Source organism: Lysobacter sp. N42, assembly GCF_004344885.1.
In genome coordinates, this window is the sequence record NZ_SKFB01000008.1 from 1 (window position 1) to 57,333 (window position 57,333).

48 protein-coding genes, 1 tRNA gene and 1 pseudogene (1 of these 50 only partly in view) are annotated in these 57,333 nt (G+C 70.3%); 21 read left to right on the forward strand and 29 right to left on the reverse strand.

Annotation, left to right across the window (positions count from 1 at the left end; translation table 11 throughout):
- From rluB to EYQ95_RS13795, 3 genes are all read right to left on the reverse strand, one after another.
- On the reverse strand, positions 1–1,277 hold a 1,277-nt coding region (gene rluB / locus EYQ95_RS13785; RefSeq protein ID WP_132327802.1), incomplete at its 3' end, for a 23S rRNA pseudouridine(2605) synthase RluB.
- Positions 1,270–2,364, reverse strand: a complete 1,095-nt coding sequence (gene scpB / locus EYQ95_RS13790; protein WP_132327803.1) for an SMC-Scp complex subunit ScpB — start codon at positions 2,362–2,364, stop codon at positions 1,270–1,272. The genes rluB and scpB, both read right to left, overlap by 8 nt.
- Before the next feature lie 158 nt (positions 2,365–2,522).
- Entirely contained in the window at positions 2,523–3,449 is a 927-nt protein-coding gene (locus tag EYQ95_RS13795) for a ScpA family protein (protein WP_132327804.1), read from the reverse strand.
- A gap of 291 nt (positions 3,450–3,740) precedes the next feature.
- Between EYQ95_RS13795 and EYQ95_RS13800 the strand changes: the two genes are divergently transcribed.
- Complete coding sequence (locus EYQ95_RS13800) at positions 3,741–4,040, forward strand: YciI family protein (protein WP_132327805.1); 300 nt, start codon at positions 3,741–3,743, stop codon at positions 4,038–4,040.
- Positions 4,037–4,315: a BolA family transcriptional regulator gene (locus tag EYQ95_RS13805; RefSeq protein ID WP_132327806.1), complete on the forward strand. Its 279-nt coding sequence runs from the start codon at positions 4,037–4,039 to the stop codon at positions 4,313–4,315. The genes EYQ95_RS13800 and EYQ95_RS13805 overlap by 4 nt, the downstream gene beginning before the upstream one ends.
- Here EYQ95_RS13805 and EYQ95_RS13810 read toward each other — a convergent pair whose 3' ends face one another.
- Complete coding sequence (locus EYQ95_RS13810) at positions 4,316–5,077, reverse strand: 6-phosphogluconolactonase (RefSeq protein WP_165924741.1); 762 nt, start codon at positions 5,075–5,077, stop codon at positions 4,316–4,318.
- 117 nt (positions 5,078–5,194) lie between these two features.
- On the opposite strand from EYQ95_RS13810, the gene smc reads away from it, so the two are divergent.
- The 5 genes from smc to EYQ95_RS13835 all read left to right on the forward strand — a co-directional run bounded on the left by smc (position 5,195) and on the right by EYQ95_RS13835 (position 10,606).
- Positions 5,195–8,698 carry a chromosome segregation protein SMC gene (gene smc, locus EYQ95_RS13815; RefSeq protein ID WP_132327808.1) on the forward strand — a complete coding sequence of 1,168 codons (3,504 nt, stop codon included), beginning with the start codon at positions 5,195–5,197 and terminating at the stop codon, positions 8,696–8,698.
- Between the two features lie 16 nt (positions 8,699–8,714).
- Positions 8,715–9,440 (forward strand): cell division protein ZipA, encoded by a 726-nt coding sequence (zipA, locus tag EYQ95_RS13820; RefSeq protein ID WP_132327809.1) that lies wholly within the window; start codon positions 8,715–8,717, stop codon positions 9,438–9,440.
- A 75-nt stretch (positions 9,441–9,515) separates the two neighbouring features.
- A complete protein-coding gene (locus tag EYQ95_RS13825) occupies positions 9,516–9,713 on the forward strand; it encodes a PspC domain-containing protein (RefSeq protein ID WP_132327810.1) in 198 nt (65 codons plus the stop codon).
- A 101-nt stretch (positions 9,714–9,814) separates the two neighbouring features.
- The gene (locus EYQ95_RS13830) at positions 9,815–10,264 is read left to right on the forward strand and encodes a hypothetical protein (RefSeq protein ID WP_132327811.1); all 450 of its coding nucleotides are present in this window, start codon (positions 9,815–9,817) and stop codon (positions 10,262–10,264) included.
- A gap of 96 nt (positions 10,265–10,360) precedes the next feature.
- Positions 10,361–10,606 carry a hypothetical protein gene (locus tag EYQ95_RS13835; RefSeq protein ID WP_132327812.1) on the forward strand — a complete coding sequence of 82 codons (246 nt, stop codon included), beginning with the start codon at positions 10,361–10,363 and terminating at the stop codon, positions 10,604–10,606.
- A gap of 39 nt (positions 10,607–10,645) precedes the next feature.
- On the opposite strand, the gene EYQ95_RS13840 is transcribed toward EYQ95_RS13835, so the two are convergent.
- From EYQ95_RS13840 to EYQ95_RS13855, 4 genes are all read right to left on the reverse strand, one after another.
- Positions 10,646–11,332 (reverse strand): DUF6766 family protein, encoded by a 687-nt coding sequence (locus tag EYQ95_RS13840; RefSeq protein WP_132327813.1) that lies wholly within the window; start codon positions 11,330–11,332, stop codon positions 10,646–10,648.
- Between the two features lie 152 nt (positions 11,333–11,484).
- Positions 11,485–11,571, reverse strand: a tRNA-Leu gene (locus tag EYQ95_RS13845).
- A gap of 130 nt (positions 11,572–11,701) precedes the next feature.
- Positions 11,702–12,292 (reverse strand): cysteine dioxygenase family protein, encoded by a 591-nt coding sequence (locus EYQ95_RS13850; protein ID WP_207916436.1) that lies wholly within the window; start codon positions 12,290–12,292, stop codon positions 11,702–11,704.
- Entirely contained in the window at positions 12,289–13,470 is a 1,182-nt protein-coding gene (locus EYQ95_RS13855; protein ID WP_132327814.1) for a homoserine O-acetyltransferase, read from the reverse strand. Before EYQ95_RS13855 ends, EYQ95_RS13850 begins: the two co-directional genes overlap by 4 nt.
- 135 nt (positions 13,471–13,605) lie before the next feature.
- Between EYQ95_RS13855 and EYQ95_RS13860 the strand changes: the two genes are divergently transcribed.
- Positions 13,606–14,391 (forward strand): hypothetical protein, encoded by a 786-nt coding sequence (locus tag EYQ95_RS13860; RefSeq protein ID WP_132327815.1) that lies wholly within the window; start codon positions 13,606–13,608, stop codon positions 14,389–14,391.
- Between the two features lie 741 nt (positions 14,392–15,132).
- On the opposite strand, the gene EYQ95_RS13865 is transcribed toward EYQ95_RS13860, so the two are convergent.
- Positions 15,133–15,486 (reverse strand): HU family DNA-binding protein, encoded by a 354-nt coding sequence (locus EYQ95_RS13865; protein WP_132327816.1) that lies wholly within the window; start codon positions 15,484–15,486, stop codon positions 15,133–15,135.
- Positions 15,487–15,728: 242 nt separating this feature from the next.
- A complete protein-coding gene (locus tag EYQ95_RS13870; RefSeq protein ID WP_132327817.1) occupies positions 15,729–16,124 on the reverse strand; it encodes a DUF4124 domain-containing protein in 396 nt (131 codons plus the stop codon).
- A 144-nt stretch (positions 16,125–16,268) separates the two neighbouring features.
- Here EYQ95_RS13870 and EYQ95_RS13875 point away from each other — a divergent pair, with 144 nt between their 5' ends.
- Both EYQ95_RS13875 and EYQ95_RS13880 read left to right on the forward strand, forming a co-directional pair.
- Positions 16,269–17,555: a nucleotide sugar dehydrogenase gene (locus EYQ95_RS13875; protein ID WP_132327818.1), complete on the forward strand. Its 1,287-nt coding sequence runs from the start codon at positions 16,269–16,271 to the stop codon at positions 17,553–17,555.
- Position 17,556: 1 nt separating this feature from the next.
- Entirely contained in the window at positions 17,557–18,561 is a 1,005-nt protein-coding gene (locus EYQ95_RS13880) for an NAD-dependent epimerase (protein ID WP_132327819.1), read from the forward strand.
- Positions 18,562–18,621: 60 nt separating this feature from the next.
- Here EYQ95_RS13880 and EYQ95_RS13885 read toward each other — a convergent pair whose 3' ends face one another.
- From EYQ95_RS13885 to EYQ95_RS13905, 5 genes are all read right to left on the reverse strand, one after another.
- A complete protein-coding gene (locus EYQ95_RS13885; protein ID WP_343142225.1) occupies positions 18,622–19,995 on the reverse strand; it encodes a replication-associated recombination protein A in 1,374 nt (457 codons plus the stop codon).
- A gap of 44 nt (positions 19,996–20,039) precedes the next feature.
- The gene (locus EYQ95_RS13890) at positions 20,040–20,717 is read right to left on the reverse strand and encodes a hypothetical protein (protein ID WP_132327820.1); all 678 of its coding nucleotides are present in this window, start codon (positions 20,715–20,717) and stop codon (positions 20,040–20,042) included.
- 183 nt (positions 20,718–20,900) lie between these two features.
- A complete protein-coding gene (gene lolA / locus EYQ95_RS13895) occupies positions 20,901–21,524 on the reverse strand; it encodes an outer membrane lipoprotein chaperone LolA (protein WP_132327821.1) in 624 nt (207 codons plus the stop codon).
- A gap of 92 nt (positions 21,525–21,616) precedes the next feature.
- The gene (locus EYQ95_RS13900; RefSeq protein WP_132327822.1) at positions 21,617–23,983 is read right to left on the reverse strand and encodes a DNA translocase FtsK; all 2,367 of its coding nucleotides are present in this window, start codon (positions 23,981–23,983) and stop codon (positions 21,617–21,619) included.
- A gap of 157 nt (positions 23,984–24,140) precedes the next feature.
- Positions 24,141–25,208 carry an alanine dehydrogenase gene (locus EYQ95_RS13905; protein WP_132327823.1) on the reverse strand — a complete coding sequence of 356 codons (1,068 nt, stop codon included), beginning with the start codon at positions 25,206–25,208 and terminating at the stop codon, positions 24,141–24,143.
- A 230-nt stretch (positions 25,209–25,438) separates the two neighbouring features.
- Here EYQ95_RS13905 and trxB point away from each other — a divergent pair, with 230 nt between their 5' ends.
- From trxB to infA, 4 genes are all read left to right on the forward strand, one after another.
- A complete protein-coding gene (gene trxB / locus EYQ95_RS13910; protein WP_132327824.1) occupies positions 25,439–26,389 on the forward strand; it encodes a thioredoxin-disulfide reductase in 951 nt (316 codons plus the stop codon).
- A 13-nt stretch (positions 26,390–26,402) separates the two neighbouring features.
- Positions 26,403–27,536: a GNAT family N-acetyltransferase gene (locus EYQ95_RS13915; protein ID WP_132327825.1), complete on the forward strand. Its 1,134-nt coding sequence runs from the start codon at positions 26,403–26,405 to the stop codon at positions 27,534–27,536.
- On the forward strand, positions 27,533–28,276 hold the full coding sequence (gene aat / locus EYQ95_RS13920; protein ID WP_132327826.1) for a leucyl/phenylalanyl-tRNA--protein transferase: 744 nt from the start codon (positions 27,533–27,535) through the stop codon (positions 28,274–28,276). Before EYQ95_RS13915 ends, aat begins: the two co-directional genes overlap by 4 nt.
- A gap of 107 nt (positions 28,277–28,383) precedes the next feature.
- On the forward strand, positions 28,384–28,602 hold the full coding sequence (gene infA, locus EYQ95_RS13925; RefSeq protein ID WP_041043854.1) for a translation initiation factor IF-1: 219 nt from the start codon (positions 28,384–28,386) through the stop codon (positions 28,600–28,602).
- A gap of 121 nt (positions 28,603–28,723) precedes the next feature.
- Here the strand turns inward: infA and clpA are convergent, their stop codons facing one another.
- Together clpA and clpS are read right to left on the reverse strand one after the other, a co-directional pair.
- Positions 28,724–31,003, reverse strand: a complete 2,280-nt coding sequence (gene clpA / locus EYQ95_RS13930) for an ATP-dependent Clp protease ATP-binding subunit ClpA (RefSeq protein WP_132327827.1) — start codon at positions 31,001–31,003, stop codon at positions 28,724–28,726.
- A 64-nt stretch (positions 31,004–31,067) separates the two neighbouring features.
- On the reverse strand, positions 31,068–31,385 hold the full coding sequence (clpS, locus tag EYQ95_RS13935; protein WP_132327828.1) for an ATP-dependent Clp protease adapter ClpS: 318 nt from the start codon (positions 31,383–31,385) through the stop codon (positions 31,068–31,070).
- A gap of 92 nt (positions 31,386–31,477) precedes the next feature.
- Here clpS and EYQ95_RS13940 point away from each other — a divergent pair, with 92 nt between their 5' ends.
- The 7 genes and pseudogenes from EYQ95_RS13940 to EYQ95_RS13970 all read left to right on the forward strand — a co-directional run bounded on the left by EYQ95_RS13940 (position 31,478) and on the right by EYQ95_RS13970 (position 39,924).
- On the forward strand, positions 31,478–31,951 hold the full coding sequence (locus EYQ95_RS13940) for a hypothetical protein (RefSeq protein WP_132327829.1): 474 nt from the start codon (positions 31,478–31,480) through the stop codon (positions 31,949–31,951).
- Positions 31,952–32,428 carry an NUDIX hydrolase gene (locus EYQ95_RS13945; protein ID WP_243699935.1) on the forward strand — a complete coding sequence of 159 codons (477 nt, stop codon included), beginning with the start codon at positions 31,952–31,954 and terminating at the stop codon, positions 32,426–32,428.
- Positions 32,425–33,540 (forward strand): tRNA 2-thiouridine(34) synthase MnmA, encoded by a 1,116-nt coding sequence (gene mnmA / locus EYQ95_RS13950; protein ID WP_243699936.1) that lies wholly within the window; start codon positions 32,425–32,427, stop codon positions 33,538–33,540. Before EYQ95_RS13945 ends, mnmA begins: the two co-directional genes overlap by 4 nt.
- Entirely contained in the window at positions 33,537–34,187 is a 651-nt protein-coding gene (locus EYQ95_RS13955) for a lysogenization protein HflD (protein ID WP_132327831.1), read from the forward strand. Before mnmA ends, EYQ95_RS13955 begins: the two co-directional genes overlap by 4 nt.
- A gap of 117 nt (positions 34,188–34,304) precedes the next feature.
- Positions 34,305–36,926: pseudogene (acnA, locus tag EYQ95_RS13960) on the forward strand (aconitate hydratase AcnA); the annotation flags it as partial.
- 286 nt (positions 36,927–37,212) lie between these two features.
- Positions 37,213–38,889: a long-chain fatty acid--CoA ligase gene (locus EYQ95_RS13965; protein ID WP_132327833.1), complete on the forward strand. Its 1,677-nt coding sequence runs from the start codon at positions 37,213–37,215 to the stop codon at positions 38,887–38,889.
- 171 nt (positions 38,890–39,060) lie between these two features.
- Positions 39,061–39,924, forward strand: a complete 864-nt coding sequence (locus EYQ95_RS13970; protein ID WP_132327834.1) for a crotonase/enoyl-CoA hydratase family protein — start codon at positions 39,061–39,063, stop codon at positions 39,922–39,924.
- 5 nt (positions 39,925–39,929) lie between these two features.
- Here EYQ95_RS13970 and EYQ95_RS13975 read toward each other — a convergent pair whose 3' ends face one another.
- The 12 genes from EYQ95_RS13975 to dnaJ all read right to left on the reverse strand — a co-directional run.
- Entirely contained in the window at positions 39,930–42,104 is a 2,175-nt protein-coding gene (locus EYQ95_RS13975; RefSeq protein WP_132327835.1) for an ATP-binding protein, read from the reverse strand.
- A complete protein-coding gene (locus EYQ95_RS13980; RefSeq protein WP_132327836.1) occupies positions 42,101–43,153 on the reverse strand; it encodes an HD domain-containing phosphohydrolase in 1,053 nt (350 codons plus the stop codon). The genes EYQ95_RS13975 and EYQ95_RS13980 overlap by 4 nt, the downstream gene beginning before the upstream one ends.
- Positions 43,154–43,276: 123 nt before the next feature.
- Positions 43,277–44,794: a lysine--tRNA ligase gene (gene lysS, locus EYQ95_RS13985; protein ID WP_132327912.1), complete on the reverse strand. Its 1,518-nt coding sequence runs from the start codon at positions 44,792–44,794 to the stop codon at positions 43,277–43,279.
- Between the two features lie 193 nt (positions 44,795–44,987).
- Positions 44,988–46,116 (reverse strand): peptide chain release factor 2 gene (gene prfB / locus EYQ95_RS13990; RefSeq protein ID WP_132327837.1). Its coding sequence is split into 2 segments (ribosomal slippage): positions 44,988–46,040 and positions 46,042–46,116, totalling 1,128 coding nucleotides; the frame shifts between segments, so codons are not numbered across the junction.
- Positions 46,117–46,169: 53 nt separating this feature from the next.
- Positions 46,170–47,888, reverse strand: a complete 1,719-nt coding sequence (gene recJ, locus EYQ95_RS13995) for a single-stranded-DNA-specific exonuclease RecJ (protein WP_132327838.1) — start codon at positions 47,886–47,888, stop codon at positions 46,170–46,172.
- Complete coding sequence (locus EYQ95_RS14000; protein WP_243699937.1) at positions 47,885–48,808, reverse strand: phosphoglycerate mutase; 924 nt, start codon at positions 48,806–48,808, stop codon at positions 47,885–47,887. The genes recJ and EYQ95_RS14000 overlap by 4 nt, the downstream gene beginning before the upstream one ends.
- Before the next feature lie 20 nt (positions 48,809–48,828).
- On the reverse strand, positions 48,829–49,305 hold the full coding sequence (greA, locus tag EYQ95_RS14005; protein ID WP_132327840.1) for a transcription elongation factor GreA: 477 nt from the start codon (positions 49,303–49,305) through the stop codon (positions 48,829–48,831).
- 155 nt (positions 49,306–49,460) lie between these two features.
- Positions 49,461–52,706, reverse strand: coding sequence for a carbamoyl-phosphate synthase large subunit (gene carB / locus EYQ95_RS14010; protein WP_132327841.1), 3,246 nt, complete (start codon positions 52,704–52,706; stop codon positions 49,461–49,463).
- A gap of 1 nt (position 52,707) precedes the next feature.
- The gene (gene carA / locus EYQ95_RS14015; RefSeq protein WP_132327842.1) at positions 52,708–53,832 is read right to left on the reverse strand and encodes a glutamine-hydrolyzing carbamoyl-phosphate synthase small subunit; all 1,125 of its coding nucleotides are present in this window, start codon (positions 53,830–53,832) and stop codon (positions 52,708–52,710) included.
- A gap of 176 nt (positions 53,833–54,008) precedes the next feature.
- The gene (dapB, locus tag EYQ95_RS14020) at positions 54,009–54,707 is read right to left on the reverse strand and encodes a 4-hydroxy-tetrahydrodipicolinate reductase (protein WP_132327843.1); all 699 of its coding nucleotides are present in this window, start codon (positions 54,705–54,707) and stop codon (positions 54,009–54,011) included.
- Positions 54,708–54,739: 32 nt separating this feature from the next.
- Positions 54,740–56,095, reverse strand: a complete 1,356-nt coding sequence (locus EYQ95_RS14025) for a sensor domain-containing diguanylate cyclase (RefSeq protein WP_165924742.1) — start codon at positions 56,093–56,095, stop codon at positions 54,740–54,742.
- A 121-nt stretch (positions 56,096–56,216) separates the two neighbouring features.
- Positions 56,217–57,333, reverse strand: partial view of a molecular chaperone DnaJ gene (dnaJ, locus tag EYQ95_RS14030; RefSeq protein WP_132327845.1) — the 3' portion only. The gene runs 5 nt beyond the window's last position; only the last 1,117 of its 1,122 coding nucleotides appear in the window; the start codon falls outside the window, past its right edge; it ends in the stop codon at positions 56,217–56,219.

A 57,333-nucleotide genomic window follows, 5' to 3' on the forward strand; every position in this document is an offset into this window, starting at 1 on the left:
GGGCCGCCGGCACCGGGCCGGCCGCCGCCGGGACGCCCGGCACCCGGGCGCGCGCCACCCGGCTTGCCGCCGAACGGCTTGCGGGCACGTCCATCCGGGTTGCGGTGGCCCGAAGGGCCCGTCTCGACGCCGTCGGGCACGTACCACGTACGGAAGGCGGCGGGATTGCCCTCGGGAAGCGGCTTCGGCCCCTTCTCCTTGCGCTGCTTGAAGGGCTTGTTGGCCTGGCGCGCGGCCATCTCGCCGCTCACCGTCAGCCCGCCGTGCTTGCGCGGGCCACCGCGACCGCGGCCGCGGTCCTCGCGGACATGGTCGAAGCGGCGCAGCTCGCGGCCCTCGTCGGCGGCGTTGTGGCCGCCCACGTAGCCGCCCTGGCTGCGCTCACCGCCGAAGTGGATGGTCGACTTGGCGGCGCGCCGCTGGCCGATCACCGGCTGCAGGGTCAGGGCCGACGGCGTGCCGTCCTCCAGCCCCAGCTCCTCGCGCAGCTGCTCGACGCGTGCGGTCGGCAGCTCCTGCGACTGGCCGCGCAGCAGCTCGCGCGGCAACTCGATGCCACCGTAGCGCACGCGCTTGAGGCGGCTCACCTGGCAGCCCTGCGACTCCCACAGGCGGCGCACCTCCCGGTTGCGGCCTTCCTTGACGACCACGCGGAACCAGTCGTGCGACTCGCTGCCGCCGATCTTCTCGATCTCGTCGAACTTGGCGGGGCCGTCTTCCAGCTGCACGCCCTTGCCCAGCAGCTCGACGGCGGCGTCCGGCACGTGCTCCTGGCCCTCCGGCGGACGCACGCGGCAGACGTACTCGCGCTCGACCTCCCTGGACGGATGCATCAGCGCGTTGGCCAGCTCGCCATCGGTGCTGAGCAGCAGCAGGCCGGTGGTGTTCATGTCCAGCCGGCCGATCGCGATCCAGCGGGCCCCCTTGAGGCGGGGCAGGGCGTCGAACACGGTGGGACGCCCTTCGGGATCCTCGCGCGTGGTCACCTCGCCCTCGGGCTTGTTGTACATGAGCACCCGCGGCGGCTCGGTCAGCGCGGTCGCCACGAACTGGCGGCCGTCGATCTCGATGCGGTCGCCGCCGCCGATGCTCATGCCGACGCGCGCCACCTCGCCGTTGACCTTCACCAGGCCGTCGGCGATGCGCTGTTCGAGCGCCCGGCGCGAACCGAGGCCGGCCTGTGCGAGCACCTTGTGCAGGCGCTCTTCCTGGCGCGGGGCGGGGGCGGCGGGCTGTTCGCGCCGCAGGGTGAGCTTGCGGCTCTTTTCTTCAGTCATGTCTTTCGGACTCCGCCGCATCGGTCGATGCGGTCGTCAGTGCGGGAACGGTCGTCGTCTCGACGGCGTTGGAAACGGAACCGGACTCGTCGTCTGGCCCCTTTAACGCAGTGATCGCTGCGGCCTCGGAGACACCTGCCTCCGCCGCCATTTCGTTCTCGGTCGCCGCGCGCGTACCCGGCGCGGCTTCGGGGTCGACGCCGGGTTCGCCGGCATCGGAAAGTGCATCGTCATCGTCGCCCGGGTCGAAGACCACGGGGCGTTCGCTGCGGAAATCGAGGTCCTGGTCGGAGCCGTCGCCGGCGTGCCCTTCCGGCGCGTCGTCGTCCGGCGTGCCGGCCCCGTCGGCGGAGGCGGCCTGCGGCCCGGGAGCGTCGACGCCGGCGGACCTCCCCCCGTCTTGGCCTTCGTCGACGGAGGCAGTATCCGCGCCGTCGCCTGAAGCCTGGCCGACGGCGGGCGCCTCGCCCTCGCGCGCCTGGTCGGCCTCCGCCACGCCGGCCGCGATCCGGCCATCCACGCCGGCCGTCTCGTCGAAGCGCAGCTGCGGTTCGAGCTCGCCGATGTCACGCAGCTCCGAGAGCGGCGGCAGCTCGTCCAGCCGCTTGAGGCCGAAGTAGTCGAGGAACTGCTTGGTGGTGCCGAACAGGGCGGGGCGCCCCGGCACGTCGCGGTGGCCGACCACGCGGATCCACTCGCGCTCCTCCAGCGCCTTGATGATGTTGCTGCTCACCGCCACGCCGCGCACCTGCTCGATCTCGCCACGCGTGATCGGCTGGCGGTAGGCGATGAGCGCCAGCGTCTCCAGCGTGGCGCGCGTGTAGCGCGTCTGGCGCTCGGTCCACAGCCGCGCGACCCAGGGATGCACCTCGGCACGCACCTGGTAGCGGAAGCCGGACGCGACCTCGACGAGCTCGACGCCGCGATCGGCACAGGCGGCCTGCAACTGCTCGATGGCCGCCTCGACGGCGCCCGGCGGCGCAGGCTGCTCCTCGGGGAACAGCTCGCGCAGCTGCGCCAGCGACAGCGGCTGGTTCGAGGCGAGCAGCGCGGCCTCGACGATGCGGTTGATCAGCGATTGATCCATGCGGTCTGCATTGCGATTGGTCGTTCACATCGATCGGCGCGCCATCCCCCGGCGCGGGTTCGGTCCGTGGTCATTCCCGCAAACGCGGAAGAACCAGGGACCTCGTGGCCTGCAACCTCACGCCGCGGCGCTGGCGGCAGCGCGTGGCGTATCGGGTTTCACCCCTCGTTCGCCGCGTCGGCGTCGAACTCGCTCGACAGTTCGATCTCCGACGGGTCCTTCATCAGCGCCAGGGACTTCACGTAGATCGGCGCCAGCGGTGCGTCCTGCACGATCTCCACCAGTTGCTCCTTGGCGAGCGTGAGCATGCCCAGGAACGTCACCACCACGCCCAATCTGCCTTCCACCGGGTCGAACAGCGTCTCGAAGCGGTGGAACGAGCCATCGGCCAGGCGCTCGAGCAGCTCGCCCATGCGCTGGCGCACGCTGAGCGCGTCGCGCTTGATCGCATGCTGGGTGAAGAGCTCGGCGCGCTTGAGCACGTCGCGCAGGGCGAGCAGCATCTCCTTCAGTTCCACCGGCGGCGGCAGCCGCACCGCGGCGCGGTCCGGCACGTGCACCTCGTGCACGGGCGCGGTGTCGCGGTCCTGGCGGGGCAGGGCATCGATGTCCTCCGCCGCCTTCTTGAAGCGCTCGTACTCCTGCAGGCGGCGCACCAGCTCGGCGCGCGGATCCTCCTCCTCGCCTTCGTCGTTCGTCACGCGCGGCAGCAGCATGCGCGACTTGATCTCCGCCAGCATCGCCGCCATCACGAGATAGTCGGCCGCCAGCTCGAAGCGCATCTCGTGCATCGCGGCGATGTACTCGACGTACTGCTTCGTGATGTCGGCGACCGGGATGTCGAGGATGTCCAGGTTCTGCCGGCGGATCAGGTACAGCAACAGGTCCAGCGGGCCCTCGAAGGCCTCGAGGATGACTTCCAGCGCGTCCGGCGGGATGTAGAGGTCCTGCGGGATCTGCAGCACGGGCTGGCCGTGAACCACCGCCAGCGGCATCTCCTGCTGCTGCGGCCGGCCGGCGGCGGGCGCCTGGCCTTCGGTCGGCTTGTCGGTTTCGGTCGCCTGCGGCGCGACGTCGTCGGTCATTCGGGGCCGGCCCCCTCCGGGCCTGGGCACAGCACACTGCGGAAGCGGGGCGGCGCTGGCCGTCCCTCGGACTTGCGGACTGCTCGGATCCGGCGCGGGCCAATGGCGGCGGTGCCACCGGGCGGAGCCGGTCGGCGATCCACTGGTGCCGGGCGGCGGGAGGCGGGGCTCCCGCGGGTGCGGCCTCCGCCGGTGCGGGGCGCGTGGGTGCCTAGCGTACGGGGGCGCCCCGGGGCTGTCCAGCCGACCCGGGGGCTAGAATGCCGCGCCTCCCCGAAGCTGGTACCTGCCATGTGGTACGTGATCGACGCGCGCGACGGCGCGGACGTGCTCGCCCGCCGTCTCGAGGCGCGCCCCCGCCACCTCGCCCGGCTGCAGGCCCTGCGCGACGCCGGCCGCCTGCTGCTGGCCGGCCCGTGCCCCGCGATCGACGCCACCGACCCCGGCCCGGCGGGCTTCACCGGCAGCCTGGTGGTGGCCGAATTCGAATCGCTCGAGGCCGCCCGCGAGTGGGCATCGGCCGATCCCTACGTCGAAGCCGGCGTCTACGAACGCGTTGACGTGCGTCCGTTCCGGCCGGTGCTGCCATGAGCCCCGCCGAGCGCCCGGCCGCCATCCGGGCCGCGCTCGAGGCTGCGTTCGCGCCCCTGGCCCTGGAGGTGGTCGACGACAGCCACCGCCACGCCGGCCATGCGGGAGCGCGCGACGGCCGGGGCCATTTCAATGTGGCGATCGTCAGCCGGCGCTTCGCCGGCATGTCGCCGCTGGCGCGGCACCGCGCCGTGTACGCGGCGCTGGGCGAGCTGATGACCACCGACATCCACGCCCTGGCGATCGTCGCCCGGACCCCTGAGGAAGCCGGCTGATCAGGGGCGCCAGTGCGCCTGCAGCGGCCCGCCGGCCTGCTGCAGCGCGTGGAGCGCCCCCTGGCCACCACCGGCCGTCGACGCCTCCAGCAGTTCGCGCTGCCGCGCCCCGCGCAGCAGGAGGACGCGCATGCGGACACGGGCCAGCCCGGCGGGCGTGATCGAGATGCGTCGGGCCCACGGCGCCTCGTCGGCGCCGATCGGGGCATCCAGCGCGACATAGGCCTGCTGCGAGGCCAGGGCGCGGCCATAGTCCGGCGACTGCGGCGCCAGGCCGGCCACGCTGCCATCGTCGCCCAGCACGAGCACCGCCACCTGCGTCGGCTGGTGTGCATGGGCATTGGCCGTGGCGACCGCGTCCTCGATCCGCCGCCCGACCAGCGTCAGCGTCTCGAAGCGGGCGGCCGCCGCGTGCTCGACGACCAGGCTGTGCCGGACCGCCGCGGCCCGGCTCTCCGGGTCGTCCGGCCGCAGCCAGCGCTCGTCCGTCAGCCCCACGTCGACGCGTGCCCAGTCCAGCGGCGCGCGCGACAGTGCCTGGTACACGGGCAGCGCCGGCGCGGCGCCGCTGACCAGCAGCCGGCTCCGGGGGCTGGCCTGTAGATCCCGGCGGAGCTCGGCCGCTACGGCCACGGCGGCCGCCCAGGTCCAGACGTGCGAGTCCCGGTGGACGTGCAGGGTGACCGCACCCGACGGATCGGGCACGTGCTCGGTCAGCGGAGTACTGGCCAGGAACCCGAACGCCATGCCGGAATGATGCAATTTCCGGGCCGCGTGCGCATTCGCGGGCCGGCCCCGCCGTGAAGGCCGCCGCTATACTCGCGGGCCGCGCGCCCCCTGTCGCCTTGGCGCGTCCGCCGCCAGAGGCCGCGTCAAAGCATGCGTCTTTCCACGATCAAGCTGTCGGGCTTCAAGTCCTTCGTCGACCCGACCACGCTCCACCTGTCCGGCAACATGACCGGCGTCGTCGGCCCCAATGGCTGCGGCAAGTCCAACATCATCGACGCCGTGCGCTGGGTGATGGGCGAGAGCTCGGCCAGCCGCCTGCGCGGCGATTCGCTCACCGACGTGATCTTCGCCGGCTCCTCGGCCCGCAAGCCCGTGTCGCAGGCGATGGTCGAGCTGATCTTCGACAACTCCGACCACACCATCAGCGGCGAGTACGCGGCGTTCAACGAGATCTCGGTCAAGCGCACCGTCTCGCGCGACGGCCAGAGCCAGTACTACCTCAACGGCACCAAGTGCCGCCGGCGCGACATCACCGACCTCTTCCTCGGCACCGGCCTGGGCCCGCGCAGCTACTCGATCATCGAGCAGGGAATGATTTCCCAGATCATCGAGGCGCGTCCCGAGGACCTGCGCATGTACCTGGAGGAGGCCGCCGGCATCTCCAAGTACAAGGAGCGCCGCAAGGAGACCGAGACGCGCATCCGCCATACGCGCGAGAACCTCGACCGCCTCAACGACCTGCGCGAGGAAGTCGGCAAGCAGCTCTCGCACCTGGCGCGGCAGGCACGGCAGGCCGAGCAGTACCAGGCCATCCAGGCCGAGCGACGCGTCAAGGACGCCGAATGGCGTGCACTGGAGCATCGCGCGCTGGACCGCAAGCTGCAGGCCCAGCGCGAGAAGCTCGCGCAGGCCGAGACGCGCCTGCAGCAGCTCATCGCCGAGCAGCGCGAGGCCGAGCGCCAGCTCGAGGAAGGCCGCGTGCGCCGCGACGAGGCCGCGGAGACGCTGTCGCGCGCGCAGGCCGAGAGCTACGAGGTCGGCGGAACGCTCGCCCGCATCGAGCAGCAGATCCAGCACCAGCGCGAAATGTCCTCACGCCTGCAGCGCGCGCGCGACGAAGCCCTGGCACAGCTGTCGGAGATCGCGAGCCACATCGGCAGCGACCAGGCCCGGCTCGATGCCCTGCGCGACGCGCTGGAGAACGACGAGCCGCGCCTTGAAACGCTGCGCGAGGAGGAAGTCGCGCGGCAGGACGCGCTGCGCGATGCCGAGCAGAAGCTGGCCGACTGGCAGCAGCGCTGGGATGCCCATGCGCGCGCGCAGTCGGAGGCTTCGCGTGCCGCGGAGGTCGAGCGCACCCGGCTGGAAGCCTTCGACCGCCAGGCGCTGGAAGCCGAGCGCCGCCGCGAGGCGCTGTCGAACGAGCGCACGGGGCTCGACGTCGAGGCGCTGGCCGAGGCCGCGGCATCGATCGTCGAACAGCTCGAAGCGCAGAAGCTCTCGCTGGAGACGCTGACCGCCGAACTCGAGGCGCGCAAGGAAGCCGTCTCCGCGCTGCAGGAGCGGCAGCGCCAGACGCAGGCGCAGCTGGCCGACGTGCGCAAGCAGGCGCAGTCCGCGCGCGGTCGGCTCTCGGGCCTGGAGACGCTGCAGGCCGCCGCGCTCGGCCAGGAACAGGGGCGCGCCATGGACTGGCTGCGCCAGCATGGCCTCGAATCCGCACCGCGCGTGGGCGAGTCGCTGGCCGTCGACGAAGGCTGGGAAACCGCGGTGGAAACCGCGCTCGGCCAACTGATCGAGGGTGTGCTGGTCGATGACGCCGCATCGCTGGCGATCGCGGCCGGCGCCTTGTCCGAAGGGCGCCTCGCGCTGGTCGACGGCGAAACCGGCGGCGACGCGTTCGCCGCGGGCACGCTCGCCGCGCACGTGCGCGGCCCGGTCGCCATCCGCCGCCTGCTGGCCCGTGTGCACGGGGCCGACGATCTCGACGCCGCGCGGGCCCTGCTGCCGACGCTGCCCGAAGGCGACCTCGTCATCACCCGCGGGGGCGAACGCGTCGGTGCCGGCTGGGTGCAGGTGGTCCGCACGGGCAGCGGCTCGCAGGGCGCGCTCGTGCGCGAGCGCGAGATCCAGTCGCTGCGCGGGGAGATCGAGGCGCTGGTCGCGCGCGAGCACGAGCTCGAAGCCTTGCTCGTGCAGCTTCGTGACCAGTCGCTCGCCTCCGAGCAGCAGCGCGAGGACGCACAGCGCTCGCTCTACATGGCCCACCGCAGCGTGTCCGAACTCAGCGGCCAGCTGCAGAGCCAGCAGGGGCGCGTGGACGCCGCGCGCGGTCGCATCGAGCGCATCGACGCCGAACTCGCCCAGCTCGCGGAAACGCTGGAGGCCGCGCGCGAGCAGGCGCGGCTGGCGCGCAGCAACCAGGAGGATGCGGTCGTGCGCATGTCCGAGCTGGAGGACGCGCGCATCGACCTGGAAAACCAGCGTCGCCGCCTGACCGAAGCGCGCGACGCGGCCCGCAATGCGGCGCGGGAAGCCCGCGACGCGGCGCATGCCCTGGCGCTCACCGTCGAATCCCAGCGCGCACAGCTCGCCGGGCTGGCGCAGGCGCTCGAGCGCATGACCGGCCAGCGCGTCCAGCTCGATTCGCGCCTCGGCGAACTCGCGGCGCAGCTGGCCGACGGCGATACGCCCGTGCGCGAGCTGGAAGCGCAGCGGCAGGTGGCGCTGGAGCAGCGCGTGCTGGCCGAACAGCGCCTCACCGCCGCGCGCACCGCGCTGGACGGAATCGACCACGAACTGCGCGGCTTCGAGCTGGTCCGCCAGCAGCGCGACGAGCAGGCCCTTCAACAGCGCGAGGCCATCGGCCAGCGCCGCCTGGAGCTGCAGGCGCTCGCGCTCAAGGCCGAGCAGCTGGTGGCGGCCATCATCGAGGCCGGCTTCGCGCTCGACCAGGTCGCCGCCACGCTGACCGAGGACATGGATCCGCAGGCCTGGGAGCGCCACGTCGCCGAGCTGGACGCCAAGCTGCGCCGCCTCGAGCCGGTCAACCTGGCCGCCATCGCCGAGCATGCCGAGGCCGCGCAGCGCAAGGACTACCTCGACGCCCAGCACGTGGATCTCACCACCGCGCTCGAGACCCTGGAGGAGGCGATCCGCAAGATCGACCGCGAGACGCGTGGCCGCTTCAAGGACACCTTCGACCGCGTCAATTCGGGGATCCAGGAGCTGTACCCGCGCCTGTTCGGCGGCGGCCACGCGTACCTGGAGCTCACCGGCGACGACCTGCTCGACACCGGCGTGGCGATCATGGCGCGGCCACCCGGCAAGCGCGTGTCCAACATCACGCTGCTCTCCGGCGGCGAGAAGGCGATGACCGCGGTGGCGCTGGTATTCGCGATCTTCCGCCTCAATCCCGCGCCCTTCTGCCTGCTCGACGAGGTCGACGCGCCGCTGGACGAGGCGAACGTGGGCCGCTTCACGGCGATGGTCAACGAGATGAGCGAGCAGGTACAGTTCCTGTTCGTCACCCACAACAAGGTCACGATGGAAGCGGCGAAGCAGCTCATGGGCGTGACCATGCGCGAGCCCGGCGTGAGCCGCCTCGTGTCCGTCGACCTCGCCGAGGCCGCGCGCCTGGCCGGCGCCGCCTGATCCGAGGAGCCCGATGATGTCCGACATGACCATGCTGCGGATCTGGATCCTCGTCGCGGGCATCGTGCTCGTGGCGGCGATCCTGATCTTCGGTCGCCCCAAGAAGGCGGGGCAGGGCCGCCGCGTGGCGCGCGGCGAGGACGCACGTGCCGAGCCCACGCTGGGGCAGCAGCTGGAGTCCGAACTCGCCATGGGCGACGGCGCGGGCGCTCCCGTGCAGGAACCGCTCGACCTGCCGGGCGTGGAGGCGCCGCCGGCGCAGTCCGAACTCGGCCGCCGCACCACCGAGGAGTTCGACAAGATCGTGACGCTCTACCTGGCCGCCAAGGCAGGCCAGGCGCTGCACGGGCCGGACATCGTCGTCGCGGCCGAGCGCGCCGGCCTCGTTTACGGCCACATGGGCGTCTTCCACCGGCTGGTCGATGGCCACCCCGAGCGCGGCCCGGTGTTCAGCGTCGCCAACATCATGAAGCCCGGCAGCTTCGACATGGCCAGCATCCATGAGCTGCAGACGCCGGCGATCGCCTTCTTCCTGACCCTGCCGGCGCCGCTTTCGGCCCTGGACGCCTGGGACACCATGCTGCCCACGGCCGAGCGCATGGCCGAGCTGCTCGACGGCGTGGTGCTGGACGAACAGCGCAACGTGATCGCGCGCCAGCGCGTTGCCCACATCCGCGACGAGCTGCGCGCCTATGATCGCCAGCGCCAGGCGCCTCCGCTGACGCGCCCCGGCCGCTGGTAGCCCGCGTCGCACCACGGGGCGCTCACACGAGCGGCCGCTAGACTCGCGCATCGCCTCGATGCAGGGCCCTGCGACATGCCCACCAACCGACTCGAACGTTCCCGCCACGACCGCATGATCGCCGGCGTGCTCGGCGGTTTCGCACGCTGGCTGGGCTGGAACCCGATGCTGCTGCGCATCGTCTTCGTGCTCGTCTCGATCCTGTCGGCGGCCTTCCCCGGGATCCTCGTCTACCTGCTGGCCTGGCTGCTGATGCCGGAGGAAGGGCGCTGACGCAAGGTCCTACCCGGACAGCCGAGGGCCGGCCGGCCGGAGCCACGACCCCGGCGGCTGGCCAGCCCGCGCCGCGCCCGCGCCGCCGTCCGCCCGCGCTGCTGCTCGCGCTCGGCCTGCTCTGGGCTCTTCCGAACACGCTGGTCGGCCTGCTCCTGGGGCTCGTGGGGCTGGTCTTCGGCGCCAGACCGCTGCTGCGTGCGCGCGACCTCGCGCTGGTGTTCCACCACTGGCCATGGGGTCCGGGCGGCGCGATCACGCTGGGCAACGTGATCCTGCATACCGGCCACGACCTGGACAGCGCCTGCGCAACCTATGCGCACGCGGCAGGACTCTCCCGGGATCCTCCCATCCGGCTCTGTGACCACGAGCGCGCGCACGTCTACCAGTACCTCGTGCTGGGGCCACTGTTCCTCCCCGTCTACCTGCTGGCGGGCGGCGTGAGCGTGCGCAACCGCTTCGAGCGCGCGGCCGACCGCTACGCCGCCACGGGCCGGGGCTGGTGGCCCTGGCCGATGCCCGCGCTCGGTCGGGAGTCCCGAGGGGGCTGACGGGCCGACGAGCGGCGCGGCGCGCGCGCCTGCGAGAGCTAAGGTAGGATGGCGACGTGGTGGGCAGGGGGCGGCGGGTCAGGCGCGGGAGGTGCCATGATCTTCAGGGCATATGCACGTGGGGACGGCGCGCTGCTGCTTGTTCCCGACTGTCTGGTCGCTTCGCGCGACGCCGAGCGGCGGCATGGCCCGCTGCTCTTCATCGGCCGCATCGACGACCGCCACCTGGCCGACCAGGCCGTCTGGAACCGCGTCCTCGCCGACATCGACCGCCAGTCCTACGCCGTCGTCCGCGGCTCCATGCGGTCGCTGCTGACCAGCGGCACGACCGAAACGGCCTGAGCCGGCCTCCCCACTACCGGGCCGAACGCCGCGCGCGGCCTAGGCTCCGGTCTTGGAGTGCGGAGCCTCCACGTCCTTGGATTCCGTCGAATCCTTCTCGCGCAGGAAGATCGAAAGCAGCACGAGCGCCACCACCGCCAGGAACTCGCTCTGCCAGTTCTGGAACGATTCGAACCAGAAGTCGCTCCCCCCGAGGTACTGCCACATGGAGAGCACCGCCTGCTCTCCGTGCTGCAGCTGCTGTTCGACATGGTGCTTCCAGCTGAAATAGAGATGGGCGAAGAAGCTGCCGACGAAGAGCAGCAAGAGCGCGCCCGACAGCGAATGCTCGTAGGCCTTGCGCCAGGCGCCGCCCCTGCGCACCGGCCACGGGCGCTGCGCGTAGGGCACCGGGTCCGGCTCGGGCTCCTCGGAAGGATCCAGCGGGCGCGACTCCGACGCACCCTTCTGGCGGAGGAACGCGGTCAGCAGTACGAACAGGCCCATCTGCAGGAACTCGCTCTCCCAGTTCTCGAAGAGCGTGCCGAGGAAATGCCCGTCGCCCAGATAGGTGGTCAACGCCTCGGGCGCCTGGCCATGGTCCTGCCGCTCCTGGTTGCTCGCATGCCAGCCCGTCAGCGCGTGGCCCAGCACGGAAAGCAGCATGAGGGCCAGGAAGGCCAAGCTGAGGCCATTGCGGGCGAGGAAGCCGCTGTGCACGGCGCCGCGCGATGCGACCGTTGCCATGTTCGCTCCGTTCGTGTGTTTCCCGAAGCATAGGAACGGCACGCGTACAGCCGGTGCGAAGAACGGCCGCTCGGCAGACCGGAGGCGGCAGGACCGCATCACCTGTTCAGTCGCGGGGCAGGGGGCTTGCAGGATGCAACCCAGCCAGCAGGTGGTGCCGGAAGTGGGACTCGAACCCACACGGTTTTAAGGCCGGCGGATTTTGAGTCCGCTGCGTCTACCGATTCCGCCATTCCGGCGCGGGCGTGAAGTATAGCGGCAGGCGGCACATGCCCGCGCCGCCCGGGGACGTTGCAACCAGGCGCGCCAGCTGCTGCGCTGCCGATGCGGAGGTCCCCGGCAACCAGGGCGAGGGGTCCGGCGCGCGAATCAGGTCGAGTCGGTCGCCAGGGTGCGCTCGCTGCGGCGGTACCACTCGCCCCCGAGCGGCGTGAACGTCGAGCAGCACTGCATCTGCGCCTTGTAGATGTGCAGCGAGACGGCGACGCGGTCCTGGCTCATGTTGCGGATCGTGTGGTACTCGTGGGGCGGGATCAGGCTGCCGGCGCTGCCGGTGCCGGCCTGCATGCCGCCGGTGGCGCGGAAGCGGAAACGGTCGCCGTCACGCTCGAGCAGTTCGTACTGGGTGATCTCCAGCTCGCCGTCCCAGACACCCTCGACGCACCACAGGCCCGAATGGTCGTGCACGGGCGTACCCTGGCCGGGGCCCCAGGTCATGGCCACCACGCTGTACCCGTGCAGCGGGCTGCGGTAGATCTCGCGGCGCGCGTAGTGGTCGTCGATCGGCTCGTAGACGCTGGCCGGCAACTGCACGTCGCGGTCGCGGATCATCTCGCAGAGCAGCTTGCGCACGGCGGTCGTGACCGCTTCGCAGTCGCCCGCGCAGACGGCCGCGTCCAGTGCGGCGACCAGCTTGTCGTGGCCGGGGAAGTCGATGTCGGGCAGGGCCTGCGCGTTCATGCGCCGATTCTAGACGGGTCCTGCCGGCTGGCGGCGCCCCGGGCGTGCAGCTCGTCGAGAAATTCGCGGACGACGGGGCCGAAACGGGCGATGTCGACGAGGAACGCGTCATGCCCCTGGGGCGATTCGAGCGGCACGAAGCGAGCGTCCACGCCGCCCCGCGCCAGGCCTTCGGCAATCTCCTCCTGCTGCTGCAGCGGAAAGAGGATGTCGGTGTGCACTCCGATCACGAGCGCACGCTCGAGCGTGAGCGAGGCGAGCGCGGCGAGGGTGTCCTCGCGGCTGTTGCCGCTACGCCGGGGGCAGTAGTCGCCGAGGTCGAACCAGTCCATGGCCCGGCCGAGGTAGAGGTAGCAGTTGGGGTCGAAGCGGCGCACGAAGCGCCGCGCATGCGCTTCGAGGTAGCTTTCGACCTCGAACTCGAGGCCGAAGGGATCGCTGTCCTGGCGCTCGGAATCGAGCCTCACGCGGCCGAAGCGGCCGTCCCACTCGAGCGCGGAACGGTAGGTGATGACGCCGAGCTTGCGCGCCATGCGCATGCCCGATTCGGGGTAGGACTGGTCGTCGTAGTGCCCGCCGTTCCAGGCCGGGTCGAGCCGGATCGCCTCGCGCTGCAGGGAGCGGATCGCGATCGAGAACGGGAGCGCGCGGGCGGCGCCGGAGATGTTCACGTGCTGACGTGCGAGCCCCGGGTGTCGCTGCAGGAAGGCGAGGGCGACCATGCCGCCCATCGAATTGCCGACCACGCAGGCCAGCTCCCCGATGCCCAGGCGGCGCACGACGTGGGCGGCCGCGTCGGCACAGTCCTCCACCGACAGCGGCGGGAAGTCCAGCCGGTAGGGCTCGCCGGTGGCGGGGTTGAGGGAGGCGGGGCCGGTCGAGCCCTTGCAGCTGCCGAGGGTGTTCACGCAGACCACGAACCAGCGATCGGTGTCGATGGGCTTTCCCGGGCCCAGCATCTGCTCCCACCAGCCGGGGTCGGGATTGGCGTCGCTCGACGCGGCGTGCGCGTCCGGCGAGAGGCCCGTCAGGATCAGGACGGCATTGGAGCCGTCCGGGGCGAGGCGTCCCCAGCTTTCATACGCCATGCGTGCGCCCCGCAGCTCACCGCCGCGTTTCATGGGGAAGGGCGAGGGTAGGTCGACGAAGTGGGTTCCCGTAGGAATGAATTCGGTCATGCATGCGTCCTGCGCTGTCGGTGGATTGTGCCCCGACGGCCGTTCGTCCGCCCCATCGCGCGCCGGAACGCTGTTTCGACCGCCGCTACACACCCGCCGCTCCACAGTGGGCATTCCCCCAACGGAACGAAGGCCATGGCGAACACGCAGAACACCAATGATCAGGGCAGGGACATGAACCGCGATCCGATCTCCGGCGCGCCGGGCTCGCATCCCGTGGGCACGGGCGTAGGCGGCGTGGGCGGTGCGGCGGTGGGCGCGGCGATCGGCAGCGCGTTCGGGCCGATCGGCACGCTCGTCGGCGGTGCGATCGGCACGGTCGCCGGTGCCGCCGCCGGCCATTCCGTGGCCGAGCGCGTCGACCCGACCGGCGAGACGGATCACTGGCGCAACGAAGTGACCACGCGCCCGTACTACGACAGCTCGAAGGACTACGACCGCGACTACGCCCCCGCCTACCGCTACGGCACCGAGGCGCGCAACGAGCACCATGGGGAAGCCTGGGAACGCGTCGAGGAACGCCTCAAGGAGGGCTGGGAACGCGTGAGGGGCGAGTCCCGGCTCGCCTGGGCGGAGGCCCGCGACGCCACGCGCGACGCCTGGGACCGCACCGACCGCACGCACCGCACCTACGACGCCACGGACCGCCACTACGAGCAGCGTTTCAACCAGGCCGATTACTACAAGGCCGACTACTCGTTCGACGACTACCGCCCGGCGTACCGTTACGGCACCTACGCGCGCAGTCAGTCGAAGACCGGCCAGTGGGACGAGGCGACCGAACGCGAACTCGAGCGTGGCTGGGAAAGCGCGCGCGGCACGTCGAGGCTGTCGTGGACAGATGCCAAGGAAGCGGTCCGCGACGCGTGGCACGGCGTGGAACGCATCCTTCCGGGCGACGCGGACCGGGACGGCCGCTGACACCCGCGGCACCGCAGTACGAAGGGGCGCGTGTTCCGGCGCGCCCTTCGTACTGTCGACGTACAAATCGTCGACGCGGGGAGGTGTTGTGCCGACACGGTGGCAAGGCGGCAAGGGATGGCGGCGAGTGCCGTATCGACGCGGGTGACCGACCCGGCGTGCGCCATCACGGCAATGTGTACATAATAGACATTATGCGAAGTTTCAAATAGGCGGCGTTCTGCCTCCCAGATGTCGCCTTCCCGCGCTTAACGACAACGCTTCGTTGGTTCGACGCTACGCACGCCCATGCTCGACAGATTGCGCGAAAGACCGATTGCTCGTCCCATCGACTACTCGGCGCGTCAACAGCGTGCTCTCCGATAGTGCGCAGCCCGGCCGGAGCGGCCTTACCCACGAGTTCCAAGCCATGACCGCACGCCGCCCGGGCGGCGCGGCGTTCGATCGTGCGTATACCCGACGACAACCACCCGGGACATCGCCGCGACCCGGCAGGAAACGCACCGCACGGCACCCCAGCCACCAGTAGCCGAGGTGCTACAGAGGTTTCGGTCCGAGCGGCCGTCTCGGCGGCTTTCCGCGACAGTGCCGGCTCGCCGGGAACTCCATCGAAGCTGCGTACCGGTCTGAGCCCCCCAGGCGACTGCATCCACCGCCGACGCCCTGCACGGGCTGCATAGCCCGGCTGAAACAAAAAGGCCGCCGGTTGCCCGGCGGCCTGGAATTCGTTGGCGTCGCGACTCAGACGGCGGCGTCCTTGAGCTTCTTGAGCGGGCGGGCCTTCAGCTTGACCGAAGCCGGCTTGGCCGCGAACCACTGCTCTTCCTTGGTGAAGGGATTGATGCCCTTGCGGCGCGGCTTGGCCGGGACGTCGACCTTGGTGACCTTCAGCATGCCGGGGAAGGTGAAGGTGCCGCAGCCCTTCTTGTGCAGCGAACCGTGGGCGGCTTCCTCGAGGGCCGACAGCACGGCGCGCACGTCACGCGGCGCCAGCTCGGTGCGCTCGGAGATGTAGTTGACGAGGCCACTCTTGCCCAGGGGCTCGGTGACCGGCTTGATCTTGGAGCCAGCACTCGCGGTTTTCTTCGTCGCCATGGTTTGCGATTTCCGGGTGGAAGGAGTGCGCGTTATCGCGCGACTTCGATCCCGACGCAAGCGGTTTTTTTCGGGGTATCCCGCCAGAATCGCGCCTGCCCGGCCTCCGCCGGACGCTCCCCGGCGAGGCACCCTGCCCCGCCATGCCGGCAAGGCCCGCGCGGCGAGCCCGGCCCCACCCACGCCGTGCCATCGCCATGCCCTGGTGGACCTCTGCCCGTGGCCGCCCGAAGAGGCGTCGTCTACCGGCATGCATCGTAGACGTCGCGCTGCAGCGCGCTGAGCAGCTCGTAGGTCCGCGCCAGGCCCACGCGCCGCTCGACGGCGTCGCGGCGCTCCTTGGCCGCCCGGCAGGGGTCGACATCGGCGCGAGCGGCCGCCCGTCGGTAAGCGGTGCGACCACGGCGCGGTGCTGTCGACATCGCGCGTGTCGGCATGCTCGGCGCCGCGACGGGCGTAGCCGGGTCGGGCTCGGCGTCCCACGTCGCGAGAACGCGCTCGCCCGGTGCGCAGGCCGCACTCTGGTACCGGACCGTTCCATCCGGTGCGCGGCACTTCTGCACCGTCTGCGCGCCCGCCGGCGACGAGCTGGCGATCAGCGCCACCAGCACGAGCATCCATGTTCGAAACATCCGCATGCGTCCTCCTGTTCCGGGACGCGCAGTCTCCACCGCCCGCAAGCGCCGGGCCGTCCGCCGCGCGCGTACGCGCGCGTAGGATTCCGCCGCATCCCCTTCCGGGCGCGGTGCCGGCATCATAGGCAGCCCTGCGAAGGAAACCGTATGCAGCCCGCCTCGCTTCCGCCAATCGACACTGCCCGCGTCGCGATCGTCGGCCTGGGCTACGTGGGGCTGCCGCTGGCCGTCGCCTTCGCCGCCACGCGCGACACGCTGGGCTTCGACGTGGACCCGCAGCGCGTGGACGAGCTGCGCAAGGGCCTCGATCGCACCGGCGAAACCGATGCCGCCGCGCTACGTGCGCCGCGGCTCCGCTTCGACAGCGACCCCGAAACGCTCGCCGGCCACGACGTTTTCGTGGTGACCGTGCCGACACCGGTCGATGCGTACAAGCGGCCGGATTTCAGCCCCTTGGAAGCCGCCAGCCGCACGGTGGGACGCGTGCTCCGGCCCGGCAATGTCGTCATCTTCGAGTCGACGGTCTATCCAGGCGCCACCGAGGAACGCTGCGTACCCATCATCGAGCGCGAATCCGGTCTCGTATACCGACGCGACTTCCATGTCGGCTACAGCCCCGAGCGGATCAACCCGGGCGACCAGGGCCGCCGTCTTCCCGACATCGTCAAGGTGACGTCCGGCTCCTGCGAGGCCGCGGCCGGGTTCGTGGACGCCCTGTACCGGGGCATCGTGCCGGCCGGCACGCATCGCGCGTCGAGCATCCGCGTGGCGGAGGCCGCGAAGGTCATCGAGAACATCCAGCGCGACGTCAACATCGCGCTCATGAACGAGCTGGCGCTGATCCTCGACCGGCTCGGCATCGACACCGTCGACGTGCTCGAAGCCGCGGGCACCAAGTGGAATTTCCTCCCGTTCCGCCCCGGCCTCGTCGGCGGCCACTGCATCGGAGTCGATCCCTACTACCTCGCGCACAAGGCGCAGGAAGTGGGTTACCACGCCGAGCTCATCTCGGCGAGCCGCCGCATCAACGACGGCATGGGCGTGCACGTTGCGCATCGCGTGCTCAGGCTCGTGGCCTCGCGGGGCCTGGCTGCGCGCCCGCGCATCCTCGTGCTGGGCCTTGCCTTCAAGGAGAACTGCGGCGACCTGCGCAACACGCGCGTGGTCGACATCGTGGCCGAGCTGCGCGCTTTCGGCGCGGAAGTGGATGTGCACGACCCGCGCGTCGACGCCGGCGAAGCCACGCGCGCCTACGACTTCGCCCTGGTCGATGCGCCGGCCCGCGGCGCCTACGACGCGGTGGTGCTGGCGGTTCCGCACCGCGAGTTCGTCGAGGCCGGCGCCGAGGCGCTGCGGGCCTTCGGACGCGAGGGTGCGGTGGTCTACGACGTCAAGGGCGCCCTGCCCCGCGCCGCCGTCGACGGGAGGCTCTGACATGCGCGTGCTGGTCACCGGCGCGGCCGGCTTCATCGGCGCACACCTGGCGCGCCGCCTCATCGAGCGCGGCGACGAGGTCTTGGGTTACGACGACCTCAACGCGTACTACGACCCGCAGCTCAAGCGCGACCGCCTGCTTCATCTGGTGCCGTCCGACGGCTTCCGCTTCGTAGAGGCGAAGCTGGAGGACCGCGAGGCGCTCGAGCGCGCCTTCGCCGACTTCCGCCCGGACCGCGTCGTGAACCTGGCCGCACAGGCCGGGGTCCGCTACTCGCTGGAGAACCCGCGTGCCTACGTGGACAGCAACCTGGTGGGCTTCATCAACATCCTGGAGGCCTGCCGCCATGCGGGCGTGGAGCACCTGGTCTACGCGTCGTCCAGCTCGGTCTACGGCGCCAACCGCCGGCTGCCGTTTTCCGTGGAGGATCCGGTCGACCATCCGGTGAGCCTGTACGCAGCGACGAAGAAGGCCAACGAGCTGATGGCGCACACCTACAGCCATCTCTACGGGCTGCCGACCACCGGCCTGCGCTTTTTCACCGTCTACGGCCCCTGGGGCCGGCCGGACATGTCGCCGTTCCTGTTCGCGCGGCGCATCCTGGCGGGCGAGCCCATCGACGTGTTCAACCGCGGGCGCCACAGCCGGGACTTCACCTACATCGACGACATCGTCGAAGGCGTGGTCCGCGTTCTGGGCCGCCCGCCCGTCGGCCGCGACGACAGCTCGCTGCTCGCCTCCCCGGCCACGTCGACCGCGCCGTACCGGGTCTACAACATCGGCAGCCACCAGCCGGTGGAGCTGCTGCGCTTCGTCGAGGTGCTCGAGGACTGCATCGGGCGTCGCGTCGAGCGGCGCCTGCTGCCCATGCAGCCGGGCGACGTTCCCGATACCTATGCCGACGTGGAGGCCCTCAGGCGCGACACGGGCTTTGCGCCCTCGACGCCGATCGAGGACGGGGTCGCGCGGTTCGTGGCGTGGTATCGCGGGTACTACGGGGTCTAGGGGGCGCGCCGCCGCGGAAGAGGCGCCGGCGGAGCGACGTCCCGGGTGCGGCCTGCGGCCTTACCCGGGCTTCGGCGACGAGGGGTCGGGCGCCTCGCCGCGCGCCCTGGCACGCGCGCGGCGCAGTTGGTCGAGCTTCTCGCCCAGCTTGATCTCCAGCCCGCGCGGCACGGGGCGGTAGTAGACGCGCTCGCCCATGGCATCCGGGAACGCGGTCTGATCCAGTGCGACGCCGCCTTCCTCGTCGTGGTCATAGCGGTAGTTCCTGCCGTACCCGATCGACTTCATGAGTCGGGTCGGCGCATTGCGCAGGTGCAGCGGCACCTCCTGCGTGCCGTATTCGCGCACGTCCCGGCGCGCCTCGCCCCAGGCCACGTAGCCCGCGTTCGATTTCGCGGTCGATGCGAGGTAGATCACCACCTGCGCGAGGGCGAGTTCGCCTTCCGGGCTGCCGAGCCGGTCGTAGGTTTCCCAGGCATCGATCGCCATGGCCAGCGCACGCGGGTCGGCGAGGCCGATGTCCTCCACCGCCATGCGGGTGATGCGCCGTGCCAGGTAGTGCGGGTCCGCGCCGCCGTCGAGCATGCGGGCCAGCCAGTAGAGGGCGGCGTCGGGATTGGTGCTGCGCACCGACTTGTGGAGCGCGGAGATCTGGTCGTAGAACTGCTCGCCGCCCTTGTCGAAGCGGCGCGTGCGGTCGGCCAGCACCTGGGCGAGCGTGGCTTCGGTCATGCGGCCGCCCTCCCCCGTCGCGAGCTCGGCGGCGATCTCGAGCAGCGTCAGCGCGCGCCGCACGTCGCCATCCGCCGCCTGGGCGATCTGCCCCAGCAGCGCATCGTCGACCGCGATCTCCTGCGCGCCCAGCCCGCGTTCGGCGTCCGCCAGCGCGCGGCGCAGGGCATCGGCGATGTCGTCCGGCGACACGGCCTCCATGACATGCACGCGGCAGCGCGACAGGAGCGCGGAATTGAGCTCGAAGGACGGGTTCTCGGTGGTGGCGCCGACGAAGACGATCGTGCCGCGCTCGATCGCCGGCAGGAACGCATCCTGCTGCGCCTTGTTGAAGCGGTGCACCTCGTCGACGAAGAGCACGGTACGACGGCCTTCGGCAAAACGCTCGGCCGCCTCGGCGAGCACCTGCCGCACGTCGGGCAGGCCCGAGAGCACGGCGGAGATCGCGCGGAACTCGGCGTCGGCATATCGCGCGAGCAGCAAGGCGAGCGTGGTCTTGCCGCAGCCCGGCGGACCCCACAGCACCATGGAATGGATGCGGCCGGATTCGACCGCCCTGCGCAGCGCGGAGCCGGGTGCGAGCAGTCGGCGCTGGCCGACCATCTCGCCCAGCGTGCGCGGTCGCATGCGCTCGGCGAGGGGTTTCAGGGCATCGGGGGCGTCATCGCCGGCGATGACCGGCGTGGAGGGGCGTCGTGGCACGTGCGTGCGGGAGTCTGGCCTGCACGCACCTTACCAGCGGGCGGTCAGAGGCTCGCGACGGCCCCGCCGACCAGGGCTTCGTCCGAGGGGCCGAGCTCGTAGCTCACGCGCAGCCAGCGCCCGGTGCGCCGGTCGTACAGCGCATCCACACGCGCGTCCACGCGCCCTTCGGCGCCGAAGTCGGCCAGCCCGCTGCCCACCACGTGGACGAAGCGCGAATCGGCCGTGGATACCCGCGTGGCGCCCTGCTTCCAGGTCACCGGTTGCCCCGCGAACTCGACAGTCAGCGCCTGCGCGACCCGTGCTTCCAGGCCCCGCGCGATGGCGGCGTCCGCCGCGCTGCCCGCGCCCGCGGTGCCCAGCTGCAGGCGCGGCTGCGAGACCTCCGCGTTCTGCGTGTCGTAGAGCGCGGCGAAGCGGAACGGGATCCACTGTGCGTGGCCGTCGATGCGAAGCCGCCCGCTGCCGCGCAGTTCGCGATCGCGGATGCTCAGCGGCACCGCGTCCACATCGGTCAGCTGGACGGTGACGTCCTCGGTGTCGAACTGCCCGCTGATGCTCCCGATCACCGCTGCGGCGACGGCGTCGTCGACGGCGCTGGCAGCGGCGGGCGCGGCGGCCTGGGCCACGGCGCGCGGGGAGCCATCGCGGCCGTGGGCAATCATCGTGCCCGCAGCGAGGGTGGCGACGGTGGCGAGGGCCAGGAGGGCGGGTCGGTGCATGGCGGTTCCCCGGAACGCCGCGGTAATGCGACTACGGGGCCACTGTCGGCGGACAGGCGTGCACGCCGGGTGATATCCGCACCGGGAAAACGCCTTGTTTTCCAAACGGTTAAGCCACAAACGCGACACCGGACACAGGAAGGGGCGGTTGCCCGCCCCTGTCCGTTCAGGTCGCCGCGGCTATCAGCCGCCGATCACGTCGACGCCCTTGGGGGGCGTATAGCGGAAGGTCGCCGCCGGCAGGCTGGGGTTGCGCTTCCAGCCGCTGAACGCGATCTCGGTGCGCTGGCCGAGCTGATCGACCACCTGCATCCGCGCCAGCCCGCCGTTGGCGAACCCCAGGCGCGCGCTGCGGAAGCCGGCCGAGGCCGCGTCGCCCTTGGGCGTCAGCATGAGCCACTGCAGGCCATTGGCCGCGCCCGCGTCCTTCACGACGAACTGCGCATCGAGGCGGCTCGGATCGATGAGCACGGCCAACGGGCTGTTGCGCTCCTCGGCGCCCTGCGGGCGCTTGGTCACCTGCTTGAGGTCCGGCTCGTAGATCCAGACCGTCTTGCCGTCGGCCACCACCAGCTGCGGGTACGGCGTCGCGTACTCCCAGCGGAACAGGCGCGGGGCCGACAGCGCGATGCGCCCGGTGGATTTCTCCTTCAGGCGCCCCTTGGCGTCGAAGACCTGCTGGGTGAAGCGGCCGTCGAGGCCCTTCAGGCCCTTGGTGAAGGTGTCGAGCTCGTCGCGGGCGCCCGCCGAGGCGATGCCCGAAACGAACAGCAGGCCGGCGGCCGCGAGTGCGGTGATCGATCGCATGGTCGTCTCCTGGAAATACGCGCCGAGTCTGCCGCGCGAAAGATGAACAGGGTGAGAGCCTGCTGCCCCGGGTCGAATCCGCTTCAGCCCGCTCACATCTTCGGCGGCGGCGGCGCCAGCACGCTGCGGTCGCCGTTGTGCTCCGGCGGGCTGACCACGCCCGCGGCTTCCATCGCCTCGATCAGGCGCGCGGCGCGGTTGTAGCCGATCTTGAGCCGGCGCTGGACGCCGGAAATCGAAGCCCGGCGCGTCTCGGTGACGATCTTGACCGCCTCGTCGTAAAGCGGATCCGACTCGTCCCCTCCCCCGCCGCTTTCGGGCAGGCCGGTGGGTCCGACGACCACGCCATCGCCCATAGTCTGCACTTCCTCCAGCACGCCCTCGATGTAGTCCGGGCCGCCGCCGATCTGCTTGAGGTGCTCGACCACGCGGTGCACTTCCTCGTCGCTGACGAACGCGCCGTGCACGCGCTCGGGCATCGCGGTTCCGGGCGGCAGGTAGAGCATGTCGCCGTGGCCCAGCAGCGTCTCGGCGCCGGACTGGTCGAGGATGGTGCGGCTGTCGATCTTGCTCGACACCTGGAAGGCGATGCGGGTCGGAATGTTGGCCTTGATCAGGCCGGTGATCACGTCCACCGACGGCCGCTGCGTGGCCAGGATCAGGTGGATGCCCGCCGCGCGGGCCTTCTGTGCCAGCCGCGCGATCAGCTCCTCCACCTTCTTGCCGACGATCATCATCATGTCGGCGAATTCGTCGATGAAGACGACGATGTAGGGCAGCGGCTCCAGCTCGCGCGGCACCTCGCCCGCCTCGGCATTGGGCCGGAACAGCGGGTCCATCATCGGCTGGCCGGCGTTGATCGCGTCCGTCACCTTCTTGTTGAAGCCGCCCAGGTTGCGCACGCCGACGGCGCTCATCAGCTTGTAGCGGCGCTCCATCTCGGCCACGCACCAGCGCAGGCCGTTGGCGGCCTCCTTCATGTCGGTCACGACCGGCGCCAGCAGGTGCGGAATGCCCTGGTAGACCGACAGCTCCAGCATCTTCGGGTCGATCATCAGCATCCGCACGTCCTTGGCGGAGGCCTTGTAGAGCAGCGAGAGCACCATCGCGTTCACCGCCACGGACTTGCCCGAGCCGGTGGTGCCGGCGACGAGCAGGTGCGGCATGCGCGCGAGGTCGGCCACGGTCGGGCGGCCGGCGATGTCCTTGCCCAGCGCCAGCGTGAGCGGGCTCGCGGACTTGTCGTACTCCTTGGAGCGCAGCAGCTCCGAGAGATAGATCATCTCCCGGTTGACGTTCGGGATCTCCAGCCCGATCACCGACTTGCCCGGGATCACGTCCACGACGCGCACAGACTTCACTGAAAGTCCACGCGCTATGTCCTTGTCCAGGCTGGAAATCTGGCTGACCTTGATGCCCGGCGCCGGCTCGATCTCGAAGCGCGTGATGACCGGGCCCGGGTAGGCGCCCACCACGTTCGCATCGATGCGGAAATCCTTGAGCTTGAACTCGATCTGGCGCGAGAGCGTCTCGAGCGTATCGGTGTCGTAGCCCTTGGGCTGGGGCTTGGGATCGTCCAGGAGCGCCAGCGGCGGGATCCCGGTGCCGTCAGGCACGTGAAAGAGCGGGATCTGCTGCTCGCGTTTGGCGCGCTCGCTCTTCTCCACGACGGGCGCCGGCGGCGGCTCGATGTGGACCGGCTCGCGCTTCTCCCGCCTGGCCGTCTCGACCTTGCGCACCTGCTCGCGCTCCTCGCGCAGGGCGCGGACCTCGCGGCGCACCTCCACCTCACGGGCGCCGCGTCGGAACAGCTTCGAGAACAGGGGGCCGGTTGCGAGCACCCACTGGCCCAGCCGATCCATCACGGCCAGCCAGGACAGCCCGGTCGCCAGTGTGATCGAGGTCAGCAGCAGCGCCAGCAGGAACAGGCTGCCCCCCAGCCGGCCGAAGCCGCGGGCCAGCGAGTTGCCGACCAGTTTGCCGAAGATGCCGCCCGCGCGGGTGAGGTCGACGTCGCCCGCGTCCAGCCGCAGGTGCAGGAGGCCGCACATGGCGACGAAGAAGGCCACCAGGCCGACCAGCCGCAGCGCGGGGCCGAGGTCGGACTGCTCGCCGTCCGGGTCCTTCCAGAACAGCGCGAACCAGGCGACCGCGCCGAGGATCACCGGCAGCAGGTAGGCCGCGTAGCCGAAGAGGTTGAGCAGGACGTCGGCGATGACCGCCCCCACGCTGCCACCGAGGTTGCGAAGCGGTGCCGTCACCGAACCCGCGGTCGACCAGCCGGGGTCGGAAGGCGAATAGCTGGCGAGGCAGGCGACGAGGTACAGCAGCGCCGGCGCGAGGAAGATCAGCGCGATGTCGCGGGCGATCCGCTGCCGTCGCGGCGACGGCGCGGCCCGCTCGGTCCGGCTTGCCGCGTTCGCGGCCTTCTTGCGGGTTGCGGCCGATGCCTGCGCCACGTGAGAGTTCGCCTCAGCTGATGCGTCTTAGTCGTTGAATATACGTGAAAAGCCGGGATTGGGGATTCGGGATTCGGGATTCGCAAAAGCGAAGCGCCGGGCCATCACGGCACCGGCGCCCGCAGGACTCGGCATGTCCGAATCCGGAATCCCGCCCTTACAGCGCCATCCCCTGCAGCGCCGGGTGGACGATCTTCCCGCCCTCGACGTTGATGCCGCGCACCAGCGCCTCGTTCCCGCGCCAGTCGCCGGAAGCCAGCTTGTTCACCCACGGCAGGATCGCCGCGCAGATCGCCTGCGACGAGGTCTGTGGCACCGCACCCGGCATGTTGGTGACGCAGAAGTGGGTCACGCCCTCCTCGACGTACGTCGGCTCCTTCCAGGTGGTGGGGCGGGAGGTCTCGAAGCAGCCGCCCTGGTCGATGGCGATGTCGACCACCACCGAGCCGTCCTCCATGTCGCGCAGCATCTCGCGCGTCATCACGTGCGGCGCCTTGGCGCCGGTCACCAGCACCGCGCCGATGACGAGGTCGGCCGAGGCCACTTCGCGCGCCACTACGTCGTGGTAGGGATACAGCGCGGTGACGTTGTTGCCCAGGCGCATCATGTCGTCCATGCGGTCCTGCCGCATCTCGAACACGGTGACGTTGGCACCGGCCGAAGCGGCGAGCGCCGCGGACGCGCCGCCGGCCTTGCCCGCGCCGAACACGACCACCTTGCCGCGCTCGGTCGACGGCAGGCCGCCCAGCAGCTTGCCCTTGCCACCCATGGGCTGGTGCAGCATGTGGGTGCCGACCTGCACGCCGATCTTGCCGGCGATGACCGACATCGGCGCCAGCAGCGGCAGGTCGCCGTTGGGCAGCTCCACGGTCTCGAAGGCGACGCCGGTCAGGCCGATGTCGAGCAACTGCCGGGTGAGCTGCGGCTCGGCGGCCAGGTGCAGGTAGCAGAAAAGGAGGTGATCCCTGCGCAGGTGCGCGAGGTCGCCGGCGATCGGCTCCTTCACCTTCACGATCATCTCGCCCTTCTCGTACAGGGCGGCCGCATCGGGCGCGATCCGGACGCCGAGGCGGGTGTACTCCTCGTCCCTGAAACCGCTCTTGAGGCCGGCACCCTGCTCCAGCCACACCTCGTGGCCGCGCTTGACGAGGTCGCCCGCGGCGGCTGGCACGAGGGCCACGCGGCCTTCGAGGGTCTTGGTTTCCTTGGGTACACCGATGCGCATTGCGATCTCCGTGACGCCCTCGCGACGCCGGGGCGATGCACGGGCGGACTCAGTGGGTTGACGGCGCGGCGGCGGAACGCTCTTTCGCCCCTCGCGCCTTGTGTTGCCGGCGGGTGGTCGCCAAGCTATGGCGATCCCTGTCGTGCCCTCGCGGCGGCGGAATGATGCGGCAGCCGCCCCATCGTTCCACCTGCCGGAATGCACGCATCACATAGCGCGGCATTATATCCATGACCCTTTCCAAGCACTCGCGGCTGATCATCCTGGGCTCGGGCCCCGCCGGCTGGACCGCGGCGGTCTACGCGGCCCGCGCCAACCTCAAGCCGCTGGTGATCACCGGCCTGCAGATGGGTGGGCAGCTCATGACCACCACCGAGGTGGACAACTGGCCGGGCGACCCCCACGGCCTGATGGGCCCGGACCTGATGGCGCGCATGCAGGCCCATGCCGAGCGCTTCAATACCGAGGTCGTCTTCGACCACATCCATACCGCCGACCTCTCGCAGCGTCCGTTCCGCCTGCGCGGCGACAGCGGCGAGTACACCTGCGACGGCCTGATCATCGCGACGGGGGCCACGGCCAAGTACCTCGGCCTGCCTTCGGAGGAGGCCTACAAGGGCCGCGGCGTGTCGGCCTGCGCCACCTGCGACGGCTTCTTCTACAAGGACCAGGACGTGGCGGTGGTCGGCGGTGGCAACACGGCCGTCGAGGAGGCGCTCTACCTCTCCAACATCGCCCGCAAGGTCTACCTGATCCATCGCCGCGACACGCTGCGCGCCGAGAAGATCATGCAGGACAAGCTGTTCGCGAAGATCGAGGCCGGGAAGATCGAGCCGGTCTGGCACCACACGGTGGACGAGGTGCTCGGCAACGAGGCCGGCGTGACCGGCCTGCGGCTGCGCTCGGTGCTCGACGAGTCCTTCCGCGAGATCGACGTCCATGGCTTCTTCGTCGCCATCGGCCATACGCCGAATACCGCGCTCTTCGAGGGCCAGCTGGAGATGCGCAACGGCTACATCGTCGTGAAGACCGGGCTGGAGGGCGACGCGACCGCGACCTCGGTGCCGGGCGTCTTCGCCGCGGGCGACGTGGCCGACCAGGTCTACCGCCAGGCCATCACGTCCGCCGGCTCGGGCTGCATGGCCGCGCTGGACGCCGAGCGCTTCCTCGACAAGGGCTGAGCCCGGCCGCGGCATGTCGCTTCGCACGCGCTGGCTGGCATCGCTGGCGGAGGTCGAGGCGACGGCCTGGGATGCGCTTGCCGGTGACGCCAATCCCTTCGTCCGACATGCCTTCCTGGCGGGGCTCGAGATCAGCGGCAGCCTGCAGCCGCACCTGGGCTGGACCCCTCGCCACCTCACGCTCTGGCGCGGCGACACGCTCGCTGCCGCCGCGCCCTGCTACGTCAAGACCAACTCGCATGGCGAGTTCGTCTTCGACCATGCCTGGGCGCATGCCTACGCCCGCTACGGCCTCGACTACTTCCCCAAGCTGCTCTGCGCCGTCCCGTACTCGCCGGTGACCGGCCCGCGGCTGCTCGCGCCTGACGATGCGTCGCGGCGCGCACTGGCGGATGCGCTCGGCGGCGCCTGCGCTCACGAGGGCTTCTCCTCCGCGCACGTCAATTTCCTTCCCGAGGCCGAGGCGTCCGCGTTTCCGGACCCCTGGATCGAACGCACGGACGTGCAGTACCACTGGACCAACGACCGCGGCTGGAGGACGTTCGACGAGTTCCTGGCGGCGATGGACCACCGCCACCGCAAGAACATCCGGCAGGAGCGCGCGAAGGTCGGGCGGGCGGGCATCCGATTCCGCATCGTCCACGGTAGCGACGCCAGCGGGGCCGACCTCGATGCCATGTACGGCTTCTACCTTCGGACCTTCGCCGAGTACGGCAACCGCCCTGCCCTGACCCGCGCCTTCCTCGACCATCTGGCCGCGACGATGCCGGCGTCGCTGGTGCTCGTGCTGGCCGAGCGTGCGGGACGGCCCGTGGCCGGCGCGCTCTGCCTGCGAGGCGGGGACACCCTCTACGGCCGCTACTGGGGCGCCTCGGAAATGCATCCGGGCCTGCACTTCGAGACCTGCTATTACCAGGGCATCGACTTTTGCCTGCATGAGGGCCTGCGCCGCTTCGAGCCGGGCGCCCAGGGCGAACACAAGCTCGCGCGCGGCTTCCTGCCCGCGCACGTGCGCAGCCGCCACTTCGTGGCCGACCCGGCCTTCCGAGCTGCGCTGGCCGGCTGGTGTGCCGACGAGCGCACGGCCGTGGACGCCTATGTCGCCCGGCTCGCGACCCATTCGCCCTTCAAGAGCGGAACGCAATGAGCCCGCTGCGCCTGCCGTGGCTGGAGGACGATCCGGACGCGCCGTTTCCGCCTCCGGAAACGGCGCTTCGCGAGCCCGACGGCCTGCTCGCCGCCGGCGGCGACCTCAGCCCGCGCCGTCTGCTGGCCGCCTATCGCCAGGGCATCTTTCCCTGGTTCTCGGCCGGCGAGCCTCCACTGTGGTGGAGCCCCGATCCGCGCGCGGTGTTCCGCACCGGCCGCGTCGCCCGGTCCAGGCGCTTTCGCCGCAGCCTGCGCGGCTCGACGTGGGTCGCCCGCGCCGACACCGCCTTCGACCAGGTCATCGCCACCTGCGCGCGCATCCCGCGGCGCGGCCAGCGCGGGACCTGGATCACCGACGACATGCTGCGGGCCTATTCCACGCTGCACCGCCTGGGCCATGCCCATTCGGTCGAGGTCTACGACGGCACCGACCTCGTCGGCGCCATCTACGGCGTGGCCATCGGCCGCATGTTCTTCGGCGAAAGCATGTTCAGCGCCCGGACCGACGGCTCGAAGGTCGCGATCGCCGCCCTGGCCCAGGTGCTGGCAGGCTGGGGCTGGCCCCTGATCGACGCCCAGGTGGCCAATCCGCACCTCGCGCTATTGGGGGCCGAGCTCTGGCCGCGCGGCGAGTTCCTGCGCGAGGTCGCCCGGCTCACCGCGGAGCCCGGCCGGGTCGGCTCCTGGACGGCCGCCGTGGGCGAGCTGCCCGCATCGTCGCTGGCCGCGGCAGACTGAACGCGACGCCGGGCTGGAGCGGCCGCGTTTTGCGCCGCCTGCGCGCGCCGTGGCACAATCCACCGCTTACCCGGGCCAGACCGCCCCCCGCCACTGCACAGGAACCCATGGCAAAAGACGACGTGATCGAATTCGAAGGCACGGTGTCGGAGACGCTCCCGAACACCATGTTCCGCGTTCGCCTCGAAAACGGCCACGAGATCATTGCCCATATCTCGGGTCGCATGCGCAAGAACTACATCCGCATCCTCACCGGTGACAAGGTCAAGGTCGAAATGACGCCCTATGACCTCACCAAGGGCCGCATCACCTATCGCATGAAGTGATCGGCGGCGGTGGCAAGACGCTAGAGCGGCCTCCGGGCCGCTTTTTCGTTGGCGCCGGCGAAGGGGTCAAGACAAAAAGAAGGCGGCCCCGCGGCCGCCTTCGTCCGGGCGCGAACGCCCATCAGGTTTCGATGGTCGCCGGCAGCAGCTTCTCCGGCTCGGCCTTCGAGTCCACGACCAGCTTGCCCTCGCGCACGTCGATGGTCACTCGGCCGCCTCCCATCAGCTTTCCGAACAGCAGCTCGTCCGCGAGCGGGCGCTTGATGTTGTCTTGGATGATGCGCGCCATCGGTCGGGCGCCCATCTGCGGATCGAACCCGTTCTGGGCCAGCCAGTCGCGGGCTTCCGGCGTGGTCGAAAGCACGACGTTCTTCTCGTGCAGCTGGGTCTCGAGTTCGATGAGGAACTTGTCGACCACGCGCAGGATGTGGTCCATGCCCAGCGGCTGGAACTGCACGATCGCGTCCAGGCGGTTGCGGAACTCGGGCGAGAAGCTGCGGCGGATCACTTCCATCGCGTCCGAGGCGTGGTCCTGCTTGGTGAAGCCGATCGAACGCCGCGAGGCCTGCGAGGCACCCGCGTTCGTCGTCATCACCAGGATCACGTTGCGGAAGTTCGCCTCGCGGCCATTGGTATCGGTCAGCATCCCGCGGTCCATCACCTGCAGCAGGATGTTGAAGATGTCCGGGTGCGCCTTCTCGATCTCGTCCAGCAGCAGCACGCAGTGCGGCGTCTTGACGATCTTCTCGGTCAGCAGGCCGCCCTGGTCGAAGCCGACGTAGCCCGGGGGCGCGCCGATCAGGCGACTCACCGAATGCGCCTCCATGTACTCCGACATGTCGAAGCGCACCAGCTCGATGCCCAGCTGCATGGCGAGCTGCTTGGTCACCTCCGTCTTGCCGACGCCCGTGGGGCCGGCGAACAGGAAGTTGCCGATCGGCTTGTCCGGATTGCCCAGGCCCGAGCGCGCGAGCTTGATCGCCGAGGTCAGCGAGTCGATCGCCGGATCCTGGCCGAAGATCACCATCTTCAGGTTGCGCTCGAGGTTGCGCAGCACGTCCTTGTCGGTGGCGGTGACCTGCTTGGCCGGGATGCGCGCCATCTTGGCGACAATACGCTCGACCTCCTCGACGTCGATCACGGCCTTGCGCTCGTTCTCGGGGAGCAGGCGCTGGCGGGCGCCGGCCTCGTCGATCACGTCGATGGCCTTGTCGGGCAGCAGGCGGTCGCCGATGTGCTTGACCGAGAGGTCGACGGCGGCCTGGATGGCGTCGTCGGCGTAGGAGACGTTGTGGTGCGCCTCGTACTTCGGGCGCAGGCCCTTGAGGATCTCCACCGCCTCGCTCACCGTCGGCTCGACGATGTCGATCTTCTGGAAGCGGCGGGCCAGCGCACGGTCCTTCTCGAAGATCCCGCGGTATTCCTGGAAGGTGGTCGAGCCGATGCAGCGCAGCTCACCCGAGGAGAGCGCGGGCTTGATGAGGTTCGAGGCGTCCATCGTGCCGCCCGAGGCGGAACCCGCGCCGATGATGGTGTGGATCTCGTCGATGAACAGCACCGCGCCCGGGATCTTGCGCAGCTGCTGCAACACCGACTTCAGGCGCTTCTCGAAATCGCCGCGGTACTTCGTCCCGGCCACCAGCGCGCCCAGGTCCAGGGCGTAGATGGTCGCGTCCTGGAGGACTTCCGGCACGTCGCCGTCGACGATGCGCTTGGCCAGGCCTTCCGCGATCGCGGTCTTGCCCACGCCCGCCTCGCCCACGTAGAGCGGGTTGTTCTTGCGGCGGCGGCAGAGCACCTGGATGGTGCGCTCGACCTCGTCGGCGCGCCCCACCAGCGGGTCGATGCGGCCCTCGCGGGCGAGCTGGTTGAGGTTGGTGGCGAACTCGCCGAGGGCGTCGGCCTTGCCCTCGCCCTCGCCGCCCTCGCCACCGCCCTGGCCGTCCTCGCGCCCCTGCTCCTCGCCGCCCTGCTTGGAGATGCCGTGCGAGAGGTAATTGACGACGTCCAGCCGGGCGATGTCCTGCTGGTTGAGGAAGTAGACGGCGTGCGAATCCTTTTCGCCGAAGATGGCGACCAGCACGTTCGCGCCGGTCACTTCCTTCTTGCCGGAGGACTGCACGTGGTAGACCGCCCGCTGCAGCACGCGCTGGAACCCCAGCGTGGGCTGGGTGTCGCGGTCGGTATCGTCCGGAAGCACCGCGACCGAGGTGGCGATCGCCTCCTCAAGCTCGCGGCGCAGGCGGGGAAGATCGGCATCGCAGGCGCGCAGCACGCCCTCGGCGGACGGGTTCTCGAGCAGCGCCAGGAGCAGGTGCTCGACCGTCATGAATTCGTGGCGGGCCTCGCGGGCTCGCTTGTAGCACTGCCCGATGCTGTACTCGAGATCCTTGCTGAACATGGTTTGGAGCCTCCGGAGCGTCTGCGGCTCTAGATGGGGTCCAGCCGGCCGCTTTAAACGGCTTTTAGGCCTTCTCCATCGTGCACAGCAAGGGATGCTGATTGAGCCTTGCGTATTCGTTCACCTGCGACACCTTGGATTCCGCAATCTCGCGCGTGAAAACGCCGCATACGCCGCGGCCCCGGGTGTGGACGTGCAGCATGACCTGGGTGGCTTTCTCGACGTTCATCGCGAAAAACCGCATCAGGACGTCGACGACGAAGTCCATCGGCGTGTAGTCGTCGTTCAGCAGCAGGACGGAGTACATGGGCGGCGGCGCGATCTCGGGCTTTCCAGGCTCGACCGCCAGGCCGTGGTGGTGTTCGTGGATCGGCTTCGGCATCGCGGCAGTATACGGGCGCGGCCACCGCGCCCCTGCGTGGACGCTGCGGGCGTCCGGCTTGCAGAATGGCCACTCCTGACAGGGGATCCGCCATGAATTTCCGCCTCACCGCCTTGCTGCTGGCCGTGGCCCTTCCCGCCCCCGCGGCCTGGGCGGCCGACGCGCGCCTGGAGGCGCAGCTCAAGTCCCTCGATTACACCTACAAGATGGACGAGGACGGCGACTACCGTCTCGTTTTCGAAACCGGCGACGACGGCAGCCGGTCGCAGCTGGTCTACGTGCGCTCGCCGGTGGAGACGCTGGGCGAGCACCGCGTGCGGGAGATCTGGGCGCCCGGCTATCACTCGGCGGGCGACAGCTTCCCTGCGGATGTCGCCAACCGGCTCCTGGAGGCCAGCCACGACGTCAAGCTCGGCGGCTGGACCAAGCAGGGCCGCTACGCGGTGTTCGTGGTCAAGGTCGCGGCCGACGCGACCGCCGCGCAGCTGCGTGACGCCATCGAGGCGGCGGCCGAGAGCGCCGACGAGATCGAAGCCGAGTTGACCCCCGGCAAGGACGAACTCTGAGTGACGGCCGACCCGCGCTTCTGGCAGCCCGACGTGACCGTCGCCTCGGTGGTGGTCGACGGCGGCCGCGTCCTCGTGGTCGAGGAGCGCGTGGCCGGGCGCCTGGTGCTCAACCAGCCGGCCGGGCATCTGGAACCCGACGAGCCGCTGGTCGACGCGGCGGTGCGTGAAACGCTGGAGGAAACCGGCTGGGACGTGCGGCCCACGGCCTTCATCGGCGCCTACCAGTGGAAGGCGCCGTCAGTCAGCGGCGGGGGCGCCGAGCGCCAGTACATGCGCTTCGCCTTCCTGGCCGAGCCCCTGGCCTTCGATCCCGCCCATCCGCTGGACGAGGGAATCGTGCGCGCGGTATGGATGACGCCGGGCGAGCTCCTGGCACAGGCCGACCGCCACCGCAGCCCGCTGGTGGCGCGGGTGGTACTCGACGCGCTGGCCGGCCAGCGGTATCCCCTGCACCTGGTGCGGAGCCTGCTGTGAGCGCGCGGACGATCGTCGGCGTGTCGGGCGGGGTGGATTCATCGGTCGCCGCCCTCCTGCTGCGCGACGCCGGCGAGCCGGTGGCCGGCCTCTTCATGCGCAACTGGGCCGACGACGGCTCGGGCGACTGCCGGGCCGAGGACGACCGCCGCGACGCCGTGGCCGTCTGCGGCCGCCTCGGCCTGCCGATCCACTTCCGCGATTTCAGCAGCGAGTACTGGAGCGGCGTCTTCGAGCATTTCCTCGCCGAGTACGCCGCGGGCCGCACGCCCAACCCGGACGTGCTGTGCAACCGCGAGGTCAAGTTCAAGCACTTCCTGGACGCCGCCCGCGAGCTCGGCGCCGAGCGCATCGCCACCGGCCACTACGCGCGCGTCGAGCATGCCGGCGGCCGCTGGCGCCTGCTGCGTGCGCGGGACCGATCCAAGGACCAGACCTACTTCCTGCACCAGCTCGGCCAGCCCCAGCTGGCGGCCACGCTGTTCCCGCTGGGCGGGCTCGAGAAGGCCGCCGTGCGCCGCCTGGCCGCCGATGCCGGCCTTCCCACCGCGGCCAAGAAGGATTCGACCGGCATCTGCTTCATCGGCGAGCGCGATTTCCGCGAGTTCCTCGGGCGCTACCTGCCGGCGCGCGAGGGCGAGATCCAGACCCCCGACGGGCAGCGCGTGGGCACCCACCCGGGCGTCTTCTACTTCACCCTCGGCCAGCGCGAGGGCCTGGCCATCGGCGGCGTGCGCGGCCGTCCGGCGGCCCCCTGGTACGTCGTCGGCAAGGACGTGCGCCGCAACGTGCTGTACGTGGACCAGGGCGCCGACAGCCCGTGGCTGATGTCCACCCGCGCCCGCACCGAGGCCGCCCACTGGATCGGCGGCGCTCCCCCTGCGCCACGCTTCGACTGCACGGCGCAGACGCGATACCGGCAGAATGACGAGGCCTGCACCGTGACGGTGGACGAGGACGGATCCCTCGGCGTCGCCTTCCACCGCCCGCAGCGTGCGGTCACGCCGGGTCAGTCGCTCGTGCTGTACGACGGCGACGAATGCCTCGGCGGCGCCGTCATCGCAGGCACCGACGCCCCCCTCGAAGCCCGCCTCGCCGACCTCGCCGCATGACGCGTACCTCGTCCGACATCGCATCCACCATCAGCAGCGTCGAGCCGGTCTACGACCGCGTGCTGGCGCTGGCCGGCATGCTGCAGGCCCTGGCGCAGGTGCGCCGCGTGGCCGACACCGGCGAGGCGAACCAGCAGGTGCTGGAGGTCTGCATCGAATCGCTGTTCCGCTTCGATGCGCCGACGACGGCGGCGGTCTACGGCGGCATCGAGGGCGTGCGGCCCGGCCTGCTGCTGCTGCGCGAGTACCTGGGCGGCCGCCTGGGCGACGACGCCGTCCCGAAGCTGGCCCTGCCGGTCCTGCAGCTGGAGCGCCGCTTCATCCGCGACGAGGAAATGGTCCGCCGTGTCCGCAGCGGGCTGGAAGCGCAGCTCGCGGCCGTCGAACGGGACGGCCCGACGCATCCGGAAGTGGTGCTGGCGCTGGGCAACCTCTATGCGCAGACGCTGAGCCTGGTGCGCCCGCGCGTGCTCGTGCAGGGAAATCCGCACTACCTCGGACAGGCCGGCGTGGTGGCCGAAGTGCGCGCTCTTCTGCTGGCGGCCGTGCGCTCGGCCGTGCTCTGGCGCCAGCGCGGCGGCAGCCTGTGGGACTTTGCGTTCCAGCGGCGCGCCATGTCGGCGGCCGTGGACGCGCACCTGGGCTGAGGCCGTAGGGCGCCGTTTCCGGCATAATTGAGCGGTTTTCCCGCGGCGATCCCCTTCCGGCCGTTTCCGGCCGATGCACCTCGCCGCGTCTCCCTGCCGCCGCCCTACGGAGCCCTCATGGCCGACTCCTTCGCCACCCGCGCGCAGCTTGCCGTCAACGGCAAGTCGTACACCTACTTCAGCCTGCCGACGCTGGGCCAGCGCTTCAATCTGGCGCACCTGCCCTACTCGATGAAGATCCTGCTGGAGAACCTGCTCCGGCACGAGGACGGCGTCACCGTGCTGCCCGAGCACGTCGAGGCGGTGGCGAAGTGGAACCCGCAGGCCGAGCCGGACACCGAGATCGCGTTCATGCCGGCGCGCGTGGTGCTGCAGGACTTCACCGGCGTGCCCTGCGTGGTCGACCTGGCCGCGATGCGCGACGCGGTGACCCGCCTCGGCGGCTCGCCGAAGCAGATCAACCCGCTGATCCCCTCGGAGCTGGTCATCGACCACTCGGTGCAGGTCGACGTGTACGGCCGCCCCGACGCGGCCGACATCAACGGCCAGATCGAGTTCCAGCGCAACATGGAGCGCTACAGCTTCCTGCGCTGGGGCCAGAAGGCGTTCGACAACTTCAAGGTGGTGCCGCCCAACACCGGCATCGTGCACCAGGTGAACCTCGAGAACCTCGCCCGCGTCGTGGTCGAGCGCGAGGTCGACGGCGTGCTGCAGGCGTTCCCGGACACCGTGTTCGGCACCGACAGCCACACCACGATGATCAACGGCATCGGCGTGCTGGGCTGGGGCGTGGGCGGCATCGAGGCCGAGGCGGCGATGCTGGGCCAGCCCTCCTCCATGCTCATCCCGCAGGTCGTGGGCTTCAAGCTCACCGGCAAGCTGCCCGAGGGCACCACCGCCACCGACCTCGTGCTGACGGTCACCCAGATGCTCCGCGCGCTGGGCGTGGTGGGCAAGTTCGTCGAGTTCTTCGGCGAGGGCCTGCAGCACCTGCCGCTGGCCGACCGCGCCACGATTGCCAACATGGCGCCCGAGTACGGCGCCACCTGCGGCATCTTCCCGATCGACGCCGAGGCGGTGAACTACCTGCGCCTGTCGGGCCGCTCCGAGGAGCAGATCGCGCTGGTCGAGGCCTATGCCAAGGCGCAGGGCCTGTGGCACGACGCGGGCACCCCGGAGGCCTCGTACTCGGCGGTGCTGGAGCTGGACCTCGGGGACGTCAAGCCGTCGCTGGCCGGCCCCAAGCGCCCGCAGGACCGCGTGCTGCTCGAGAAGGTCAAGGACAACTTCCACGCCAACCTGCCGGCCCTGACCGCCAAGCGCGGCGCGGCCGCGGGCAGCAGGCCGGCATCGGCGATCCGCATGAAGGAGCAGGACGTCCAGATCACCGACGGCTCGGTGGTGATCGCCGCGATCACCTCCTGCACCAACACCTCCAACCCCGCCGTGATGCTGGGCGCCGGCCTGCTGGCGCGCAACGCGGTGAAGCTGGGCCTGAAGGCGCAGCCGTGGGTCAAGACCTCGCTCGGCCCGGGCTCGCTGGTGGTCACCGACTACCTGCGCAAGGCCGGCGTGCTGGACGACCTCGCCCAGCTGGGCTTCGACGTGGTCGGCTACGGCTGCACCACCTGCATCGGCAATTCCGGCCCGCTGCCGGAGGAAGTGTCGCGCGGCATCGCCGAGAACGACCTCGTCGTGACCTCTGTGCTCTCGGGCAACCGCAACTTCGAGGGCCGCGTGCACCCCGAAGTGAAGATGAACTACCTGGCCTCGCCGCCGCTGGTGGTGGCCTACGCGATCGCCGGCACCGTCGACATCGACCTCGCCAACGATCCGATCGGCACCGGCAGCAACGGCCAGCCGGTCTACCTGCGCGACATCTGGCCGAGCAACAAGGAGATCGGCGACACCATCGCCGCCACCATCGGCCCGGAGCTGTTCAAGCAGGCCTACGCCGACGTGTTCAAGGGCGACTCGCGCTGGAACCAGATCGCCTCGCCCGAAGGCGAGTCGTTCGCCTGGGACGAGGCCTCGACCTACATCAAGAACCCGCCCTACTTCGACGGCATGACCATGGAGGTCGGCTCGATCTCCGACATCCAGGGTGCACGCGTGCTCGGCCTGTTCGGTGATTCCATCACCACCGACCACATCTCCCCGGCGGGCAACATCAAGAAGGATTCGCCGGCGGGCCGCTACCTCATGGAGCGCGGCGTGCAGCCGGCGGACTTCAACAGCTACGGCAGCCGCCGCGGCAACGACGACGTGATGGTGCGCGGCACCTTCGCCAACATCCGCATCAAGAACCTGATGCTGGGCGGCGAGGAAGGCGGCAACACGCTGTACTTCGGTGGCGCGCAGCCCGAGAAGCTGGCGATCTACGACGCGGCGATGAAGTACCGCGCCGATGGCGTGCCGCTGGTGGTGTTCGCGGGCAAGGAGTACGGCACGGGCTCCTCGCGCGACTGGGCGGCCAAGGGCACCAACCTGCTCGGCATCAAGGCGGTGGTGGCCGAGAGCTTCGAGCGCATCCACCGCTCGAACCTGGTCGGCATGGGCGTGCTGCCGCTGCAGTTCAAGGCGGGCGAGAACGCGCAGGTGCACGGGCTGGACGGCTCGGAGACGATCTCGATCGAAGGCCTGCAGGACGGCGCGAGCAAGACGGCCACCGTGGTCGCGCGGCGCGCCGACGGCTCGGAGAAGCGCTTCGAGGTGAACGTGCTGCTGCTGACGCCCAAGGAAGTCGAGTACTTCCGCCACGGTGGCATCCTGCACTACGTGCTGCGGCAGCTGGCGGCACGCAAGGCGGCCTGAGCCCGGTCCGGGCGCCGCGCCGAAGCGGACGTCGGATCGGCACGACGCGACGAGGGGCGCCGGAGGACGCCCCTCGCTTTTTTTGTGCGGCGCAGCGGCGAAAACCTGCGTGATCGCCTTGATCGCGCCTGCGACGCCATGCTCCAATCCGGCGGACCGTACGGCGCCGCACACGGCGGCGGCGACTGACGCGATGAGAAGGGGAAATCGCATGACACTAGAACGTCCGTGGCTCGCCAGTTACCCGCCGGGCGTGCCCGCCGAGATCGATGTCGACGAGTACCCGTCGATCGTCGCCGTGCTGCAGAACGCGATCGACAAGTACCGCGGCCGTCCGGCCTTCTCCAACCTCGGCCGCACGATCACCTACGCCGACGTCGACCGGCTGAGCGCACGCTTCGCGGCGTACCTGCTCGGCGAGCTCAAGCTCAAGCGCGGCGACCGCGTGGCGATCATGTTGCCCAACTGCCTGCAGTACCCGATCGCGACGTTCGGCATCCTGCGCGCCGGGCTCACGGTGGTGAACACCAACCCCATGTACACCGCGCGCGAGCTGCGCCACCAGCTCGTCGACTCGGGCGCGAGCGCGATCCTCGTGCTCGACAACTTCGCGCACACCGTGGAGGAGGTCCTCAAGGACACCGAGGTCCGCACCGTCATCACGACGGGGCTCGGCGACTGCCTGCCCTTCCCCAAGCGCGGCATCGTCAATTTCGTACTCAAGTACGTGAAGAAGATGGTGCCGGACTACGACATCCCCGGCGCCGTCCGCTTCAACGACGTGCTGGACCGCGGCGCGGCCCTGCCGCTCCCGGCCGTCGACATCAGGCCGGAGGACATCGCCTTCCTGCAGTACACCGGTGGCACCACCGGGGTGGCCAAGGGCGCGATGCTCACGCACCGCAACCTCGTCGCCAACATGCAGCAGGCGTCGGCGTGGATCGGCAAGAACGTGCGCTACGGCGAGGAGACGATCATCACCGCGCTCCCGCTGTACCACATCTTCGCGTTGACGGCGAACGGGCTGGTCTTCATGAAGTTCGGCGGGCTCAACTACATGATCACGAACCCGCGCGACATGCCCGGATTCGTAAAGGAACTTCGCAAGACGAAGTTCACCGCGATCACCGGCGTCAACACGCTGTTCAACGGCCTGCTCAATACGCCCGGTTTCGAGAAGATCGATTTCTCGGCGCTGCACCTCACGCTCGGCGGCGGCATGGCCGTGCAGCGGGCGGTGGCCGACCGCTGGAAGCGCGCGACCGGCTGCACGCTCGTCGAGGCCTACGGCCTGACCGAGACCTCGCCCGCCGCGTGCATCAACCCGATGGACCTGCCCGAATACAACGGCTCCATCGGCCTGCCGATCCCTTCGACCGACGCCTGCATCAAGGACGAGGACGGCAACATCCTTCCTGTCGGCGAGATCGGCGAGCTCTGCATCAAGGGCCCGCAGGTGATGCGGGGCTACTGGCGCCGCCCGGAGGAAACCGACAAGGTGATCGACCGCGACGGCTGGCTGCACACGGGCGACATGGCGCGGATGGACGAGAAGGGCTTCTTCTACATCGTCGACCGCAAGAAGGACATGATCATCGTTTCGGGCTTCAACGTGTACCCGAACGAGATCGAGGACGTCATCGCGATGATGCCCGGTGTGCTCGAAGTCGCCGCGGTCGGCGTGCCCAGCGAGAAGTCGGGCGAGGCGGTGAAGGTGGTCATCGTGCGGAAGGATCCGGCGCTGACGGCCGAGCAGGTCATCGCGCATGCGCGGGAGAATCTCACGAGCTACAAGGTGCCGCGCGAAGTCGAGTTCCGCACCGAGCTGCCCAAGACCAACGTCGGCAAGATCCTGCGCCGCGAGTTGCGCGACACGGCATCGGCATAGTTTCCCCCGTCGCGCGGCCGACGGAAAATCGACGGATCGAACCAGCAGGCCCCGCATCGCGGGGCCTGTCTTTTGCATGCACGAGCGCGGTGTAGGATCGCCCGGTGGGCACCATCCGACCGCCCGCGCCCACCAGCTCCCGCGGACGGTCCACTTCCGAGGACCCGCAACATGAGCAACATCGAGTCGCTTCACCGTGCACGCGCGTACCCCACTGTCCGCGTCGAAGCGGACCCATCGGGCGCGGGCCACTGGCTCTACATGCATGCCGACCACGCCACCGGTGCGCGCCCCTGCTTCCGTCCCGAACTCATGCACGACATGTGGGCCATGCTGTCCACGGTCGCGACGCCGGGCGCGCAGGCGGCACGCACCGGACTGCGTCACGTGGTGCTCGCCTCGGATGCGCAGGGTGCGTTCAACCTCGGGGGCGATCTCGCCCTGTTCGCCCAGCTCATCCGCGCGCGCGACCGCGATGGCCTGATGGACTACGCGCGCAAGTGCATCGACGGCGTGCACCTGCTCCATGACGGCCTCGGCGGCGGCGTGCGGACGATTGCGCTCGTCCAGGGCGACGCACTCGGTGGCGGCATGGAACTGGCGCTCGCCTGCCACGTGATCGTGGCCGAGGAAGACGCGGAACTCGGGCTGCCCGAAGCGGTATTCGGCCTGTTTCCCGGGATGGGCGCCTACTCGTTCCTGAGCCGACGCGTCGCGCCGCAGCTGGCGGAGCGCCTGATCCTGGAAGCGCGCATCCTCCCGGCACAGGAGCTGCACCGCATGGGCATCGTCGACGTGCTGGCCCCCAAGGGCCAGGGCGAGCGCGTGGTGCGCGAACTCATCCAGCAGGAGCAGCGCGCGCCGCAGGCACACCTGGCGCTCAATCGCGTGCGCCGCGTCGCCAACCCCGTCACCTACGACGAGCTCATGGCCATCACGGGCATCTGGGTCGATGCCGCTCTCGCCCTGGGGGATCGTTCGCTGCGCACCATGGAACGGATCGTCCGCGCGCAGCTGCGGCGCGCCGCGGGCTGACGGGCTCAGTCGTTGCGGTGCCCCGCCTCGTCGCGTCCGCCATCGGCCGCGAGGCGGGCACCGAGGATCTCGCGTCCCTGCGCCAGTCGCTCGCGCAGCGCCTCCACGCGCGAGCGCCACTCGCCCGAGAGCTGCCAGTCGGGCATGCGCATCATCTCGCCGGAAAGGCTGGACAGCCGGACGAGCCCGACGTTGCCCGCCACGCCCTTCACCGCGTGCGCGTGTTCGCGCAGCGCGGTCCAGTCGGAGCTGGCGGCCGCGCGCGCGATCTCGGCGATCCCGCGTTCCGCGTCCCCGAGGCACTGTCCGACGAACTCACGCTCGAACGCCTCGCCCATGCCCAGCGAGGCCAGCTCGTCCAGCACGCCGGGGTCGAAGGCTCCGTCCGACGGCGCCGGTTCGGCCGAGGGCTGGATGCGCAGGCCGCGCGCCGACGGCCGATCCTGTTCGGCGACCTGCGCAAGCGTGTCCAGCAGCCGCGCGGTGGAGACCGGCTTGGCCAGAAATCCCCATGCGCCGGCGTCCTGGCACGCCTGGATGGCGCCCGGGGTCACGTCCGCACTCAGGATCACGACCGGCGTACGGCGGCCGGCGCCGGCCTCCATCAACCGCAGATGGCGCAGCATGTCGATGCCGCTCATGCCGGGCATGTGGAGGTCGGTGACCACGAGGTCGAACTGCGCCTCGGCAAGCAGGTCCAGCACCTCCTCGGCGCCGTCCACGCAGGTCACGCGGTGCCCGGCCTTCTGCAGGAGCCGCTGCAGCACCATGCGATTGGCCGCGTGGTCGTCCGCGACCAGCACGCTGAGCGGGCGCACGCGTGCCCTGTGCCGGAGGAAGGGGTTGGCGAATTCGATGACGTTCTCGGGCGGGCGCGCGTCGCGCGCCGAGCGCGCAGCCGCCAACGGCTCGGGCGCGGGCGCCGCCTTGGCCACCGTCTGGAACGGCAGCACGATCCAGAAACGCGAGCCCTTGCCCTCGCTGCTCTCGAAGCCGATCGACCCGCCCATGGCCTCCGTCAGCCCCTTGGCGATCGTCGTCCCGAGCCCGGTGCCGCCGTGGCGGCGGGCCAGGCCGGCGTCAGCCTGCTCGAACGCATCGAACAGGCGCTGGCGCGCCGCGGCCGGGATCCCGATGCCGGTGTCGGTGACCGCGAACCGCAGGCAGGTGCGCTGCTCGTCCCGGGCGACGACCTCGACGTCCAGCCCGACCGAGCCGGCATCCGTGAACTTGACGGCATTGCCGAGCAGGTTGATCAGGACCTGGCGCACGTGGCTCGCGTCGCCGCGCACGCATGCGGGCACGTCCGGGGCGATCCTGACCTGGTAGTCCAGCGCCTTCGCGCGGGCCTGCGGCTCCAGGATGAGCCCGATGCCGTCGACGAGCTCGCGCACGTCGAACTCCGCGTTGTGCAGCCGCAGCTTGCCGGCCTCGATCGCGGAGATGTCCAGCACGTCCTCGACCAGGCTCATGAGCGTGCGCGTCGAGGCCTGGATGGTATCGAGCGCTTCGCGCTGTTCCGCATCGAGCCTGGTCGATGCCAGCACCTCCGCCATGCCGGCCAGGCCGTTGAGCGGCGTGCGGAACTCGTGGCTCATGTTGGCCAGGAAGCGGCTCTTGGCCTCGTTCGCGCGTCGCGCTTCCTCGGTGGCGCGGGTGAGGTCGCGCAACAGGCCCGTCAGGTACATCGGAATCGCGAACAGGCCGATCAGCAGGCCGATGCCCAGGCTCAGGTTCTCGCGCCAGTACGGCGACAGGGCCAGCACCAGCCCGAAAGCCGTCATGGCCGCGGCCACGGCACCGGCCAGGTAGCGGCTGCCGAACCGCAGGCCGTTGCCCACCGTCACCCACATGATGAGCATGTAGACCCAGGCGATGGGTTCGCCCATGCGGATCATGGCCGCGCACATCAGCCCGTAGTCGGCCGCCATGCCGAGAAGGCGCCGCGGGTGGCTGCGCCCCGGCGCGGCGAGGATCCAGGCGAGGATGACCGCGCCAATGACGAAGCCGACGGCCACCATGGCCAGGACGTCGTGCCAGGCCTGGGACTGGCGGCCGCCGCCGGCGACGAGGTAGATCAGCACGACCGCCAGTGCGCCCATGCGGACCGCCGCCTGGCCGTGCTCGCTGTCGGGACGTTCGCGCAGCTTCTCGCGCAGACGGGCCAGTGCCGCGTTCACTGTCTGCTCCCCGCGGCCGGTCCGCCCGGCCCGCATATGGGGTCGAGCTGGCGACGGGCCGACAGCAGCGCCTGGACGCAGTCGGGGTCGAACAGCCGGCCACGCTGCGCGTACAGGTGCGCGAGCGCGGCGTCGATCTCCCACGCGTGCTTGTACGGCTGCTCCGAGATCAGCGCATCGAACACGTCGGCGACCGCGACGATGCGCGCTTCGAGCGGGATCTCGTTGCCCTTGAGTCCGTCGGGATAGCCGCTGCCGTTGAAGCGCTCGTGATGCCTGAGAGCGATCGTCGCCGCCAGGTCGAGGAAGGCGCTGCCACTGCCCGCGAGCAGCTCATGCCCGATCTCCGGATGGCGTCGCACGAGGGCGCGCTCCTCGTCCGAGAGGGGGCCGGCCTTCTGCAGCACGGCATCGGGCAGCGCGATCTTGCCCAGATCGTGCAGCGGCGTCGCCAGTTCCAGCAGCCGCACCTCGTCCTCGAACATCCCCACGCCGCGCGCGACCACGCCGACGACGGCGGCCATGCGCTGCAGGTCCGGATGCGCGCCGCCGTCGCGGTACTGCACGGCACGCGCCAGGCGCGACAGGGTTTCGCGCTCGCGTTCCTCGATCTGCTGCAGCGTGGCCTGGAGACGCGCCTCCAGCGACAGCGCACGCTGCTTGACCGTTTCCGATTGCTGGCGCAGCTGCAGGAGGTTGCGGCAGCGCGCCCGCAGCTCCCGCGGGCGCACGGGCTTGACGAGGAAGTCGATCACGCCGGCGTCCAGGGCCGCCTGCCTGACCGGCTCGTCGCCGACGACCGTCACCAGGATGATGGGAATGTCGCGGTGCCGCGGCAGCCTGCGGAAGCGGCGCGCGAACTCGAGCCCGTCGATGCCCGGCATGCGGTAGTCCAGCAACAGCAGGTCGGGATCGTGCGCGGCGCACCAGTCGAGCGCAGCCTGCGGCTCCCCGAAGTCGTGGACCTCGAGCTCGGAGCCGATGTCCTCGATGATGTGGCGCAGCATGGTGCGTGCGCTGGTCTGGTCATCGACGATGACGACGTTCATGGGACCTTCCGTTGGCAGGCGCCCCGACGGCGGTTGGCGCGAGGATAACCCGGTCGCGGCGCGCGCGGCGCGCCGTCCTGTCCCGGTTATCGGCGGCGTCCGTGCCGTACTTGAACGCATGGATCAGCCGTGCTCCGGCCGCATGTACGGAAACAGCAGCACGTCGCGAATGGAAGCGCGATCGGTGAGCAGCATCACGAGCCGGTCGATGCCGATGCCCAGCCCGCCGGTCGGCGGCATGCCGACCTCCAGCGCGCGGATGTAGTCCGCATCGAAGTGCATGGCCTCGTCGTCGCCGCCCTCCTTCGCCTGCACCTGCGCGAGGAAGCGCGCAGCCTGGTCCTCCGGATCGTTGAGCTCCGAGAAGCCGTTCGCCAGCTCCCTGCCGCCCACGAACAGCTCGAAGCGGTCGGTGAGTTCGGGGTCGGCGTCGCTGGCGCGCGCCAGCGGGCTGACCTCGACCGGGTGGTCGGTGATGAACGTCGGCTGGACGAGCGTGTGCTCGACCGTCTTCTCGAAGATCTCCAGCAGCAGCTTCCCCCAGCCGTACGAGGGCTTGACCGGGATGCGCAGCCGCGCGCAGTGCTCGCGCATGCGGTCGAGGTCGCGCAGGTCCTCGCGGGCGATCGCGGGGTTGTGCTCCAGCACGGCGTCGGTCATAGACCAGCGGCGGAAGCGCGGGCCGAGGTCGATCGCCTGCCCTTCCCATTCCAGCTGCGTGGTGCCGAGCACCTCGAGGGCCGTGTCGCGGATCACGTTTTCCGTGAGGTCCATGATCTCGTGGTACGTGGCATAGGCCTCGTACAGCTCGAGCATCGTGAACTCGGGGTTGTGCCGCGTGGACACCCCCTCGTTGCGGAAGTTGCGGTTGATCTCGTAGACGCGCTCGAGCCCGCCCACGACCAGGCGCTTGAGGTAGAGCTCAGGCGCCACGCGCAGGTAGAGCTCAAGGTCCAGCGCGTTGTGGTGCGTGACGAAGGGCCTGGCCGTGGCGCCGCCGGGGATGTAATGCATCATCGGCGTCTCGACCTCGAGGAAGCGCCGCGCATCCAGCCAGGCGCGCATGGCGCGGATGATCTTGCTGCGCTTGACGAACACGTCGCGGGATTCGGGCGTCACGATCAGGTCGACGTAGCGCTGGCGGTAGCGCTGCTCGATGTCGGCCATGCCGTGGAACTTGTCCGGCAACGGGCGCAGCGCCTTGGTGAGCAGGCGCAGCGACGACGCCTTGACCGACAGCTCGCCCGTACGCGTGCGGGTGAGCTCCCCCTCGACCGCCACGATGTCGCCGAGGTCGAGGTTCTTGAAGACGTCGAAGGCCTCGCCCAGCAGGTCCTTCTTCAGCCAGAGCTGGATGCGCCCGGACTCGTCCTGCACCTGCGCGAAGCCGGCCTTGCCCATGTCGCGCTTGAGCAGCACGCGCCCGCCGAGGGCCACGCGGCGCGGGGTCACGTCGAACGCCTCGGCCGTCCAGCGCTCCACATCGGCGAACTCCGCCTGCAGGTCACCGGCGTAATCGATGCGCCTGAAGTCGTTCGGGAAGGCGATGCCCTGCCCGCGCAGCGCGGCGAGTTTCGCGCGGCGCTCGGCGATCAGGTGGTTCTCGTCGGCGTGCGGCGTGGCGGGCGTGGTGTCGGTCATCGTCGTGGTCTTGCTGGTCGTGGGGTGCGGCGGCTTCGTCGGCCTGTGGCTGCGTGGGTGCCGCGTGCGCGGCGCGCCATGGATCGTGCAGTCGACGTCGGTGTACTTGTCTACGGGGCGATCCTTCGCGCCGGCGGGAACGTCCACGCCCTGCGGGACGAAGGACGAACCCCGACGCGAGCGGCCTTCCGGGTCAGACGGCGTCCGCGCGTTTGGCGCCTACCTCGAGCCCGGCCTTGAGGCTCGCCTCGACGAACTCGTCCAGGTCACCGTCGAGCACCTTCTGCGTATCGGAGCGCTCGATGCCGGTGCGCAGGTCCTTGATGCGGCTCTGGTCCAGCACGTAGTTGCGGATCTGGCTGCCCCAGCCGATGTCGGACTTGGTGGCCTCCACCGCGTCCTTCTCGGCATTGCGCTTCTGCAGCTCGAGCTCGTAGAGCTTGGCCGCGAGCATCTTCATCGCGCGATCCCGATTGGCGTGCTGGCTGCGCTCGGTCTGGCAGGCCACCACGATGCCGCTCGGGACGTGCGTGATGCGCACCGCCGACTCGGTCTTGTTGACGTGCTGGCCACCGGCGCCCGAGGAGCGGTAGACGTCGGTCTTGAGGTCGGCGGGGTTGATCTCGATGTCGATCTTGTCGTCGACCTCGGGGCTCACGAACACGCTCGTGAAACTGGTATGCCGGCGGTTGTCGCTGTCGAAGGGCGACTTGCGCACCAGGCGGTGCACGCCGGTCTCGGTCTTGAGCCAGCCGTAGGCGAAGTCGCCCTCCACGCGGAAGGTGGCCGACTTGATGCCCGCGACGTCGCCGCCGCTGGCTTCCAGCAGTTCGGTCTTCCAGCCCCGCGACTCGCACCAGCGCAGGTACATGCGCAGCAGCATCTCGGCCCAGTCCTGCGCCTCGGTGCCGCCGGCGCCGGCCTGGATGTCGACGAAGGCGTTCGCGCCGTCCATCTGGCCGGAGAACATGCGCTGGAACTCGAGCTTGTCGACGTCGGAGGCATAACGCTCGACGTCGTCGACCACCGCCTTCGCGGTGTCCTCGTCGTCCTCCATTTCCGCGAGCTCAAGCAGCTCGAGGGCGCCGACGAGGCCGTCGGTCAGGCTGCGGATGCCGGTGACGACCCTGTCGAGCGAGGCGCGCTCGCGGCCGAGGGCCTGCGCACGCTCCGGATCGTTCCACACGTCGGGGCTCTCGAGCTCCCGGTTCACTTCTTCGAGACGTTCGACCTTGTGGTCGAAGTCAAAGATACCCCCTGAGCGAATCCAGCCGTTCCCGGAGGTCGGCGATTCGCTGGCGCACGGGATTGAGCTCGATCATGTCCGGCGGCAGTTCGTTGATGGCGAACCGCGAATTCTAGCAGCGCGCCTGCTTCAGGCGGGCTCGCGGTGGGCCACGACCAGCTGGATCGCGTCGCCTCCCCGGTAGTCGTCGGGCTCCAGCCGGTAGGCGATCCGGACGCGCTGGCCGGGGGGCTCGCGCTCGGCCCCGCCGAACTCGATCGCGTTCAGACGCGTGCCGCGCAGGTCCAGGTCGAGCCGGAGGTGCCGCTGGCCGACGATCCGCGTGCCCAGCACGCGGAACTCGCCGTCGAACAGCGGCTCGGGAAACGCCTGCCCCCAGGGACCGCCGTCGCGCAGCGCCTCGGCGCAGGCCCGGGAGAGTTCGTGCGGCGCGAGCTCGCCGTCGCTGTGGATCTCGGCCTGCAGCAGCTCGGGCGTGAGATGGCCGGCGGCAACCTCGTGCAGCGCGTCGCGGAACGCATCGACGCGCGCGGCACGAAGGCTCAGGCCCGCGGCCATGGCATGCCCGCCGAAACGCTCCACCAGCCCGGGGCGGACCGCCGCGATCGAGGCCAGCGCGTCGCGCACGTGGAAACCCGGGATCGAGCGCGCGGAGCCGCGCAGCAGGTCGGAACCGGGCGCGGCAGGCGCGAACGCGACCACCGGGCGGTGCAGCCGCTCCTTGATCTTCGAGGCGACCAGGCCGACCACGCCCGGATGCCATTCCGGGTCGAACAGGCAGATGGTGGCGGGAAGCGCACCGCCCGGCAGCTCCACCCGCGCCAGGGCGCGCTCGGCCTCGTCGACCATCTGCTGCTGCACGGCGCGGCGCTCGCCGTTGATCTCGTTGAGCATGCGGGCGATCTCGCGGGCGCGCTCGAGGTCGTCGCTGAGCAGGCATTCGATGCCCAGCGACATGTCCTCCAGCCGCCCGGCCGCGTTGATCCGCGGGCCCACCGCGAAGCCGATGTCGGCGGTGGTGAGGCGCGCCTCCTCGCGCTGCGAGACCTCGATGAGCGCGCGCAGCCCGGGACAGCCCTGCCCCTTCTGCAGGCGGCGCAGGCCGCCGGCCACCAGCGCACGGTTGTTGGCGTCCAGTGGAACGAGGTCGGCGACGGTCCCGACCGCCACGAGGTCGAGCAGCGTGGACAGGTCGGGCTCGCCACCGGCGAAAGCGCCCGCGTCGCGCAGGCGGCGGCGCAGCGCCAGCAGCACGTAGAAGATCACGCCGACGCCGGCCAGCGCCTTGCTGGCGAACGGATCGCCGCGCACGTTCGGGTCGACGATCGCATCGGCCGGCGGCAGCGATTCACCCGGCAGATGGTGGTCCGTGACCAGCACGCGCCATCCGCGTGCCTTGGCCGCCCCCACGCCCGCGTGGCAGGCGATGCCGTGGTCGACGGTGACGACGAGGTCCGGCGCCATCGGCGCGAGCTCGTCGACCATCGCCGGCGTCAGGCCATAGCCATGCACCATGCGGTTGGGGACGGCGTAGGACACGCGCCGCGCGCCGAGCATGCGCAGGCCGCGCACGCCCACCGCGCAGGCCGTGGCGCCGTCGCAGTCGAAGTCGCCGACCACCACGATGTGCGCGTCGGCCGCGATCGCCTCCGCGAGCAGGCGCGTGGCGTCCTCCAGCCCGCCCATGGTGTCCGGCGGCACCAGGTGGGCCAGCCGCGGGCGTGCCTGTTCGATGCAGGTGGCGCCGCGCATCGCGTACACGCGCGCGAGCACGGGATGCAGCGCCGCCGCCCAGGCGCCGGGCGCGACGGGGGCACGACGCACGAGGCGGGCGGCGATGCGGCTCATTCGGCGTCGTCGGCAACCGGGGCGCGCAGTGGACGCCGCCAGAATCTCAGGGCCTGCGACCGGCGGATGCGGTAACGTATGCCGTCGTCGAGAACGAGTTCCAGCGTCGCGAGGCGGCCATGGCGCACGGCGTCGATCGCAGGCTCCAGCCACTGCCGGCACAGTGCGTCGAGGCCGCGCATGCGGCGAAGGTCGAAAGCCGCGTCGCCATGGACGTCGCCCGGCCACTGCGCCGGCAGACCTTCGCGACCGGCATTGGCGAGCATGGCCAATGCACGCACGGCCTCGTCGTCGCTGGCGATGCGGGTGAAACGCGTGGTCACGTGGTCCGGAAGCCGTCCGCCGCCCCAGAACCAGACCGAGTTGACCGGCGCCAGCCCGCGTGTCGCGCGGTCGGCGTTCAGCGGATGCTGGTGCAGCAGGATCTGCGCTTCGCTCAGCAGGGCGCGCCAACGGCGGCCCGCATCGCCCGGCGGCAGGTGCTCGAAGAGGTCGGCGCCAAGCGCCTCGTCCGGGTGGGCAAAGCTCGGCAGGGGCGCGCCGGCATCGACGCGCAGATACCAGCGCGACGGTGCCGTGGCCTCGATCGGCATGCCGAAGTCGCCGAACACCGGTCGCAGCGTGCGCAGAAGGGTTTCGGCGGAGGCATCGTCGAGGCCGAGGCTTTCGCCGATGGCCAGCAGGCGTGCGCCGTTGATGTCCGGCCGCACGTACGCGGGGTCGGCGCGCACCCACTGCGCGCCGGCGGCGTCGCCACGCTCGGCCTGGCGCATCACCGCCGCCATGGGCCATCCGCGGGGCAATACGTCGAACGCCGCGCCGAGCCCGCCGTCGCCGCGATCCCTGTCCGCGCGGCCCAGCGCGCGCGCCACCGCGGCCGGCAGCGCCTGCCCCGCGAAGCGGGTGCGCGGAGGCAGCATGAGCATTGCCGTCGGCATGCTCAGCCGATGTAGCGGACGCCGACGATCTCGTATTCCCGCGTGCCGCCCGGCGCCTCGATGGTCACCGTGTCGCCCTCGTTCTTGCCGATCAGCGCACGCGCCACCGGCGAGGAGATCGCGATCAGCCCCTGCTTGATGTCGGCTTCGAGGTCCCCGACGATCTGGTAGGTCTTCTGCTCGTCGGTGTCCACGTCGGCAAGCTCGACGGTCGCGCCGAACACGACGCGGCTGCCGGCATTGAGCCGGGCGACGTCGATGATCTCCGCGTGCGAGAGCTCGCCTTCGAGCTGCTTGATGCGTCCTTCGATGAAGCCCTGCTGCTCGCGGGCCGCGGCGTACTCGGCGTTCTCCTTGAGATCGCCGTGCGCGCGGGCCTCGGCGATCGCATTGATCACCGCCGGGCGCTGCACCGACTTCAGGTTGTCGAGTTCGGCGCGCAGCTTCTGCGCGCCCTTCGCCGTAATGGGAGCTCTCATTGGGATTCCTGGAATTCGCCGGCGTTCGCCGCGGCGTGGACAAGCGGAAAGCGGTTTACCACGGATGAAAACGGATTTGCACGAAGCGGTCGGCATCGACGTGAAGCGACGTCACCCGTCCGTGTTCATCCGCGTTCATCCATGGCCGGACTTACTCACCCCGCGAGGCTGGCGTGCAGTTCCTGCAGCGACCACACCGGGCCAGTGCCGCGATAGGGCAGCGACTGCAGCAGCGCACGGGCGCCCGCGATCGTCGTCGAGTAGATCACGCGGTGCTGCAGCGCCTCGCGGCGGATCGAGAACGAGTCCGAGATCGCCTGCCGCCCTTCGGTGGTGTTGACGATGTAGGCAATCTCGCCGTTCTTGATCAGATCGACCACGTGCGGCCGGCCTTCGATCACCTTGTTCACCACTTCGCACTCGACGCCGTTGGCACGCAGGAAATTGGCCGTGCCGCGCGTCGCGACGATGCAGTAGCCGCGCGCGACCAGGTCCTGGGCCACGGGCAGCACGCGCTGCTTGTCCGGATCGCGCACCGAGATGAAGACCTTGCCGCTCGACGCGAGCTGGCGGATGCCGCCGGCCTCGTGCGCGCGGGCCATGGCGGCGCCGAAGCTGCGCCCCACGCCCATGACCTCGCCGGTGGAGCGCATCTCCGGGCCGAGGATGGGGTCGACACCCTGGAACTTCGCGAACGGGAAGATCGCCTCCTTGACCGAGAAGTAGTCGGGCACCACTTCCTCGGTGGCACCCTGCTCGGCCAGCGTGCTGCCGGCCATGCAGCGCGCGGCGATCTTGGCCAGCGGCTTGCCGATCGCCTTGGACACGAAGGGAACGGTGCGCGACGCACGCGGATTGACCTCGAGCAGGAAGATCGTGTCGCTGCCGTCGGGCTCCTGCTGGATCGCGAACTGCGTGTTCATCAGGCCCACGACCCGGAGTGCACGTGCCAGCGCGACCACCTGCTCGCGCAGGCGGTCCTGCGTGGCCTTCGACAGCGAGTACGGCGGCAGGGAGCAGGACGAGTCGCCCGAGTGAACGCCGGCCTCCTCGATGTGCTCCATCACCCCGCCGATCAGCACATTGCCCTCGCGGTCGGCGATCACGTCGACATCGACCTCGACCGCGTGGTCCAGGAAGCGGTCGAGCAGTACCGGCGAGTCGTTCGAGACCTTCACCGCATCGCGCATGTAGCGCGCGAGCTCGGCGTCGGAATGGACGACTTCCATCGCGCGTCCGCCCAGCACGTAGCTCGGGCGCACCACCAGCGGGTAACCGATCTCGCGGGCCAGCACCTGCGCCTCCTCCGGGCTGCGCGCGGTGCGGTTCGGCGGCTGCTTGAGGCCCAGCTCGTCGACCAGCTTCTGGAAGCGCTCGCGGTCCTCGGCCAGGTCGATGCTGTCGGGCGAGGTGCCGATCACGGGCACCCCGTTGGCCTCCAGCGCGCGGGCAAGCTTGAGCGGCGTCTGGCCGCCGTACTGCACGATCACTCCGAAGGGCTTCTCCACCTCGACGATCTCCAGCACGTCCTCGAGCGTCAGCGGCTCGAAGTACAGGCGGTCGGAGGTGTCGTAATCGGTCGACACGGTTTCTGGGTTGCAGTTGACCATGATGGTCTCGAACCCGTCCTCGCGAAGCGCGAGCGCCGCGTGCACGCAGCAGTAGTCGAACTCGATGCCCTGCCCGATCCGGTTCGGGCCGCCGCCCAGCACCATGATCTTGCGGCGGTCGCTCGGGTTCGACTCGCACTCGTCCTCGTAGGTCGAGTACATGTACGCGGTCTCGGTGGCGAACTCACCTGCGCAGGAGTCGATGCGCTTGTAGACCGGGCGCACGCCGAAGGCGCGGCGCAGTGCGCGCACGGCCGCCTCGTCGGTGCCGGTGATCTGCGCCAGGCGCGCGTCGGAGAAGCCCATGCGCTTGAGCTCGCGCATGCGCCGGGCGTCGAGGGCGGACAGGCCGGCCGCCGCGACCTCCTTCTCGGCCGCCACGATGTCCTCGATCTGGTCGAGGAACCAGCGGTCCACGTGGGAGAGCGCGTGCACGTCCTCCACGGACAGGCCAGCACGGAACGCGTCGCCGATGTGGAACATGCGCTCCGGGCCCGGCTCCTTGAGCTCGCGGCGCAGGGTCGCCAGGTCCTCCTCGTTCGCGAGATCGAGCCCGGTGGGGTCGAGGCCGACCTTGCCGGTCTCCAGGCCGCGCAGGGCCTTCTGCAGCGACTCCTGGAACGTGCGGCCCATGGCCATGACCTCGCCCACCGACTTCATCTGCGTGGTGAGGCGTGCATCGGCCTGCGGGAATTTCTCGAAGGCAAACCGCGGGATCTTGGTGACGACGTAGTCGATCGAAGGCTCGAAGGACGCCGGGGTCTGGCCGCCGGTGATCTCGTTGCGCAGCTCGTCCAGCGTATAGCCGACCGCGAGCTTGGCGGCGACCTTGGCGATCGGGAAACCGGTCGCCTTGGAGGCGAGCGCCGAGGAGCGCGACACGCGCGGGTTCATCTCGATGACGACGACTCGGCCGTTCTGCGCGTTCACGCCGAACTGCACGTTCGAGCCGCCGGTATCGACGCCGATCTTGCGCAGCACGGCGATCGAAGCATCGCGCAGGCGCTGGTACTCCTTGTCGGTGAGCGTCTGCGCCGGGGCGACCGTGATCGAGTCGCCGGTATGCACGCCCATCGCGTCGAAGTTCTCGATGGAGCAGACGATGATGCAGTTGTCCGCCTTGTCGCGGACGACCTCCATCTCGAACTCCTTCCAGCCCAGCACCGACTCCTCGACGAGGATCTCGTGCACGGGCGAAAGCTCGAGGCCGCGCTTGGCGATCTCCTCGAACTCCTCCTTGTTGTAGGCGATGCCGCCGCCGGTGCCGCCCAGCGTGAAGCTGGGGCGGATGATGGTCGGATAGCCCACGCGCGCTTGGATCTCGACGGCTTCCTCGAAGCTGCGCGCCACCGCGGCCTTCGGGCACTCCAGCCCGATCTCCTGCATCGCCACGCGGAACAGCTCGCGGTCCTCCGCCATGCGGATCGCCTCGCGCGAGGCGCCGATCAGCTCCACGCCGTATTTCTCGAGCACGCCGTTGTCGGCCAGGTCCAGCGCGCAGTTGAGCGCGGTCTGGCCACCCATCGTCGGCAGCAGCGCGTCCGGCCGCTCCTTGGCGATGATCTTCTCGACCGTCTGCCAGTTGATGGGCTCGATGTAGACCGCGTCCGCCATGTCGGGGTCGGTCATGATCGTCGCGGGATTGCTGTTGACCAGCACGACGCGGTAGCCCTCGTCGCGCAGGGCCTTGCAGGCCTGCGCGCCGGAGTAGTCGAACTCGCAGGCCTGGCCGATGACGATCGGGCCCGCGCCGATGATCAGGATGGTCTTGATGTCGGTGCGCTTGGGCATGTCAACGCGCCTCCAGCGACGCAATGAAACGATCGAACAACGGTGCGAGGTCGTGCGGGCCCGGGCTGGCTTCGGGATGGCCCTGGAAGCTGAAGGCCGGCGCGTCGGTGAGCGCGATGCCCTGGTTGCTGCCGTCGAAGAGCGACCGGTGCGTGATCCGCACGTTCGCCGGAAGCGTCGCCTCGTCCACCGCGAAGCCGTGGTTCTGGCTGGTGATCAGCACGCGCCCCGTGTCGAGGTCCTGCACGGGATGGTTCGCACCGTGGTGGCCGAACTTCATCTTGAGCGTGCGCGCGCCGGCGGCGAGCGCGAGGATCTGGTGGCCGAGGCAGATGCCGTAGATCGGTACGCGGCGCGCGATGAACTCGCGCGTGGCCTCGATCGCGTAGGTGCAGGGTTCCGGGTCGCCTGGGCCATTGGAAAGCACCACGCCATCGGGGTTCAGCGCGAGGACATCGGCCGCGGGCGTCTGCGCCGGCACGACGGTGACGCGGCAGCCGCGCGAGGCCAGCATGCGCAGGATGTTGAGCTTGACGCCGAAGTCGTAGCAGACCACGTGGTAGCGGCCCTCGCCCTGCGCGAAGCCGTCCGTGTCGAGGTCGAGTTCCGTCTCGCGCCATTCGTAGGGCTCGCGCGTGCAGACCTCCTTGGCCAGGTCCATGCCCTTGAGGCCGGGAAACTTGCGGGCGGCCTCGATGGCGGCATCGGCATCGACCGCGTCGCCGGCCATCAGCGCACCGTTCTGCGCGCCGCGGTCGCGCAGCAGGCGGGTGAGCTTGCGCGTATCGATGTCGGAAATGGCCACTACGCCCTTCTCGGCGAGCCAGCCGGGGAGCGAGAGCTGCGAGCGCCAGTTGCTGGGCCGCCGGGGCACGTGGCGCACGATCAGGCCGGCGGGCCAGACGGCCCTGGCCTCGTCATCCTTGGACGTGGTGCCGGTGTTGCCAATGTGGGGATACGTCAGCGTGACGAGCTGCCGCGCGTAGGACGGGTCGGTCACGACTTCCTGGTAGCCCGTCATCGCCGTGTTGAACACGACTTCGCCGACGGACAGGCCGGGCGCGCCGACCGATACGCCCTCGAAGATGGTGCCGTCTTCGAGCGCGAGGATTGCGGGTTGGGTCACGGGGGATCGCCTTGGCTGCGAAGGGAGGCCGAGCCCTGCGGCCGCCGGAATCGCGGCTGCAGAAAATCGCGGACGCGGTGCTGGACCGGTCCGACGATGGGCTTCAGGCGAGCGGGAATTCTATCCGCGCGGGGGTCGCTGCGCCAGCGCCCGGTGCACCGCCGGAGCGGCAGCGGTCAGGTCAGCAGGTCCTTCACGGCGTACAGGCCGGGCGGGCGGCCGACCACGCGACGGGCGACGTGCAGCGCACCGCGCGCGAAGATGTCGCGGTTGGTGGCGCGGTGCACCAGCTCGACGCGCTCGCCGGCGGTGGCGAACTGCACCGTGTGTTCGCCGACGATGTCCCCCGCGCGCAGCGAGGCGTAGCGCGGCTCGGCGCCACCGGCCCGGGCCCGCTCGCCCAAAGCCAGCGCCGTGCCCGAAGGGGCGTCCTTCTTGTGCACGTGGTGCGCCTCGACGATGTCGCAGTCCCAGCCGTCCAGCAGCTGCGCGGCACGCTCCACGAGGTCGGCCAGCACCGCAACGCCGAGGCTGAAGTTGGCCTCCCAGACGACCGGAATGCGGCCGGCGGCCGAGCGGACCGCGGCGCGCTGGGCCTCGGAAAGCCCCGTGGTTCCCGACACCAGCGGCACGCCGCGGGCGACGCAGAGCGCCAGCACCGCGTCGAAGGCCTCGGGCAGGCTGAAATCGATGGCGACGTCGAAGGCCGGGGCCTCGTCCATGCGCGCGGGCGGCAATGCCTGGCGGCCGTCGGGGAGCGGCCGTCGTGCGACCGCCGCGACGGGTTCCAGCCCGAGGTCGGGCGCGAGGCGCAGCAGCGCGGAGCCCATGCGGCCGCTGGCGCCGTGGACGAGGAGACGGTTGCAGGATGTCATCGCGACAGGCTATGCGACCGGCGCGGCCGCGATCAATCCGGGAGCGTGTCGAACTCGGGCTCCGTCACGAGGTCCGTCCCCGCAAGTACCCAGCGGTTCTTGCCCGTCGCCTTCGCGCGGTACATCGCGGCATCGGCGCGCTCGAGCAGCGCGTCCAGGCAGGCCGGGCCGCGTGCCTCGACCATGCCCAGGCTGATGCCGATCGCCTGCAGCGAGCCTGCAACCTCGAACGGACGGGCGGCGATGCCCACCAGCCGCGCGGCCAGCCGCGTCGCCGGCTCGCTCGGGCTCGGCTCGACGACCACGAACTCGCCTCCGCCGAGCCTGGCGACGGTGGCCTCCGGGCCCAGCACGTCGGTCAGGCGCTTTCCGATTTCACGCAGCACGGCGTCGCCCGCGGCGTGGCCATGGTGGTCGTTCACGCGCTTGAAGTCGTCCACGTCGACGACCCCCACGAGCGTTCCGGCGTGGCAGGCCGAGCCCGGCAGGAAACGCTGCCTGAGGTAGGCGCGGTTGGGCAGACCGGTGAGCGCGTCGTGCATGGCCTGTCGACGGAGCTGGCGCGCCAGCGCCCGCGCATCGAGCGCACCCGCCACCATCTGCGCAAGCAGCCGAAGGCCGACCACGTAGGACTCGTTCCACGCCACGTGGCGGCGCACGGCGTCGAAGCCGATGAATCCGCGAAGCCGTGCGCCCGACCACAACGGCACGATCAGGATCGACCGGATCCCCTCGCGCTCGAACTCGCGGCGCTCGGCCTGTGCCGCCGGCGGCAGATCCTCGAGGCGGTCATAGCTGAATACCGCGTCGCCGCGAAGGCGCTCCAACAGCCAGGGAAACGTGTCGAGCGGCACGCCCTGGAGGTTCTGCACCTCGCGCGAAACGCCCGGGGCCGTCCATTCGTGCGTATTGCTCTGCGTGCCGGCAGCTTCGTCGATCAGGAAGACGTAGGCCCGATCGACGTCGAAGAAGCCGCCGACGTTGCCGAGCACGGTCTCGATCTCGCCGTCCAGCCGCGCGTCCCCGCTGCGCATGAGCGCGGCCGAGCTGCGCGTGAGCAGCCGTTCGAACTCGAGGCGACGCTCGAGCCGGTGCCGCAGGCGCACGTCGGCGTCGGCAGCCCGCAGCAGGGCGACGCGGTGGCCGCCACACGACGGGCCGAGCGCGAACTCCAGGATGCGCCCCTCGCCGGCATCGAGCACGCCGCGCGCGGCGCCCGGGCCATGGCGATCCACTGCGGCGATGACGCGCGCGCCTATCCCGGCGGCCTCGCGCCCGAGCATTTCATGAGCCAGGGCGTTGGCCGCTACGACTCCGGACGGACCGAGCAGCAGCGCGGCCAGCGGCAGGGCATCAAGGCAGGGCTGCAGGTCAGCGGGACCGTCCACGTGCGCCTCCTTGGCATCGGATATGCCGAGGATGCCAGAGCCGGCGGCCCGCATCAGCTGCCACGGGGCCGCCAGTCCGCAGCCAGCGCCGGCGACCGCTCCCGGCCTGCTCCCGGGCGGCTCAGCCCGTCATCCGCTCCCAGAAGCCCTTCACGCCGTCCAGGAACGTGGACGACCGCGGGGAGTGGCGGCGCGCGCCCTCGCCGCCGAACGTGGCCTCGAACCTCTCCAGCAGCTCCCGCTGCTCGGCGGTCAGGTTCACCGGGGTCTCCACGACGACGCGGCAGTAGAGGTCGCCCGGCTGCCGGCTGCGCACCGAGCGCACGCCCTTGCCGCGGAGGCGGAACATCTTGCCTGTCTGCGTCTCCACCGGGATGCGCAACTCGACCTCGCCCTCCAGCGTCGGCACGCGGATGGTGTCGCCCAGCGCGGCCTGCGAGATGCGGATCGGCACCTCGCAGTGGAGGTCGTCGCCGTCGCGCTGGAAGATCTCGTGCTCGCGCACGCGGATGTCGACGTAGAGGTCGCCCGGAGGCGATCCGGCCGGGCCGGCCTCGCCCTCGCCCGCCAGGCGGATGCGGTCGCCGTTGTCGACGCCCGCGGGAATCTTCACCTGCAGGGTCTTGGTGCGTTCGACGCGACCATGCCCATGGCACTCGTCGCAGGGGTTGGCGATGGTCTTGCCGCGCCCGCCGCAATGCGGGCAGGCCTGCTGCATCGAGAAGATGCCGCGCTGGAAGCGGACCTGGCCGCGCCCGTGGCAGGTATTGCAGGTATCGAGCCTGCCGTCGGACGAGCCGCTGCCATCGCAGGCCTCGCATTCGTCCAGCGTGGGCACCTCGATCTGCTTCTCGACGCCGCCGACCGCTTCCTCCAGCGACAGCTCCATGACGTAGCCGATGTCGGCGCCGCGGCGCGGGCCGCGTCCACCGCCGGCACCGCCGAAGATGTTGCCGAAGATGTCGCCGAAGATGTCGCCCATGTCGGCGTAGCCCGCACCGCCGCCGCCCATGCCGTGCTCGAAGGCGGCATGGCCGTGCGCGTCGTACATGCGGCGCCGGGAGGGGTCCGACAGTGTCTCGTAGGCCTCCTTGCATTCCTTGAAGGCTTCTTCGGCGGCCTTGTCACCCGGGTTGCGATCCGGGTGGTACTTCATGGCGCAGCGGCGATACGCCTTCTTGAGGTCGTCCTCGCCGGCATCGCGGGCGACGCCCAGGACCTCGTAGTAATCGCGCTTG

What these genes read in the sequence shown, in the direction of transcription:
- scpB (WP_132327803.1), bottom strand. Translation starts at nt 2,364, where the DNA reads ATGGATCAATCGCTGATCAACCGCATCGTCGAGGCCGCGCTGCTCGCC.
- EYQ95_RS13795 (WP_132327804.1), bottom strand. Translation starts at nt 3,449, where the DNA reads ATGACCGACGACGTCGCGCCGCAGGCGACCGAAACCGACAAGCCGACC.
- EYQ95_RS13800 (WP_132327805.1), top strand. Translation starts at nt 3,741, where the DNA reads ATGTGGTACGTGATCGACGCGCGCGACGGCGCGGACGTGCTCGCCCGC.
- EYQ95_RS13805 (WP_132327806.1), top strand. Translation starts at nt 4,037, where the DNA reads ATGAGCCCCGCCGAGCGCCCGGCCGCCATCCGGGCCGCGCTCGAGGCT.
- smc (WP_132327808.1), top strand. Translation starts at nt 5,195, where the DNA reads ATGCGTCTTTCCACGATCAAGCTGTCGGGCTTCAAGTCCTTCGTCGAC.
- zipA (WP_132327809.1), top strand. Translation starts at nt 8,715, where the DNA reads ATGTCCGACATGACCATGCTGCGGATCTGGATCCTCGTCGCGGGCATC.
- EYQ95_RS13825 (WP_132327810.1), top strand. Translation starts at nt 9,516, where the DNA reads ATGCCCACCAACCGACTCGAACGTTCCCGCCACGACCGCATGATCGCC.
- EYQ95_RS13835 (WP_132327812.1), top strand. Translation starts at nt 10,361, where the DNA reads ATGATCTTCAGGGCATATGCACGTGGGGACGGCGCGCTGCTGCTTGTT.
- EYQ95_RS13840 (WP_132327813.1), bottom strand. Translation starts at nt 11,332, where the DNA reads ATGGCAACGGTCGCATCGCGCGGCGCCGTGCACAGCGGCTTCCTCGCC.
- EYQ95_RS13850 (WP_207916436.1), bottom strand. Translation starts at nt 12,292, where the DNA reads ATGAACGCGCAGGCCCTGCCCGACATCGACTTCCCCGGCCACGACAAG.
- EYQ95_RS13855 (WP_132327814.1), bottom strand. Translation starts at nt 13,470, where the DNA reads ATGACCGAATTCATTCCTACGGGAACCCACTTCGTCGACCTACCCTCG.
- EYQ95_RS13860 (WP_132327815.1), top strand. Translation starts at nt 13,606, where the DNA reads ATGGCGAACACGCAGAACACCAATGATCAGGGCAGGGACATGAACCGC.
- EYQ95_RS13865 (WP_132327816.1), bottom strand. Translation starts at nt 15,486, where the DNA reads ATGGCGACGAAGAAAACCGCGAGTGCTGGCTCCAAGATCAAGCCGGTC.
- EYQ95_RS13870 (WP_132327817.1), bottom strand. Translation starts at nt 16,124, where the DNA reads ATGCGGATGTTTCGAACATGGATGCTCGTGCTGGTGGCGCTGATCGCC.
- EYQ95_RS13875 (WP_132327818.1), top strand. Translation starts at nt 16,269, where the DNA reads ATGCAGCCCGCCTCGCTTCCGCCAATCGACACTGCCCGCGTCGCGATC.
- EYQ95_RS13880 (WP_132327819.1), top strand. Translation starts at nt 17,557, where the DNA reads ATGCGCGTGCTGGTCACCGGCGCGGCCGGCTTCATCGGCGCACACCTG.
- EYQ95_RS13890 (WP_132327820.1), bottom strand. Translation starts at nt 20,717, where the DNA reads ATGCACCGACCCGCCCTCCTGGCCCTCGCCACCGTCGCCACCCTCGCT.
- lolA (WP_132327821.1), bottom strand. Translation starts at nt 21,524, where the DNA reads ATGCGATCGATCACCGCACTCGCGGCCGCCGGCCTGCTGTTCGTTTCG.
- EYQ95_RS13905 (WP_132327823.1), bottom strand. Translation starts at nt 25,208, where the DNA reads ATGCGCATCGGTGTACCCAAGGAAACCAAGACCCTCGAAGGCCGCGTG.
- trxB (WP_132327824.1), top strand. Translation starts at nt 25,439, where the DNA reads ATGACCCTTTCCAAGCACTCGCGGCTGATCATCCTGGGCTCGGGCCCC.
- EYQ95_RS13915 (WP_132327825.1), top strand. Translation starts at nt 26,403, where the DNA reads ATGTCGCTTCGCACGCGCTGGCTGGCATCGCTGGCGGAGGTCGAGGCG.
- aat (WP_132327826.1), top strand. Translation starts at nt 27,533, where the DNA reads ATGAGCCCGCTGCGCCTGCCGTGGCTGGAGGACGATCCGGACGCGCCG.
- infA (WP_041043854.1), top strand. Translation starts at nt 28,384, where the DNA reads ATGGCAAAAGACGACGTGATCGAATTCGAAGGCACGGTGTCGGAGACG.
- clpA (WP_132327827.1), bottom strand. Translation starts at nt 31,003, where the DNA reads ATGTTCAGCAAGGATCTCGAGTACAGCATCGGGCAGTGCTACAAGCGA.
- clpS (WP_132327828.1), bottom strand. Translation starts at nt 31,385, where the DNA reads ATGCCGAAGCCGATCCACGAACACCACCACGGCCTGGCGGTCGAGCCT.
- EYQ95_RS13940 (WP_132327829.1), top strand. Translation starts at nt 31,478, where the DNA reads ATGAATTTCCGCCTCACCGCCTTGCTGCTGGCCGTGGCCCTTCCCGCC.
- EYQ95_RS13955 (WP_132327831.1), top strand. Translation starts at nt 33,537, where the DNA reads ATGACGCGTACCTCGTCCGACATCGCATCCACCATCAGCAGCGTCGAG.
- EYQ95_RS13965 (WP_132327833.1), top strand. Translation starts at nt 37,213, where the DNA reads ATGACACTAGAACGTCCGTGGCTCGCCAGTTACCCGCCGGGCGTGCCC.
- EYQ95_RS13970 (WP_132327834.1), top strand. Translation starts at nt 39,061, where the DNA reads ATGAGCAACATCGAGTCGCTTCACCGTGCACGCGCGTACCCCACTGTC.
- EYQ95_RS13980 (WP_132327836.1), bottom strand. Translation starts at nt 43,153, where the DNA reads ATGAACGTCGTCATCGTCGATGACCAGACCAGCGCACGCACCATGCTG.
- lysS (WP_132327912.1), bottom strand. Translation starts at nt 44,794, where the DNA reads ATGACCGACACCACGCCCGCCACGCCGCACGCCGACGAGAACCACCTG.
- recJ (WP_132327838.1), bottom strand. Translation starts at nt 47,888, where the DNA reads ATGAGCCGCATCGCCGCCCGCCTCGTGCGTCGTGCCCCCGTCGCGCCC.
- EYQ95_RS14000 (WP_243699937.1), bottom strand. Translation starts at nt 48,808, where the DNA reads ATGCTGCCTCCGCGCACCCGCTTCGCGGGGCAGGCGCTGCCGGCCGCG.
- greA (WP_132327840.1), bottom strand. Translation starts at nt 49,305, where the DNA reads ATGAGAGCTCCCATTACGGCGAAGGGCGCGCAGAAGCTGCGCGCCGAA.
- carB (WP_132327841.1), bottom strand. Translation starts at nt 52,706, where the DNA reads ATGCCCAAGCGCACCGACATCAAGACCATCCTGATCATCGGCGCGGGC.
- dapB (WP_132327843.1), bottom strand. Translation starts at nt 54,707, where the DNA reads ATGACATCCTGCAACCGTCTCCTCGTCCACGGCGCCAGCGGCCGCATG.